This is a genomic window from Paenibacillus endophyticus, from assembly GCF_014192395.1.
Taxonomy (GTDB): domain Bacteria; phylum Bacillota; class Bacilli; order Paenibacillales; family Paenibacillaceae; genus Pristimantibacillus; species Pristimantibacillus endophyticus.
Window position 1 is genome coordinate 173014 of sequence record NZ_JACHXW010000006.1, and the last position, 57671, is coordinate 230684.

Genomic DNA, 57671 nt, shown 5'->3' on the forward strand with positions numbered 1-57671 from the left:
TTGCAATTGAGCTAGAATCATACGGGCTAAGCTCAATGGCGGTAACTTTATCTTCATTTGACGTTGAGGTGAAGGTGAGCAACGCTCCTTCATTTGTAAGATAGGCTACCAGATTTCTGTTATCTTGTACTAACTGTAAACTTGGATTACCCAATCGCTTTACATGTTCTGAAAAAGTCGAGTTTAATTGAATGTCGAAAATCTTAAATGCATGAGCGGCGTTCCCTTTGACCAATTCATTTGAGAGCATAATTGAAGCTGCTTCACTATCGTTGCCATTAATGGTAAATCCGCTGTCATAGCTGTATAAATAACCCTCAGCGTCGTCTCGTACAACTTCGCTTGGCTTCCCGAACTTTTCAACGATCTCCTGCTTATTCATAGCTTGGACTTGACCAAGTTCATAGACTATCGATTCATCTGTACTATCAGAAGCAGCCAAAATGACAATAAATAATACAATAATGGCAATAACCCAGAACCACCATTTTTTTAGAATCGTTTTTTTCTTTTTGGTTTCAGATGATAAGATTGTTGCTTCATTCGACATCGTTTTTGCCTCCTCTACGGCTAGTGATTGTTTTTTTCATCATTCAAAATTCCGAGCATGTAGCGCTTAATATCATCGGGGGTAAGAATAGCAAGAAACTGTTGATTTTGGCTGTTTTGTTCACCTAATCTCGGAGAATCCTGTAGTGAAAATAAGTCAGTAATGTTGATATCCAAGGCTTTTGCAATTTTCTCTAACGTCTTTACAGTGGGATTTTTCTCGCCGCGTTCAATTTGTCCAATATAAGATGTATTCATGCCAGCAAGTAATGCAAGCTGCTCCTGGCTTAAGCCTCTTTTTTGTCGGACGAGTCGAATATTTTCGCCAATGATTTCTATATTTTTCAAGATTCTCACCCCCTATAAAACGATATTGCAATTTTCAAATATGCTCAATATGATAGACAAGCTAAATAAATGGATATAACCATCAAATAATGCTGTTGGCATTATTTGATGGTTAGCATATTGCTTATTTTTGAAAGAAGAGTGCTTTTGAAGAACTAGAGGATCGCTTTGCAACATATCTATGAACCTGCGTCACTATGTTCCGCACTTAACGGATGACCGCTATCAAGCATAGCGTCAACGTGTCTATAGCTATAATATATATATCAATCGTATAACACTGCGTTATGCTGCAAAGCGAATTAATATTCGTCAGAGCACAACATCGTACAATGCTGCTGGTCATCAACGACATAGATTTTTTTCGTTACAATTTGTCTTGCACATATGACGTATACTTGTTGAAAGGGTGGTTGCTCTTGCATATGAACGATCCTTTGCTTAGTCTTACCGTTTACCATAGTAGGACTTAGCTCAAAAACCTGAAGGAAATCTTTTTCAGGAGCATTCATTGATTCAATGAAGCACCAAAGGATAAGTTGTAAAAAGGATGGAACTTCACGACGAATCCCCTGTGTTACATATTTAGTACCAGTAAACATGACTTCATCTCCTCATTGTTCTGGAAAATGAAATGAATGGTTTGGTAACCAAACCGTTCATTCATATCCGTTTTAAAATTAAGCAGTTGCGCAGCTTCGTTTATCTTGCAGCTTTTTATGAAGTAAGTTGATGATTTGTTGATCGGAAACGCGTTCTTGTCTTTTTTTGGCATGCCATTCATCGAGACCATCGAGACTTCCTGCGAGCTCCTGCCATAATGCTTTGATTTGATTTTGAGTTGTAGTGCCCTTGCTTTTCAGTTTATCGGTCAGGTACGTTTTTTTAGTCGTGCGATTGTTTGTGGTTGAGGTGGAAGGGGGTATGGGCTCTATCCATCCTTTGTCTTGATAATAATGCTGATAGTGATCTGGTACGTTAATAGCCTGTCTTTGTCTATCCCAGGTGATAATTCCCTTGTATAAGTCGCTGGCTACGCCGATCCGGCTTGCACATTTCTTCATACCATCTGTGATCGCTGATTTAGTCGCGTCCCCCTCATTCATGCCAGGCTTCACTTGTTCGCTTCCAGCATCGATAAGTGTAATCCATTCTTTCAGTTCAGCATTATAGAAGCTGAACTGAACATATATCTTCACACGCGTATTTTTGCCGCTAGGTTCTTGTACAATTTTCTCAGTGCCATATAATCCTTCATATCTCCAATAGCCAACACCAAAAACTTCATTTAATCGCTCTGTAATGGCTTGTCCGGAAATATAGCAACGATCACCGAAGCTGTCATACTGATATTCGGCATAAGGAAATGGAGCATTCAGGCGCTGAAATAAACTTAGTACATTACTGGTCATCTCGCTCGACCTCCTTTTTGATGCTGAACTGACGGAAGTGAGTGGTCTTAAGACATTCTTGATAAACGCCAGGATTAAGCTCTTTGAGCTGTTTGCTGTCCACTCCAGTTCTGCTGCGGTTTTCCCACTTTATTTTATAGTAACCAGCGGTGCCGACCTCATGATTTCCCAATAGAGATTTAATTCTGTTTTCGAATTCATTAATGGTCGATTCTAAAACCTTGAGCTGTCGCTTGTTATCAAAATATGTTTCAATGTGCAAGAGCTCTTCCAGTGGAATGATCGTGCTGTTTTCGGCTTTAGGGTAGAGTCGATTCAATAGCTTTGTAGACGCCTCAGAGCCGTCAACAGGAGGACAGTTGCCGACAAGCACATAATGATGCCAAAAATCATAAGCTAGCCGTAGTAGCTGGTTTATGAGCTCCTCGTCACGCAAGACCTCGTACTCCCTATACTTATTACCGCCAATTAGAGTAGCGAAATAGCCCCAATCTAGGCCGGTGACGAACAAATACCATTGCAATTGTACGTAATAGTAATCAGGAATATTGCCGTTGTCCCATTCCTGACGCAAAAACTCACTTGCAGTTTTGATTTCTAGAATGCCGCGGCCACGGTTTGGGCAAATAATCATACGGTCAAGATTGCCGAGAGCCCAGCGATGTTCAGGATGGCAGTAAATGACCTTCTTTTCTGTAATTGCCCACTCTGGATGCTCGTTGGCGAATTTATCTGCAATAAGCGGCTCAAGTCGGGTACCCCATTCCGCTGCTTCACTCATTTGATCTTCCGGTGCTTCTCCAATCTTCTCAAGGTAGACATGGACAGGTGTACGCCATTTGGATATCCCACAAATGGCTGCGAGGTCGGAACCGCCAATACCGTTCCGACGATGGACGAGCCACTCTTCATAGGATAGATTTTCAGTTTCAACGAGTATTTCTGCGTGAAATTTTATGGCTGTTGACATGTTGGTATGCACCTCCAAAAATAAATGGAGGGTTAATGTGTGCGTCACATTAACCCTCGTTCTTTTAAGCTCACATATTGAGAATGACCGATGATGATATGATCGAGAACATCAATCCCGATTATGGTACCAACCTCCACTAAGCGTCTGGTAACCTCTACATCTTCTGGACTCGGCTCAGGAATGCCGCTAGGATGGTTATGGATGCAGATAATAGATGCGCTGCTACGCTTAATGGCAGGACGGAATACTTCTCTTGGGTGAACGATACTGGCATTTAAACTGCCTATAGATACGTTCTCACGAGCAATCACTAAATTTTTCGAATTGAGGAACAAACAAACGAAATGCTCCTTCTTCAGGTAACGGAATTCCGGTTCAACAAGCTTGTACACATCCGCAGGTTTACTAATTTTAAATGATGGTGGTTTTATAGATAATGACAATGTTTGAGCAAGCTTAAGCGAAGCGAGTATTTGCCGCGCTTTCATTTGCCCAATACCTTTAATTGTAATTAGCTCCTGTTCGGTCACTTCGATCAAGTCTTCTGCGGTAGGAAACCGAGTGAAAATTTCTTCAATAATGTAGCTTCCTTGCTTTTCACGCAGGGAGTTAGCGAGTAATGATTTTAATTCAAGCTGAGTTTTTTCCATGTAACGAGCAGCCTCCTTAACCCATTTTTATTCCTAGTCAGAAGTGCGTAGAGGTTCAGGCAGAAGCCAAAATCAACTCATAAGCTTTGTCGATAAGTGGATTACCCTCCATCGTGCGTAGAAACAGGTTTTCCTTATAGGATGCTGTTTCTCTGAGAGGCTTGGCATGTGTGGCAAAGTCCGATACGGCGTTTATAAAGCGGTAGCCATTTTTACCAACATGTTTTAAATCGGGAGCTTCGAAATATCTTGCCTGTAAATCGCCGCGCAACTGTTGAATATTCTTTTCTTGAAGGTTCGATGCATTGTCCGGCATTGGGAGAAGAAATTCAATATACTCCTGAACTTTATGATCTGGTGTTTTAATCTTATGAAGTTTATCCACTTGGGCTCCAAGCCTGTCCATATAAAGTTCAGCATGGAGTAATGTCTTTTTTGCTTCTTCTAATTTAGATTGGATATTACCGGTATGAATTGTCGTCCATATTCGTTTGGCATCATTGAGAGCAAGATTCAAGGTGTTCTGACAGACGATGCGAATAGGAGTCATAGCGACCTTGATGCTACCACTTCCATCGTGACTGTTGGAGAACACCATGTATGGGGAGATACGATCCCCAGCAATGATGTAGTTTTCGGGCAACTTGGCTAAGAGCCATACTTTTTTGCCGTTCTGCAAGCTACCGGCTGTCTCAAACCGTACACCTTCACCAAGCAATTCATCAGCGAATGCAAATGCTTCATGATTTTGGACAATCTTATATCTGTCCGTAACGACACCGAGCATCCGCTGGTCGGATGCTCGGATGTTTGCTTTGTAACCTGGGATTTCGGCAAAGTCTTCGGTTTGAATTGATTTTTGAATGACCGTCCAATCTAGTCCGGCTACTTGTAGAGCTTCTTCTGAACTGAGTGCGTGTTCAACTCGATTGCCGAGTCCGTGCCAAGGTGCTTCTCTTACATAAAACATAGTTTCGACATTTGCTGGCATGTAAATCATCTCCTTTTGATTGTTATAAGGATTTGCCATGGACGGCAAGTTTTCAATAGAAAGCATATAAACCGAACGTGTTATCACTGTTCGGTTTATATGCTTTTAGGTCTGTATCAAGGTAATAATATAGATTTGTATTTTTACGATATACGAAGATGTTAAAACTTTAGTCCCACTTAATAAGAGTTCTACGAGATGCGTGTGTATATTGCTTGTGAGTGGCAATGAAAACAACAGACTACTCAAGAGATCAACAGGAGAAATTGAATGATGGGAGAAATGGACATGGATGTAAATAACAAATCTATAGGCTGAGTTGGGTTGATAAATTGCTAGAGCGCTTCTAACTTGGTTAATGTCTCTCTATTTTGCGAACTTATGTTTGCTGACATGCTAGTGTCATTTGAGTTGTACATATTGTTGGAAAAAGGAGTTTCCTGTCGTTGTGGAGAATAAGTCTAAAGAACTATAAGTGAAAATGCCATAGATTTAGTACTTTTCTCAGGAGGCCTGTAATGCAGCAAATACTAGATAATCGTACAAAAGGTGCAGTTGGCGAATATCTTAAAAAGCAAATAGATAAGGGCGCGAAGCTATCTATAGTTTCGGCCTATTTTACGATCTTTGCTTTTGATGAGTTAAAGCTGCAACTTAGCAATATAAAAGATCTTCGATTTTTATTTAGTGAACCAACGTTTGTCCGCGAAGGGAATCATAAGGAGCATAAGGAATTTGAAATATTGAAACATAAGCGCGAGACAGCTATTTCTGAATTAGGGATGGAAATTCGCCTTAAGAACAATCTATCTCAAAAAAGCATAGCTACGGAGTGCGCCGAATGGATTATGAAGAAGGTTGAGATGCGATCACTCACCAAACAAGAAGCTGTACAAGGAAATACATTCCTTGTATCTAACAAGAATGGTGAGCATGCAGCTATAGTAGGAAGTGCTGATTTCACTACCAATGGGCTGGGTTATGGAACCCATACGAGCCTGGGATTCAACATGGCTACTAGTGATCATAATGTAGTTGAACAATTGCTCTCTTCGTTCGATGCAGTGTGGGACGATCCTACAATGACAACAAATGTGAAAGATCAAATCTTGGAGCAATTGTCTAACTTATTTATTGAAAATTCACCAGAATCGATCTATATGTTGACGTTGTTTCATATTTTTCGATCCTTTGTAGAAGAATCCGACGCTAACCACCGAATTCAGTCCGCTATTGGATTAGACAAAACGGAAATTTGGTCGAAACTTTATCATTTTCAGAGGGATGCGGTAATAGGTGGAATAAACAAATTAGAAAAGTTCGGTGGATGTATAATTGCAGATAGTGTTGGTCTCGGGAAAACTTTCGAAGCTCTTGCAGTTATTAAGTATTACGAGCTGAGGAATAGTCGTGTTCTCGTTCTTGCTCCAAAAAAGCTGCGTAGGAATTGGGAAGTATATAAAGGTAACGACATTAGTAACATATTGGAAAATGATAGACTTCGATATGATATTTTAAACCATACAGATTTAAGCCGAACATCGGGTAAATCAGGAGATATCACCTTAGAGACCTTGAACTGGGGGAATTATGATCTCGTAGTAATTGATGAATCACACAACTTTCGTAACAATGAACCTGCTAAGGGAAGAATGACTCGCTATGAAAAATTAATGCAAGATATTATAAAGACGGGTGTAAAAACAAAAGTGTTGCTGTTGTCAGCAACACCAGTCAATAATCGATTAAATGATTTGAAGAATCAAATCGCCTTTATAACCGAGGGGAATGATGCCGCACTAGCTAAATCAGCAGGTATTAGAAGTATCTCCTCGACTCTAAACCAAGCACAGCGTAAATTTAATGCATGGTCGAAACTGAAGGACTCGGAGCGTAAAGTGGAACGATTTCTTGATTCACTAGGAATGGACTATTTTAACCTCTTAAATACTTTAACTATTGCCCGAAGTCGGAAACACATACAGAAATATTACAACACAGAAGAGATCGGAGAATTCCCAACACGTTTAGTACCGATTAATATTAAATCTGATATTGATTTACAAAACCAATTTCCGTCTTTAGAAGTAATCAATAATACTATACGTCGGCTGAAGCTTGCACTGTACTCTCCTTTAAGTTATGTTCTACCGGAAAAAAGAAGTGAATACAGTCAGAAGTATGATAAACAAGTCGGAGATGGGAAAGGTATATTCAAACAGGTTGATCGTGAGTCAAGCCTCATTCACTTAATGCGTGTTAATCTATTAAAAAGGCTTGAAAGCTCAGTTCATTCCTTTGGATTAACTGTTAATAAAATCAAACTGGCTGTAGATAGTATGATCCACGCAATAGAACAAGGTCAAACAATGTATGACCCACAACTGAATATACTGGATTTAGAAACTGATGAGGGTCAATTAGAAGAACTTCTCATTGGTAATAAGGTTAAGGTGTTGATACAGGATCTTGATTTGATAAAACTGAAACAGGACTTGCTGGAAGATAGAAAGTATTTACAAACACTTTTCAATGCAGCTCACCAAGTTGAACCTTCAAGAGACACTAAACTTGCCGATTTGAAACAAATCATCCAACAAAAAAATCAAATACAAATTAATGAAGGAAATAAAAAGATCATAATATTTACGGCATTTTCAGATACGGCCGAATATTTATATGGACAGATAGCGCCATGGATCAAGGAACAGTATCAACTGGAATCCGCATTAATAACTGGAGATGGTCAGAAGACGACTCTAAAAGGGATTAAGACAGAATTCAACTTGTTACTGACACACTTTTCACCACTATCGAAAGGATTATCTAAGCTAAACGCTAGCACCAAAAAGGAAATTGATATCCTGATTGCAACTGATTGCATATCTGAAGGGCAAAATTTACAAGACTGTGATTATCTTATTAATTATGATATTCATTGGAACCCCGTTAGAATTATCCAGAGGTTTGGGCGAATTGACCGATTGGGTTCCGTTAACAAGGCAGTCCAACTTGTTAATTTTTGGCCAAACGTTGCATTAGACGAATATATTCAGCTAGAAGCGAGAGTAAATAATCGGATGGTCATGTTGGATATCTCTGCAACAGGTGAAGAAAACATTATTGTTGTTGATGGTAAAAGCAGCATGAATGATTTAGAGTATCGTCGTAAACAGCTCCAACAACTCCAAACGGAGGTGTTGGATTTAGAGGATCTGTCTGGAGGGATTTCAATCACAGATCTAACATTAGACGACTTTAAGATGGATCTTGCACTATTCATACAGGAGTACCCAAAGAAACTGGAATCAATGCCTACGGGGGTACATGCGCTTGTTCCAATACCCGACAAGGTGAAAAATGAGTGCGTCCCTGGAGTCGTATTCTGTTTGAAGCAAACGACAAACTCCAACAGGGATATTGAATCATCGGGAATATATCCTTATTATCTGGTTTATGTTTCGGATCAAGGAGATATACATTTAACCCATACATCAGCCAAAGCAATATTAGATTTATACAAAGGTCTCTGCAATGGTGAAGAACAAGTATATCGCGATCTTTGTGATGTATTCAACAATGAAACAAAAGATGGCGCGAAAATGGATGTATATACCGAACTGTTGGAGCAAGCTGTAACCAGTATAATTGGAGTTAACGAAGAAAAGGGATTGCAGTCTTTATTTTCACTAGGTGGGACATCAATTTTGGGGGATAAAATAAATGGCCTAGATGATTTTGAACTGCTGTCTTTTCTAATCATAAAGTAGGTGTCTTATGCTGAAAAGTATTATGAATTGGCTTTCGATCCCAAAGTCCGGATTAGTAAATCGCCGGATACCCAAGAGTATGTTCTATGAACAAGCTGTATTCAGTAAACAAGAAAAACAGATATTCACCGATTATTTGGACTCAATTCGAATCATTGGATTATTAAATCAAGATGTAATGTCAGCTCAACCACTTGTTTCAGCAGACATAAATTATACTGATATATCTGTACTACTCGTTCAAATAAAAGATATGGAAAAATGCAAGAAAATTTCTAAATTGATTCATAAGAGCATTCCCTATCCTGTATTAATGTTTCTTTATAATGAAGAGCAAGTTATTGTCTCAACTGCCTTGAAACGAATTCATCATGTTAAAAAAAGTGAATCAGTTGTTGATGAAATAGCGTTATCGCATGAGATTAACGTAAATGGACTCCAAGAAGCGGATCAGGCCTTTGTATCGAAACTCCATCTGGAGACGCTTCCCTATACTAATTTTTATAGGTTATACCAAGAGATTCATTATCGAATAAAAATTACTAAAGTGATTGATTTTACTGGAGTCTATCCTGTTAATCTTGGTGCAGCTGCTATAATACTGCAACGGTTAGATCAAGTTCTTTCACTATCAGAAGAAATAAAAAAGCTAAGAGGCCAATTAAGCACGGAAAAGAACTTTGCTAAGAAAATGGACCTACATGTAATAATTACAATACAAGAAAAGCAATTATCGGCTATAATTGAACAATTGAAAGAGGTGTGCTAAATGCAAAAGTTAGATGGAAAAACAATGGACTTGGTTGCTGAAAATGTCCGAAAAATGAGAGAGTTATTTCCAGAGGTATTCACCGAGGACAAGATTGATATAGATAAATTTCTTCTTGTTATGGGAGACAATATCGAAAAGTCACAAGAAAGATATGAGTTTAATTGGAACGGTAAGACACAAGCGATGAAGCTGGCGCAGAAGTCATCCACTGGGACGCTACGTCCCTGCAAAGAAGAGAGTAAGAATTGGGATACGACGGAAAATCTGTATATTGAAGGTGACAACTTAGAAGTGCTGCGTCTTCTTCAGAAAGCATACCATAAAAAGGTGAAGATGATATATATCGATCCGCCATATAATACAGGTAATGATTTTGTCTATAAAGATGATTTCAGAGACAACATCAGTAGGTATAAAGAACAAACAGGACAGATGATGAAATCTAATGCAGAAACATCGGGGAGATATCATACTGATTGGCTAAATATGATGTATCCTAGATTACGTCTTGCTAAGAGTTTGCTGCAAGAAGATGGGATAATATTCGTTAGTATTGATGATCATGAATTCAATTCCTTAAAAAGGATAATGGATGAAATATACGGAGAAGAAAATCGGATTGAAACTATAGTTTGGAAAAAGAGCTATGGCGGAGGGGCAAAGGAAAAATATCTTGTTACTGTGCATGAGTACATTCTGATGTATGCAAAAGATATCACTATGATAGATCCGTTGTGGTTATCCCCTGATGCTGAAGCTGAACAAAAATACTATCACTTCAAAGACGAGTATTTTGAGACATTAGGACCATTTAGGGTGAAACCAATGGAAGCTACAAAGAGTATGGATAAGAGAGAAAATCTTATATACCCGATTCCTGCTCCAGATGGGACTGAGATATGGCCTAAGCGACAATGGTGGTGGAGTAAAGATAGGGCATATAAAACATTAAAAGAAGGAAAACTATATTTTGCTAAAAATGCTGACGATGAATGGTCAGTTCAATATAAACAATATTTGAAAACGGAAGATGGAGAAGAACGCGGTGCCAAGGCATTTTCTATTATTGAAGGTATATACACACAAGCAGGTAGTAAAGATTTAACTGAACTATTTGGTGAAAATAGACCGTTTCAGTTCCCTAAGCCAGTAGCATTAATTCAGAAACTATTAGACCTTTGTACTTCAAGTAATAATTCAGATATTATTTTAGACTTTTTCTCAGGATCAGGATCAACTGCACATGCAGTATTGGAACAAAATTATCGAGATGCTGGAAATAGGAAGTTTATTATGGTGCAGTTAGATGAGCAAACAATAGATAACTCTATTTTCAATAATATCTGTGAAATCGGTAAAGAACGTATTCGCTTAGCGGGCAACAAGATTGTTGCTGATACGGGAATAGCTGATCTGGATACAGGTTTTAAAGTTTTTAAACTAGACTCTTCCAATCTTAAGGTGTGGAATTCAGAATCATCAAATATAAGTCATGATCTAATCGAATTAATGAACCCGATTAAGGATGACCGTACTCAAGATGATGTCCTTTACGAGATAATGCTGAAGTATGGAATCGGTCTTACTATGTCAATTGAAGTGATAGATGTAAGTGGAAATAGAGTGGCTTCTGTCGGAATGGGGTATATGCTCGTTTGTCTCGATGATAATTTAACGCTTGACGTGATTGAAGGGATCGCCAAGATGAAACCAAAACGTGCGGTGTTTAGTGACGCGGGCTTCCAAGATGATAATGTGAAAACAAATGCTGTGCAGTTATTAAGAAAATATGGTGTGGAAGATTTTAGGGCAATTTAGCGAGGTGATATAATTGAAGATTAAATTCGATGCAGACCAGCAATATCAAAAGGATGCCGTCCAATCTATCGTAGATCTATTTGATGGACAAACAGTGAAGACATCCCATTTCACAGTATCGTTAGATAATCAAGTAAGTATGAGCGAAACTGATCTAGGGTTTGCTAACAAATTAGACTTACTGGAAGAAGAAATTATAAAGAATGTTCAAACTATTCAATTACGTAATGCGTTACCAAAGAGTATAACCATAAATGAGAGTGGTGCGTTTAATTTTACAATTGAGATGGAAACAGGAACTGGAAAAACCTATGTATATTTACGTACAATCTATGAATTAAACGAGCGATACGGATTTAGTAAATTTATTATTGTAGTTCCAAGTTTAGCTATTCGGGAAGGTGTATATAAATCTCTTCAGATGACCGAAGAACATTTCGGGAATTTATACGAGAATCAGAATTGTGATTATTTCATATACGATTCATCCAAGCTTGGCCAATTACGTACCTTTGCAACTAGTTCGGATATTCAAATTATGATCATTAACATCGATGCTTTTCGTAAAAGTTTTAACGATCCTGAGAAACAAGATAAAGCAAATATCATTCATCGGGAAAACGATAGAATGAGTGGTCGTAAGCCAATTGACTTTATAAGTCAGACAAATCCAATTGTGATTATCGATGAACCACAGAGTGTAGATAATACGGACAAAGCTAAGGAAGCTATAGCTTCCTTAAATCCTTTGTGTGTGCTAAGGTATTCAGCTACTCATAAAGAGAAATATAACCTCATGTACAGACTTGACCCGGTTGATGCGTATCAGAAAAAACTAGTTAAGCAAATTAAAGTTACCTCCATCAAAACGATGGACAATTTCAATAAACCCTACTTGAAATTAGTAAGTGTAAGCCGTAGTAATGGCTTTAAAGCAGTGTTGGAAATGGATGTGAAGCGCTCTAACGGTACAGTTGCAAGAATGACCAAGACAGTTAAACAGAATGATGATTTGTTCGATAAGTCTAGTGAACGTGATTTATACAATGGTTATATTGTCTCTAATATAGATTGTTATGATGGCAATGAATCAATAGAGTTTACCAACGGGATAATTTTAGCTTTGGGACAAGTAACCGGAGATATTGATGAGGATGAGATGAAACGTGCTCAAATTCATGCAACAATCGAAGAAAACCTGAACAAAGAAAGGAAACTTGTTCCGCTTGGCATTAAAGTGTTAAGCCTTTTCTTTATTGATCGAGTCGAACATTATCGCAGTTATGACGATGAGGGTAACCCGGTTAAGGGAAAGTACGCGATCATGTTTGAAGAAGAGTATAACAAACTTATACAATTACCTAAGTATCAATCTCTGTTCAAGGACGCAGAGTATATGCTCAACTATGATCCTGAGCAAGTGCATAATGGATATTTCTCTATTGATGGAAGAGGTAAATTGAAAGATACCCGCGGCAACACGGAAGCAGATAATAGTACTTATAACTTAATCATGAAAGATAAGGAAAGACTACTGAGCTTTGAAACGCCGCTAAGATTTATCTTTTCACATTCTACACTAAAAGAAGGTTGGGATAACCCTAATATATTTCAGGTTTGTACATTAATTGAAGCATCCGATACGTTCACGAAACGGCAAAAGATTGGCCGCGGACTCCGTTTGGCAGTAAATCAGGATGGGGATCGGATATATGATAGTAACCTCAATATATTAACAGTTATCGCCAATGAGTCATTTGAGGAATTTGCGGAAAATCTGCAAAAAGAAATAGAGGATGAAACGGGAGTCAAGTTTGGCATTGTCGAGAAGCACTCTTTTGCCAATATGGTTGTCACAGATGATTCTGGACAAACAACGAATTTAGGGTTTGAACAATCCGAACTGATTTGGAAACACCTTTATACCAATAAATTGGTACAGAAGAATGGAAAAGTAACAGATGAGCTGAAGAAAAAAATCAATGAGGAGCTCTTTGAGTTACCTCAAGAATACAAAGCACTGGAACAACAAGTAATTGAGGTGATCCGCAGGTCGGTCGCTAAATTGGAAATTAAAGATGGGCGGAAAGAAATACAGCTTCAGTTAAACAAGCAAGTCTACTTAAGTCCTGAGTTTGAGCTTCTATGGGAAAAGATAAAACATAAAACAACCTACTCGGTTAAAATGGATATTGAAACTTTAGTCAAACATTGTGTCGACGAGATAAGCTATATGCCTGAAATAAAATCATCTAGTTTAGTACGAACAGATGCCCAAATATACGTAAAAAAATCAAGTGTGGAAGGCAAACTTACAAGTACGAAGATCATGGAAAGATTACAAATTGAAGCGCCTCTCCCGGACTTATTAAGGTTTATCCAAGATGAGACGAGACTCACTCGGAAGACTATTGTTGAGATACTAATACAGGCTAACCGTTTTGACGACTTTAAGAGTAATCCGCAAAAATTTATGGAGGTAGCTACAGATATTATTCGTAAAAATATGAAAAGAATGGTAACGAGTGGAATCAAATATGAAAAGATAGCAGGGCAAGAGTATTATAAACAAGAGATTTTCGAGTCTCAGGAATTACTCGGATACTTAGATTCAAATGCATTTAAGGTTGACAAGTCGGTATACTCACATATAATTTACGATTCCGAGATTGAGCGAGCTTTTGCCGAAAAAATGAATGCAGATGACGATGTGAAGTTGTTTGCCAAATTACCATCAACATTCAAAATCGAAACCCCAATTGGAAATTACAATCCAGACTGGGCGGTCGTGATTGATCAAGATGGTAGCGAAAAGCTATTCTTCATTATTGAAACCAAAGGAACGATTGATAACGATCAATTGCGAATGTTTGAAAGTTCAAAAATCGCGTTTGGACGTCAACATTTTGAAGCTTTGAAATCTGGGGTAGAGTATGTATTAGCCAATGATTATATTGAGTTTAAACAATCTGATCATTTTTGAGGGATAATTAGTTGAACTTACAAATCACTTTAATTATTTCGAATTGATTTAAGAGAGCATCACAATATGTAATATAAATAGCTGTGTCGTTTGCCTCGGTGAACGATACAGCTATTTCCTATAGTTGAAGAGTTGGACATTACTTCTTAAACTTCATTGCGAGCGAATGGAGGGATTTACCTAAATCTGTCGAAGTTTGTAGTATCCTAATATAAGCAGGTGAATTCGCGCATGAGCATATCCTCCACAATTAAGATAGATGTAGAACAAGGGGAGTTTACAGAAAAGGTAAACTTATGGATGAGAAATAATTATGATAAATGTGAAAATGAAAGTGAATACGAAGAGGATATTAATGCGTTATTACAAGGATATAAAACTGAGCTCGGTGGGCTTGTTGCAATTCGGGGTTTTGTATATCAATATTATGTGGCCATTTATTATATGCTGAAAATGCTGCATAAAAGGGATGCTTGGTGGCATAGCGTCGTTTTTGAACTTATGGACGACATAACACTACTTGGAGAGAATCAAGTTCGATTTGTTCAAGTTAAAACAGTGAAAGAAGAAGGAGAGGTTAATAATTTCACTCCTGCAGTTTTGTATAAGAGAGAGAAGGGAGAGATTGGGAGTTGGCTAGACAAGCTCTTCTTAAATTTCGCTGATTTTAATAGTATTTACAGAGATAAATTTATTGGTGCTGAAATTAATGATATCGTTGTTGAATTCGAGATCGCAACAAATAATACTTACAATAAAGAATTGAATGTGTATTCAGATAATGCTGCATTTTACATAAGCGATAATAATAAATTAAGCAAGTTGTCAACGAAATTAGCTGATCCTTGTAAAGTATCTGGTTCTAAGTTACACGACAAAGTAGGCAAGGAAGTTACATGGTGCTTGTCTCGCTTTCGATTGCACCACATGAATAGTTTTATGGTTCTGAAGGACCAAATTATTAATATTATTAAGGAGATAAGCAAGCAGGACTCCACGGATGTCTCCGAGCATATACTAAATCATATCTTTTATCACGTTATGGAAAGAACCCATAACGATAAGGTAGCAGATGTAAAACAATTTGTTTTTACTAAAGATGAAGTTCAACAATTGATTCAACGTTTAAGACCAGCAGCTGTACGAGATGCTAGAGAATACTTGCATAAACAAGATATTCAATCAAAGTTTATACAATGCATAGACGAGCTGCGGAATGATTTTAAGCAAATTCCGTCTCTAGTTAAAATTGAATTACTTCAGACATTGACGTGGATTCAAGATGAGTTCGTGAAAAAGTCGAATCATGATGTCTCTGTGTATGTAAGATTTCTACATTTGCTATTTGACATGACAAGTAGCGGCTCAGAACGGAGTATAAAAAATTCAACAGAACTTACTGCTCTAAAAAAATCACTAGAAATGATAACACTTTGCTTAACCTTTTACGTTGATAGGCAATTCTTGCTTTCAGACGCTCGAATGATTACTAAGCAAGGGAAAAATCAACATACAGACTTGAAAATATTCACTCTTTTTCATGCAAACGAGTCTGGATACTTCGATGATATTTGCAAAAAAGTAAATGATGTTGTGGATACTTGTCCTATTCTTCAGCGTATTCATGAACAATTCTATTGTCTTATCTTAGGTTCTAAAAAGCGCAGTTCGTTAAGGAAACGACTAGGAGTTACTAATATAACAGATGATTTTCAAGAACCGGAAAAAATAGAAATTACAGATAAACCGTCCTTAATTAAGTACTATGATCCAGAATTCTTGGATGATGTGCAGGATTATTTCTATAGCTTGGATGATGAACTTTCCTTGCGTAATTCAGAGACAATTGACTCTTGGCATGACTTTTTGGAAACGAAAGGTAACTTAATGCTGAGGAAAGGGGTTATATGATGATCGAAGAGGTTCGTAATATTCTTCAAGTGAAAGGTGGATTTCGCCTCTTGTTTGTAGATGTTGGAGGCCGAGAACTATTATTCGAATCGCACGATTCCAGGTTAGATTACTTGGAGAGTGAGCTATTACAGAGAAGTTTCAGGGATAATGGGCTAGAAGCTTGGATCAATGATCATCGCATAGCCGTCACAAAAGTGTATGAAAGCTTTACATATTTTAAGGAGTCTTGGAAGGATAATCAAATTGTAATATCAAATCTGCTTAACCATCTTCCACTAAAGTATAAAAACAATTTATATTTTTTGATCATACTTGAATTTGATTCGGAACAAGATTTGAGTAATGAATTGCAAATGGAGAAAAATAAGGCGGAGAAAAACGCGAAATACTGCAGAAAGTATATTCTTCAAGATGAAGATGATCTCGAAAGAATTCCTTTTTTTCATGATGTTGAGAATAGGAATGCAGATTCCTTTTCTTATGAAAATAAATTTATTGAACTACTAATTCATGATTCACATGGGCTTGATCCCAGTATAATCCAAGTTATTAATGATTATTTCAAACCTGAAATGCGGACACTTCTTCAAGATAAGTCAAAATTGAAATTAACAATTGAGAAGAGATTTGGAGGTGAGATAGGCCATGCAGTTACTCCAGATGAGTATTGAAAACTTCCGAATTTTTTATGGGAAACATACTTTCTCCTTTAAAGACAAGAAGTTAGTTATCCTTAGAGGATTGAATGGTCATGGGAAAAGTAGTTTCTTTGATGCTATAGAATGGTGCTTGACAGGTGATATTCAGCGGTATGTAGGATCTGCCGAGCGTCAAAAGTTCCATTATATCGTTCATCAATCTTTGTTTTCTCAAAGTGCTTCTGCCAATCATATAGGGCCTCAAGCAAGTGTAGAAGTATGGATTAAAAAGAGTGATGATGAGTACTTCACGATTAAGCGTGTCTATCACGCTCAAAAAAAAATACCCAAGCCAATTTTTATTGACGGTATAGCGTATGCTGTCAAACCAGGAAACCAGAAAATTCGTGATTTTTTGTTACATACTTTAATCGAGAATTATGGAGAGAATAAAAAAGAAGTATCAAAAGTGGAACTCCCTTTGCTACTTGCCTCAACACAGTTTTTATCTCAAGATCAGCTTCAAGCGTTCGTATCCGCGAAAAAGCCACAGGAACGTTATGCAGTTCTTGAAAAAGTGCTTGGTATTCAGAAGTATGGATCAGAATTCCAGCAATACATAAAGAATGTGAAAGAAGTAGTGGAAGGTCAAAAGGAGGCTGTTTCTAAAGAAATCAAGAGTAAGAGTGAGCAAGTAAAAATCAAGCAAGGCATCGCCGATACAAAAGAAGATTTATTGAATAAAATTGGTGGTGAAACTGAAGAAACTTTTCTTGAAAAGATTGCAGTATTTATAGGCAAAATTAATGAGGCTGAAATTGGATTGCCTCAGGTTCAACTACAGACCCTTACAGATTCTACTCAAACAATGCTCTTGGAGTATCGTAAGCTGCTTCAGGAACGTACAATTGCATCTGAATCAAAGCGCAGGCTATTACAGGAATTTGAAACCGTTCTTTCTCTTTCAGATATAGATTGTGAAAATAGATTATTGGAGTTAACGGATTATTTGGAAGGGTTAAATAAAAAATCGATTGATTATGAATCAAAAAAACAAAGAGCTATTAATAAACAAGTCGAACTGAACTCGTTAAAGGGTTATAGGACTCATTATCGGGAAACGATTTTATTGGCTAACAACCTCCGAGAAAATATAAAAGAAAAAAGAGATGCTCAAGAGCAGATCCTTAAAAATCCTACTTTGTTAACAGTTATTCAACTGTATAATGATTTAGAGAAATTTCAACATTCTTACGCTGATCAGTTAAATCAGTATAATCGGTTGCAAGAATATTTGCTGGTACTGGAGAAGGAAAAGAAAATACAGTCGATAACAAATACTTTAGATCAAATAAAACAAAGACTAGCGACAGATTCTATTCTTCTGGAGCAGAAAAATAATAACGTTATTCGATTGAGGGAAAAGAAAAAGCAAATTGAGCAGATGGTTGAAGATCATAAAAATGATACTGTTGCGCAAATGATTCATAATGTGCAAAGTTATTTGTTGCATGAAGATGATGAATATGCCCCATGCCCAGTATGTGGATCGCCATTTTTAGAGCCTTCTTCCTTACATGATGCGATTAAGCTTCAACTAGAAGAAACAAACAAAGCACTGGATAAAAATGATGTTGATCTTCGTGAATTAAACACCGAATTGAATACTTCAGAAGCAGAAGAAGCGGATTTATCACGAGTGATGTCTGGTCTGATTCGTCAAAGGGATACATTAATCAATCAATTACAGCAGGAAGAGGTCGCCGCGGCGAGTGACCGAGCAAAAATTCCAGTAGACATACAGCAATTTAATGAGGAGCAAGTTAGGGGGCAGACAATAAAGCTACTTGAGCGTTTAAATCTAAATGAGGCCGCATTTAATCTTTGTCTTGCGTTAGAGAGACTTGAAGCAGAAATTGATCCGATGGCTGCACAAGAAGTTACACTTTCGCAAACACTCCAAGATCTGCGGAAAATAGCTGAGAAACGTGTTAGATGGTTATCAACGGAAGGTGTTATTGAACATCGACTACAGCGACTTGATATGTACTTACTTCGCTTAAAAGATGCTGAGAACCATGTCTCATCACAGAAAGTTCAATGGAATGCGAAGCTAAGGGAAGTAGAGAACCAGAAGCGCGAAAAAGAATTGAAGTTGATCGAAATTCGTAACTTTATACCGGGTTTTACAGTGGAAGAACGACAATCACAATTGGACCCAATAATACGTCGCATTGATCTTTTAAGGAATTGGGATGCAGAGCTGGAAGAGCAGTTACTTAAGATAGAGGCGTTTTTATCTCGAAGTAATATTATGGCACTAAAAAATGAGTTATCAGTAATGGTGCTTGAGTTGACAAGGGAAGAAGATAACAGCAAGTATTACGAAGGATTATTAGATCAATTGAAACAGTTGGATGAAGATCATGGGAAGATACAAAGTGAATTGATGAACGAGTACTTGCAGAGTTATAGTGAGAAAATAGACGAATTGTTTATGCAAATTAGTCCTCATGCATTTTTTAGGCACGTTCATTTAGTTCCTAAAGAAGGCGAACTTTATATAGTGGTTAGCGATAAAAAAGAGCACGACTTATCTAAGCTTTCTCCAGAAGAGCTTGAAAAGCGTTTTAATGCAAGCTTAACATTTAGTTCGGCTCAATCTAATGTCCTAGCTATATGTATTTTCTTGGCGCTTGGACTTTCTCAAGAATGGACACCGCTTCGAACGATAGGAATAGACGACCCGTTTCAGAATTTGGATGACATTAATGTCTTTTCTTTCTTGGATGTGCTTAGTCAAATTTTATTGGATAAGCAGGTTATTATCAGCACACATGATGATAAGTTTGCTAATCTGATTAGATTCAAAAGTAGCTTGGAAAGTCATCAAATAACGGAGATATGGCTTGAATCATATAGTAAGGAAGGCATCTCTATCCAATCTGATTGTTTGGTTGGAGAATAAGTTAACGAAAAGATCCATTGAGTTAATGGTTGAGAGACACCACTTAATGAAGCAGAGCTATTTTGTTAGTAGCGTAAAATAGCTTTAAAAAAACAAATACGCGACCTGCAAGAGGAGAACGAAATCTTAAAAAAAGCGATGCACTTCCTCGCGAAAGACCGTTGGTAAAGTTAAAGTATGAGTTTATCCACAAACACAGCACCGAGTACCGACTGGAGAAGATGTATGATTGCCCACAACGTGCCCACATGTTGCCCACATGTTGCCCACAAACTCTATCCACACATCATACTCACACGGATTTATTGAACTAATTTCTGAAAATTATCAGATAAAATCGCCAGAAAAAGACTGAAAAAACACATAAAATCGTATTTGTCTCATGGGCGGCATGATGTAAACTAACCTGGAATCCCTTGCCCAGCAAGGGATCTCAAGTTAGAAAGCGTCATTTGACCACATTTTGACCACATAAATAAAAAATAGGCTTCTCACGAGTTCACATCGAACTTTGTGAGAAGCCTATTTTATTAGCGTTGCAAAGTTAATCCAGCATTTGGTTATGCTTCTTGTGATATCACTATAGACCTTTAGCGCAAGACCATACTTTTGTCGTGCACGGTCTTGTTTTTGTAGGCGTGTAAATTACTAGTTAGAATCCGCTAAAGCTGCAAGGGGAGTGGGAGTTCTACGGGTTTGTGAATAAAGCAAAATCTTAAAGATTCCTTTACATTTCATAACTAGTCCGACCTTCCATGCTAAGATAGGTGTTAAATTCCAACATCCTGTCGATTGAGAAGAAGGAAGGTGACAGTAGGACGGACACACACAAAATTATGATCGTCGATGATGATCCCCATATATGTGAGATTGTTCAGGCGTATTGTGAGCGGGAGGGCTTCATATCCGCATGCAGTCATAATGGGGAAGATGCTATGAAGCTGTTTGCATCGTTCGAGCCGGATTTGATTGTACTGGATGTGATGCTGGCTAATGGCAACGGCATAGATTGGTGCAAGGACGCACGCAGCTATACAAATGCGCCGATCGTATTTCTAAGCAGTCATGAAGAGGACGAGATCAAAATTAGTGCATTAACCTATGGCGGCGCCGATTATATAACCAAGCCGTTCAGTCCGGGAGTACTCATGGCCAAGATTAAGGCTCATCTTCGCCGAGTATCGACGGGCAGAAGGGAACAACTGCTAGAGTTGCCGAGTTTGACGCTGGATTACTATGCGCAGACCGTCAGCATGGGGAGTAAATCGGTCTACTTATCGAAGAAAGAGTTCAGCCTGCTATCCTACATGGCGCAAAACGTCAATCGTGCCGTCACTGTTGATGCGTTATTCCAGCTCATCTGGGGAATGAAGAGTTTAGAGGATACGAGAACAGTGGCGGTACATATCAGCAATTTACGTAAAAAAATCGAGGCAGACCCCGCTAATCCTGAGACAATTATTACGGCTCGAGGGATTGGCTACATGCTGGTTGATCGTGGCATGACCTAGATAAAATACATCCATTTTTATAACGCTTCATTGAATAGGATTTCTGATATTTGTAAGAGTCTGATCTTTTGGAGATCAGGCTCTTTTCGCTGGCTGCCAGAAGTGAGTTGCAAGTGCGAACTTAAAGATTTCTTTAACTTTCACACAGGGGCTAACCCGCCATGATAGAGTAGTAGTTTGATAGGATAAATCAGCTAATTGATGAGCAAATATGAGAATAATGTTTTCTAGGCTTTTAATCATTACAATGATAGTTCGTTTAATTGTTTCACCGGGGGCTATGGTGTCACAGTTCTGGTGAGCCAAAAGTATGTAAATGGATTCTTTTGTATTTTTACGTTTAAGAAGGAAATTTTCAAAATGAAAGGCCGGAATTTGATGAAAAATATCCGAAATTTAATCATTTTTTTAATCGTTCTTCTTGCAATAACTCCATCTGCAGCGGCACAAAGCTCAAGCTATGCAGAAGGGCTTAACCACTTGGGATTGTTCGGTGGAACGGGGAATGGATATGAACTTTCGAGGGTGCCTACCAGAGCAGAATCTCTTGTGATGATGCTGCGTCTGTGGGGGAAGGAAGAAGAGATCCTGAAAAGCACCTACAAAAATCCATTTCATGATACGGGTTGGGAAAGTCGCTACGTGTCGTATGCCTATACAAAGGGTGTAGTTAACGGAATTAATGAATTTAGTTTTGGCGGTAACCGACCAACCTCTCTAAATCAATATTGTTCAATGGTTTTAAGGGTTTTGGGATATTCAGAAACAAAGGGTGACTTTACCTATGAAACCGCGGTTTCTTTCGCCTCAATGGTTTTAGGAATAGACCTTACAAAAGAAGTCGAATTCAATCGGGGATCTCTTGCGAAAATAAGCAGTTATGTTTTAAACACAAGACCCAAAAACCAAATTGCAACACTTGGTCAAACCCTCAGTGCAACAGATGTTTTCACAGCGCAAGGTTTAAACGAGGCAAGGTCACTTTGGGAGCAGGATAAAAATCTTGATTCATCGACGATTTTGATATATGCAGTTGGTTCTGACCTTGAATCACAGCAAGGTCGGCTAACGGATGACTTGGAAGAAATTTTTCGTGGTCAGCCAAACCAAAATACGAAAATCCTGATTCAAACAGGTGGAACGCTCAAATATCACAACAAATATATGGCTAATGGTGCATCAGAACGCTTTGAAGTTGACAATGGACAACTTAAAAAGCACGAAAGCCACATCAAAACCGCCGCATCAGACCCTAAAACACTAAAGGATTTTCTTGTTTGGGGCAAAACCGTTGCACCAAGTGAGCGATATATACTGATTTTATGGGACCATGGGTATGGTACGATGGGTGGCTTTGGTGCAGACGAGCTAAACGAACGAAAAACGATGAAAGTTTCGGAGCTTTCGAAGGCAATCGATTCATCAGATATGTATTTCGACTTAATCGTCTTTGATGCATGTCTTATGGGCACAGTTGAAACGGCCTACGCCCTTAGAAACCATGGCAAATATCTTATAGCTTCTGAAGATTCAACCCCCGCAGCAGGGTTGTATTATACCACTTGGATAGGTGCAATGGAGCGAAACCCGCAAATTAGCACTGAAAGGGTGGGGCGTTTAATTTTAGATTCCTTTACCCTTCATTCGGGGATTGAAGCTAATATGCCAACAACAATGTCAATGATGAAGCTATCACAGGCGGAATCATTGGTTAAGGCAATAGAAAACGCAAAATTTGATTTTTCACTAACAGACCTTGCAAAGAGCTCAGAGCTATTAGGCAAAAACGATGGGATATTCGATCAATATGATCTTATAGACATAATGGGCAAATCATCAGAAATTACTGCAGCAGCCCAAGCACTTGCATTCGAAGTAAGAAATTCAGCAGGCTATAAAAATCGCAACGGCGTGGCTTTATATGTCCCTAACAGAAAAATCGCACACACACATAAAATGAAAGAAGAGCTAAAAGCCATTGGTTTTAGCTCAAAGTATATAGCAACTATTTTCAACTAAAATTAGCTGTAAAGGCTGATTTTTGTCCTGAATGTCATCCACGGAGTAGTCAGCAAAGTCCTTGATGGTTTCTGCTTAGAGGCTTCGCATGAGTTCACCAAACTTTTGCAAGTCTCTTTTTTGCGTGTCTCGGTTGGCTTCGTAGTCTAGTCTACCTACGAAACTTAAAGTTTTCTTTATAAAGCAGCAGTGTTTCTATCAACCATGGTAACATGGAGGAAAAATATTGTCGAAATTTGGTTGTCACGGTTCATAACAGCTAAGTTAGGTCACTATGAGATCAAAAATGAATGCGACTTTAAAAGAACGATTACAAGTACGATTATACGAGGAGGTATTTTATGAAGAAGATTTTAAGTTTGATGCTAGTACTTTCGCTTTTAGCATCAGTAGCGCCTGTTTATGCGAATGTGCCAACAGAGTACACCTATGTGTTTGGTGTGAAAACAGGAGGAAACGAAAACGGCGGAACAGGTGATGATATTTACATGGGCGTAAGTACCTATGAACCTGGAGCAAACTCTGATCATATAGTAAATCTTGGCGGCGCTGCGGCTTGGTCTGAACCACAACATACATTTAAATTGCAAAATATTCCACCATGGAGAATGAATGAACTCGTTTTTTGGCTTGTGGGCAGTGATGACTGGTACGGTGAATCTGTGGTTCTGTGGCTTCCTCATATTGGGGGGAGCATAAATCCAACACAGGCGAAGACCATTCCAATAAACTCATGGACAAAAGATCAGGGCAGACTTTATCGTGACATTTCCGACGTAACAAAAAGAAAATTCATAGATATGGGTTCCGTTGACTTACCTGGGGGAGAGTTCTACCTTGATGCTAATTCGTCAGGCGCTCAAAGTGTAAACTGGGACAAAAAAGTCAGGGATCAATATGGTCAATATGACATTATGCAATATGAGGATGCTCCAGTTTTTAGCTATACCCTTTCGGACGATGCTGTAGGTAGGGAGTGGTTAACATTTGAAGAGCCAACAAAAACAAAAAATTTCAAGTTGGATATTGACCGCAAAAAGCTTCACGATGCAATGGTTGCACAGGATAAAGCGGAGATATCACTAACCTATAGGGTGGCGCTTCTTGCCCAGTCCACCAACGCTGAAAGCCTTGGAGAGACTTTTGCCCATACAAGTTCAGGAAATCCCGAAGTTAAAACCTATTTAACAACAAAGATAGGGCAAGCGGACTATTATTATAAAGATGTAACTTATACGTTTTATCGCAGCATATATAACCTTGGTAACCCCAATATCAATCAAACCATTACCTATTCACCCAGCACTGACAATCGATATTTAAATCGAAAATTTACAGATGTTAATATCACAGTTGACGCGGTTTCCATTCACAAAAAAAGCATGACCCAAGAAGATAAAACGGAGCTCATAACAAACTTCCAAGCAACACCTGTGTTATATCTTGGGAACAATACGACAACACCGCTTGCCAACCTTACCATGACAAAACTGCAAGGCAATGACGGAAAACCAAACGGCACACTTCAGTTTACTGGAAAAGTGCCGCTGGATGTTAGCGAAGTTGATAGCGAGGGCATAAGGCTCCAGCTTAATAATGTGTCTACCTCTCTAACGAAAAATGGTCAAGCTCAGGCCTATCATTTGGAAAAACCAACACCAGAATCAACAACATCACAAAGTTTTTATTTTTCAACTCACAAAGTGGATACAAAAACTCCAACCATAAGAGTTACCGACCAATTTGGAAATGACCTTGTGGGGGGGGATTCCATTCAAAACAACATTAAAAGGATGCATGAATTTTATATGGTTTCAAGCGAAACACTCTATCCAGAGGGGAATGTCGCTCACACCACTTTGAATCAAAACTATTTTAAATATGAGATGTACAAGAAAAGTAATGATTCCTATGAACCGACAATGATAAGAATAACAAACTTTGACGGAACAGGAATCCAAACAAGAGTTACCGCACCAATTAACACGCAAGTGTTAAATGGAGTCAGCATAAAACTAAGTCCAATTGTTCCAACAGAAGGCGAATTCAAGCTTCGGCTTTATGGATGGGATAGAGCTGACAATCCACTAGGCGGAGATGCCGGATACGCAGAAATTGAAAATATCAAAATCGATAACCAGGCTCCGCGAGTAACCATTCACGAAACTGTACATCCGCAAGATGCGCAGCTTCGCAATAGAAATGACTATCGTTTTGAAATGAACGACCTTCAACAAAGCAATAACGGCTGGTCAAGGACTTATTATACCTTTATAAACGGAACTGCGACGCCAACTGACACTCCAATCAATCAAATTGAACCTGTATCAAAAGAAATTGCTTCAACTCAAGGGATGTGGGCATTTATAGACTCAGAAGGTGATAGCGCAACGGCTATGCTATCCATTCCAAAAGGTGACAACTTTGACGGAACTCTCTATTATTTCACAGTAGACTCACTTGGAAACGATTCAAGAAACGAGCAAGTTTCAAGATATTATAAAAGACCTGTGCAGATTTTCAATGGAAATGTTGTAGACACACTCATTACGGAGGATTTCAGCCTTCCAAAACCACGTTTTGACATCAGTTTCGACACAAGCAATCCAAACATTGAAACGAGTTATAGATGGACTGCTCATCCCAGCAATACCTGGACGCCTACCTTTACACAAAACTTTAGGGCATATAGTGGACAAGATGTTGGTGCTGCTCAACAACGTAATCTTACAGGAACTCTAAGTTGGATGGACGGAAAATATATACTTGAATATCGTGTTACAGATAAACAGTCTGGCAACACTGCCGAGTTTTCACGAGAATACATTTATGACTACTTGGCCCCGGAGATTAGCTATACCGTCGGAGGTCAGCATGATCATTTTAAATCATCACATCAGTTTAACGTGAAAATGACAGATCGTAGCGGAATTGCAAGTGCATATTACTATTTATCTAAGCCAGGCTCAGAAATTAGAATTGATGATACGCCAAACTATCCGCTGACACTAACACCAAACAGTGAAAACATTGTAGAGGTTGATCAAACCTTGACCATAACAGACCTTCCGTCAGGTGCGTACAGCATTGTTGTTGTTGCAAGAGACCCGCACGGCAGAGAAAGTAAAAAGGTTTCCCCTTACTTTGGCATAAGGTCAGGACCTGCGAAAATTGATGTATTAGAACATAAGCAACCAAAGACTTTAAACGGAATGGGTACAACAACGGATGGAACATATAAGGTCTATGCTATTTTGAGTGAACCCCATAAAGCATGGACTTCTAATAGCACATCGAAATATCAAAACCCGGTATATTATGCAACAACTGACGGCATGCCAACAGATAACGGCGTTTTAGTGCCCGAGTTTACAGCAGGCAACAACTTTGGTGGATATTTTATATTTACACTCGACACACCTGTGCCGCTTCAAGAGGGTGTTAACACCATCTATCTTCAGTTCGGGCTCATCAATTATCCTGCTGACGCAAGACCTGAGTTTTTAACAGAAAGAAGACCTATCACCATTCTTTATGATAGCCAAGCGCCAACCTTTGAATTGCCAGACTATAGTACAATTCAGCCAACAAACGCATCAGTGACAGCAAGAATCGTAGCAAATGATGTTGGCACGGGAATTAGTAAACTGACAGTTGCACCAGAGGATGCAGACAAGATCTCGGTTTCACCATATGCAAACGGTGCATTCACCGTAACGATTAGCGAAAACATAACAACAAACTTAATCCTATCTGACGAGCTTGGAAATAGTGTTTTTGTTCCTATTACAGTTTCAAATATTGACAAAACAGCTCCATCTACACTTGCGTCAAGTAAAATCGTGACAAAAGGAGCGAGACAAGATGGTGTTATCACAGTTGATGTTTCAGACAAGAATGACACAACCGTTTCATTCGCACTTATTCAAGACCCAACAGAAAATCATATTTTAACAGAAGCTGACTATGCGTTGTTTAATTCAAGTCAATCAGTGGAAATGCAAAGTAGTCCGGTAATCGTTAATGGAGAAGGGAACAAACAGAAAACTTATAAAATTGACTTGAAGGGGCTTAGTGGAAGCTATGCAATTGGGATCAAAGCCGTCGACTCATCAGGAAATGTTACTGAAAAAGTTTTCTTTGACTCAAAACTAGACCTGGTTGACGCGCAAGCATCAATTGTAAGTGTTAGCGCAAACCCTACAACAACAAAAACTACCTCAACGGTTACCGTTTCATTTAACGTTCCAGTAACCGTAATGCCTAACGCACCTGCCCAGGGTAATGATGTGGGTGATATGGCAAGGTCGAATCTTCTTTATACAGGACTTTTAACAACATCCGCTGACTATGTGCTGGACTATGATGTTGTTATTCAAAACAATAATCAAATCAGCCTTTATATTCAGGACGAGCTCGGAAGGGATAGTGTTGTAGAATTCACACCTGATGTTGAATTCGTTACAGGATTTGACATTACGGGGCATGTAGAGAAAAATGGACAAACCATCCAAAACGGAGAGTTTATTGCCTATAACCAAGGCGACAAGCTTTATTATGTTGTCGTTCCCAATCCAAAGTATTCTGGACAATATTTCTTTGTTGAAAATGCAGTGTTGTCTGGATTAGAACTAAATGCAGAGCTAAGCGTTCTTGACTCTACATATACAGAAGCAGGAGAAGGAACAGCTTATTCAAAGCTTGTTTTTGAAGCACTAAGAGATGGCAAAACAACAAAATCAGCTTATTTCGAGGCATACACGACAGAAGGTATTGAAGCCGATAGGATGGAAGCCGAATATGTTGCAATGACAGTGGTTGACGAAACTGCACCTGTTGCAAATGTGGATTATTCGATTACGGAGTCAACAACCCAAAATGTTAACGCAAGACTTTCTATATCGGACCCGGAAAGCGGAATTTTAAAACTTGAACGTTCGTATGACGGTATAAACTTTAGCCCAATTGACTCCATTGTTTCGCACACCGAAACATTCGAGCAAAATGCAACGGTATATTTCAAAGTGACTAACAAAGCAGGAATAGCAACAATCTTGCCAGTCGCAGTTTCAAACATTGATAAAACGCCAATCATGCAAGACAGTCACTACACGGTTGAATACGCCTACGAAAACTATCTTGGAAATTGGGTTCCAATCCAAGAAGGAAGAGCCTATAGAAGGGTTATGGCAACGCTCAAGTTTATCGGTGGCGGAAAAACGCTTTCTATGACAAACAACAACGCAGCCTTTTCAAGGACTTTAACTCAAGATGTTAACACATTCACATTTGAGTTTAGGGATAATGCAGGAAACACAGGTTCTCATACGGTTAGCTATAACCAATTTGACAACACAATTGGTCAAACGTCCTATGTGTTATCAAACACTTCCAAGACTAACCAAAATATCTTTGCAACGATCACTTTATCTGATGATTCAGGTGAAATAGCATTTGCGGAGGTCAAGAAGGGCGAAGTGGTTTATCCATTCAAAGGTGAGCCGCTTGAAAATGAATATGTCGTTGAGCTAGACAGCTCAGGAATTTATTATGTGACAGCGTATGACTACGCAGGAAACAATTGGACTACACCCATCACCGTTTCAAATATTAATAAAGTGGTGCCAATTGCAACCGCAAGGACATACAGCACACTTCCAACCACAATTACGGCACAAAGTGTGAATGTTGAGTTGACACAGTTTAGCAAAGATATCAAAACCATTACAGTCACCGGTGTAGAACCTACCGGAAGCCTAACTGCCAACGATATCGTACATATCCCTGGCACAAAAGCTGTTCGCTTTAGAAAAAATGGGACGGTTACCATGTTCTTTGTTGATGACTATGGAAACAAAGGACATGAGGTTATTACCATTTCAAATATTGTTTCCACGCCGCCGCAAGTCAGCGCAACTGCAGCATTAGCTAAAGATAAGCTGAGCGTTAATGTAACATTTGACCAAATCCGTGACAGTGACGGCGTTCCTCTGGACATTCTTAGAAAGCTAACAGACCTTACCGTTTCTTATCGTGGATATGAATATGCACTTTTAACTGAGGAGAAAAATGAAGACGGTGATGTTGTGTCCTATAAAGATGCAGTTATCAACGTTAACACTAACGGGGAGCACGTCTTTCAAGTTAGAGACCAAACAGGCATAACACAAAAAATTCTTTTGACGGTTGAAGGAATTGAAGTTGGAGGACCAAAGGTTAAAGAAGTTCGTTGGTCATATAAATATCTTGAGAAAAACCAAGCTGGTCAGTGGGTGGAAAAGGATTATCAAAACAAGATTACTGTTGGAGTTGACACATCTGGAAAAGAAGAAGGTTATGTTGTGGGAACGGATAAAAACCCAACAACAAATCAAGATGTCAAAGTCACATTAATCACTGACAAAGATGCTAAGTTCGTTGGCGGAAATGACGTTTGGGAACAAGATAAGTCAATGAACTATAGAGAAAATGGACTTTATGTTTTCAACCTCCAAGGAAGAACAGGGGATTATGCTTCGTATGGTGTCAACATTGGTCTAATCGACAAAACACCTCCTGTGCTAAAACTTAAAAATGGTGAGGAGCTAATCTTCATCGAAGGAATGACGCCTAAAAAAGATGCCTCCATTGCATATGACAAGTCAAAGCTTCTCGACTTCGAAGCATGGGATATGGTAGCAAATCAAAAAGTTGATCTAACAAACCGAGTTACCATCAGCTATGGAGTAGGCGGGCGAGTGTTTAACCCTGACAACATCTCAGCAAATGAATTTGTTCGCTCGAACCCTTACTATATCGACTATACCGTAAGAGATGATGCAGGAAATCAAACAACCATTCGTCGAACCGTTCGCCTTGTGGGTCTTTATGACACAATAGCCCTTGTTAACGGAGTTATGCCGGACAGCACAAATGCTGCAACCGTTCTTGGAAATAAAGTTGAAATTTCACTGAAAAACTTTTCCGGAATCTCATATGCACGTTATGAAAAAGGTGTTTTAACGCAAGGTCAGATGAAAACAAAAGGAACGGTCCTTCGGGAGAAAAACGGAGTTTTCACAATGGATAATGTATCGGAAGGTTGGTATACCATTTATATCCAAACGGATAAACGTGATTATTTCAACATCGCTGTATATGTTTCAAAAGCTCCAAAACAAGGAGGGAAATAGGCATTGACTATCCATAGAACAATAAAACGCAGCATAGCTGCAACTCTTTTTATAACCATGCTTTTCACTTTTGCAAGTTTCCCTGTTCGTGCAGATGCTAGTGGAGCGGATTATTCAATTGCAAACGAGTTTATGAAATATTCTATAAATTCAAGAACGGGTGGTTTTTCAATCGAAACGATTGACGGTCACCCACAAAAAGCTTTTGACAACAACCTTCCGCTTCTTTATAGGGAAGATGCGGCAAGAAGCAATGGAACATCATTCACAACCGTTCGTATCGACGGAAAAGATTTTATTTTCGGTCAGGAATATGGCTGGTTTGGAATAGATACAAAGCTTCACGAACCTGTCGTTTCAGAGCAAAACAGGCTGTTAACCATTGCATGGGACATCAAGGGCTATACCATTACACAAAAGGTGTCCATTTCTATTGACCCTAGCAACCCGAGGGCTGGAAACATTGGTATTTCATATGATGTGAAAAATAACAACGCCGCAGCCGGAAAAGTTGGTATTCGTCTTCTTTTAGACAACGCGCTTGGTTCAGAAATTGATTCACCTTATGTTTTGGTTGACCCAACACAACCGACAATCGTTGAAACCGAATATAGCGGTGACAACCTTCCGCAACAAATTAGATATGTTGATTCTCTTTCAGCTTCGGACAAAATGGCTTATGCCATGTTGTCCGGCTGGAGTGGCAACAATAACGTAAAGGTTGATAAAGTTATTGTTGGTCACTGGGTTAATCTTGCAAACACAAGATACGATTATACACCAAACCCGAATGTTGATTTTACCAACTACTCAAACAAATATTTAATTCCTGACACGGCAACTGCTTATTATTGGAACGAAAAATCAATTGAGCCAGGTCAAGTCAGAATTTCTGAAATGCTCTATGGTATCGGTAACTTTTCTGAACAAACACAAAAGGAGCATGTTTCAATAGGTATCCAAACCGAGAACGTTTTACTGACTAACGACAAAAAAGCATATGAAAACAATGGCGTTTTTAAAGCAACTGTAACTATTGACAACAGTGTCTCAGGAGCTAGAGAACTCATAGAACCAATTGTGAAACTTAGCCTTGATGAGGGACTTGTTTTTGCAGCGACGAATACGCGAGAATACACAGTGAAGATTTCGGGCGGTCTTAACATTGGATCTGTGTTTGATATTCCAAATGTTGAAATTATTGCAGAGAATCAGTCTATGATAACAGCAAAACGTTTGGTCGTTTCGTTAAACGCAACAGAAATTATTGATTCTAGCACACATAAAGTGGTTGACTATGGTGCTAATACAAACATTTTGATTCCTGCAGTTGAAGGCAAGCTTCCAGAAGTTTCAATGAAGCATATTTTCCCAGCGGCCGTTTATTATGAAGGCGACAAAAATATCACGGTTTCAGGTGATATGAACGTTTTGGCTGGGGCCCTTTCGGGAAGTGATGGATGGAGTCTTTATCTTGTTTCATCATCAAGCGGTGAGGCTATTTTGATTGACAAAAGAAAAATAAGTTTTATTGAAGAAGGTAAATCGCTTGCGTTTTCAACTAATCAAACTTTGGCAGTTGGAAAATATGACATTGAATTTAGATTTACAAATCAACAGCTAATCGATGCTTTTGGTACAAAAATCAAAGCAACAACTACACTAGATGTAACAAATAATATTGCGGATAAAAGTGCAAGTTATGGTATTGTTTCGCTAGTTCGATTTACAAACGCTTCAAACAACAGGCAGTTGTATGACTATATTAGTTTTGAAAACGAAGATGTAATGAAAAAATTTACATCTGGCAGCGTTAAAAGAGATGGCATTCTTAACAAAGGCATAGGATTTGAAAAAGATAAAACAGAAATTCTTTTGACACTTCGCGGGAAGATTAGGCTTATGGATACGGGTACAGAAAAATATTACTCTGCTAGCAAAGCCGATGGCGACATTACCATCAACAACATCTTGGCATATGACAGCAGCGAAGCCCTTAAGATGACAGTTGACAACAATGGTGCAAAGCTAGAAGGCGATGGCACCATCAAAGTAATCAACTCCATTAATATTTGGCATAATAAGTGGCATTTTGAAGCCAAAAATGGAGTCAAATACAGCCTGGATCGGGAAGCTGTTTCCGAGAAGGAGGCTGTGGCACTTGAACTTCAGCTTGGAGATGCCGGAAATATGCTGCAAAATATTGCAGGTTTTTTAATTAATATTAAATATGGTGTTATGACTCAAGATGAGGATGATTTCGGAATTAGCTTTGGCGGAAAGATTTCAATGCCTTTAAAAGCCGCTGACAAATCGAAGGGTGAGGAGCATTATGATTATAAAGGCTCACTAACTGCGAACGTTCAAGATGTTCTTTATGGAAGTAAAGACAGCGAAATTGGTTTTATTGGCATTAACACAACACTATCTGTAGGCCTACCAGAAGATATATTAGGCCCATTAGTAGGAAACGAAGCCGGTGTTGAGGCGGAAATAACAATTAACACCATTGATGATATTTATAGCATTGACGCCGGTGTTTCTATCACAATGCTGGAAGTAGAAGGGTCATTGGCACTGAAAAAGGTTCCTATTAACTCTGTTCCAAAAATAATGCTTGACGAACTCACATTCTTTTTAGCGCCATCAACAATGAAAGTCCCTGTGGTTGCACCTTATGTATTTATCACAGGTCTTGGCGGAGGGATTTCAAACCTTGCAGATACAATTGCTGGAGAACCAGCAGGCGAACTTCCTCCACTTACCATCCATCTTCAAACAAGGCTTTTAATTAATGCAATTATTGTAGGTGACTTTAAGCTGGATGCCAAACTATCCGGTCTTGCAATTGAAGGTGTTGGCCGGTTAAAAAAAGACGAAGATGGAAGACTTCTTAATATTCGAGCGGGAATGAATGTTCAATGGATATCGCCTTTTCAGCTAAATGCCTTTGGCGACATCAGCATTCACGCCGGAGCGATTCGTGGTGGTATAACGATAAAAATTACGGAAGATTATTTTTATGGTTATGTTTACGCAGGACTGTTCATTCCAGACTCAATCCCATTTGTGGGGGGCAAGGAGCTTGCAGGAGTTGAGGCAGCTGTTTCATCTGACTTTGTAGGTGCAAACTTTAAAGTCATTGGAGTTAAGCTTGGCTTTATCTATTATTGGAACGGTGACCTAAGCTTTGGCGGATCAATCGACCTGTCTTCAAGAGGAAACGCCGTTCACTATGTCCACTCGGAAGCGCTAGACGAAAGCGGTAATCTTGTGCCAACGACCATGGCATATGGAACGAATATGAGAAGACTCACTACCAAGGCAAGTGCTAAAACTCGAGCCGGAAATGGTGTTACAAAAGAGGTTAGCCCAACAACGAAAGATTCACTTCTCATTGAAATTCCGCTTCGTGGATTTGTCAAACCTTCTGCATCAGAAATCATTGTCACCAATCCAGATGGAAAAAAATTGACAATGGTTGAAGACGATAATAACGGCAACGGAAACTATCTTGTTCAATCTTTAGATGGCGTTAATTATTTGTACATTTCAATCACTGACCCATCTCTTATTGTTGCTGGTAACTGGTCAATTTCAGTTACAACACCTGATGTTTATATCGACTACTTTGAAGTAAACAGTGTTGACGATATGCCAGAGCTTACAGGAATTAGTGCTTCGACTAGCGGAAATTCAAGCCGTGATATTAACGTTTCTTGGACAACCGATAAGCAAAGCCAATATTCGGGCGCACTTAATGTCTATGTCACAAAAGATCCGTCAGTCATGCAAGCAATTGAAACTACTAACATGCAAGACACTTCATCATTAATTAGTATTGGTAACCTAGAGTTAGACGAAATTGAATCAGGTTCTCATGTGTTCACACTTCCTGAGTCCTTCCCTCAAGGGAAATATCATGTTGTTGCCATGCTTGTTAACCATCAAGGCGGAATGAGTAAGAAAATCACTTCTTCAACATTCACTTTCACAAATCCACTGCTTCCTCAAAAACCACAATCTGTTTCTGCGGTCTACAGTGGTGACGGCTATGTGAAAGTTGATATAACTGGGAGTGACAAAACGGCAACACACTATCTCGTGGCTATCCAAGACGAAGATGGTGTTGAGGTTGAAAATTCCTTTGGTCAATTTAAAGTCGGCAGTGACATCATCCTAAAACCATTAGAAGACAAAACGAACCGACCTCTATTACAGGAAGGCAAGAGTTATTTTGTTAAAGTGCAGGCTACTAGAATTGTGGAAAATCCGCTTAAACATGCCGAATACTATAGTTCAACCGAAAATGCATCATCGCAAAGCTTTGTCATGCCTTCAATGGAGAAGCCTCAGCTTTTAAGCATTGAAACAAACATTGACAGATCAAAAGAACTATATTATTTAAGTACTGACAAGTTAGAGGCAACTTACACCTTCGACAGGCCTGTTAAAATGACATTTAACCTTAACACTGAAGAAAAAAACACGCCTCAGGAGTTTAAGACGGTTTGGTCATTTGAAGAAAGTCTTGAAGACGGCCAGCATTTGGTTGACTTTATAGCGGTTGGCGAAAACCGTGACACAATCCAAGGCAGCAGGTCATCAGGTGCAATTGGGTTTACTGTTGACACAAAAGCACCGACGTTACTCCTTGGCGAAGATGTTCAAACAAGCCTTGACAAGGAAAACGTTGACAACACCGTCAGCAATCAAGTTGTTTTTGTTGGCGCCAATTCAAGCTATAGCTTCCATGGTCTAACAGAATCTTCCGCCTCACTAACTTTAGACGGTAGTTCAGACGGAATTGTTAGAAATCCAGACGGAACATTCGTTGTAAATCGTAAGACCTCAAGCCAAGATCCAGACCAAACCCTGATTCTTAAAGCGGTTGATGATGCTGGAAACGAAACGGTTGTTCAGGTTTATCTTGTGAATCGTGCTTTGACAGAATTTGAAAGCATTAAATTAATCTCTGACCTTGAAAGCTCCGATGATCAACCTGATTCTATCGAGCTTGGCATAGGCGGGAAAACGGTGCTTTCCGTTAAAGCTCTTCGCACAGTTGGGGATACTGTATTAAAAGCAGAAGACGTTGTGTGGCACGTTCTTTATAATCAGAACATCATCAGCCTTTCACAAGATGGGACAATTGAAGCATTAGCTCCCGGCGAAACGGCAATCAAAGTTAGCTATAGACTTTCTGCTTTTGAAGGTCAAAATGGGAAAACTGTCTATAAAGAACTGTCAGACGTTATCAAAATTAGTGTGAAAGATCTTGGTTATCGTTATGAAGTTCGTCAAACACAAGGGTTCTCGTTGTACACCATATACACTGAAATAAACATGGGCAAGGCAACAGTTTTGGTTGAAGGAAACAAACAAACTCTTTTATATGACAGCTTTAAGAAAGCCTATATTGGTTCTTCAAGGGAGCTTGTCACAGGTGAGCAATTAACAGCCAACCTTGTTTTTGAACCAACGGTGAAATCTCCTATTCTTCTTCGTGGAGACACCGATGGTAATGGTGTTATTGATAAAAATGACATTGCAGCAACAAAAGATGCTATTTTAGACAATGTCTACAACGGATTTAGTTCTTCAGAAAACTGGATGAGATCAGATAAAAACGGTGACGGCATTGTTGACATTGTAGATGCGCAACTTACACTAATGGAGGCACTTAGAAGATGATAAAACAATTGAAAATTATGTTGTGTATGCTACTTCTAGTGGCTGTTTTACCATCATATGTCTACGGTGCAAACGATGCTGCTGACCTTGGTTATCGTGTAGATATCACAGTAACTGACAGCTCTGGTTCTCCAAAATCATCATTTGACGTTGGAGAAGAAGTATTTGTTAAACTAAGTCTTTCATATACTGGTGCTGGAAGAGCACCGGTATATGGCTTTCAAGGAAAGCTACAGTTTGATTCTTATGTTCTGAAAAACACCAGTGTTCATATGGAAAAGGACATTTCAATGAAATATTCCGATGGTGTCATCAACTATATCTATCTTGATATGACCGCGAGCGGAAAAGATGATTCAATGCTTCAGAATATTGGAACTGCTGTTTTCCAAGCTAGAAACAACGGAACTTTCGACTTTTCTTTAAGTAACTTCATTCTAACCAATAAAGATGCGTCACAGCGGTATATTGAACCGTTTGAAGATGTTCAAATCATTGTTGGCTCTGGAATAAAGGAAGCTTCAAAATCATCACTATACGAAGACATTGTTGCTGCAAAATCTTTACTTGCTTCAGTTATTATTGCGGATAATCCTAAAACAATATATAGCCCGGATTTTTGGTATTCAACAAAATCCGCTCAAAATTTAAGGAATGTTATTGCCGAGGCTGAAGCTGTTTTTGATAAAGAAAATGCTCTGGCTTCGGAAATCTCAGCAGCAATCGAAAAGCTTAGCATTGGCTTTTCCAATTTTGAGAATTCTAAAATTATCGGTCCAAAACGTTGGGTTGTCTCGGACAGTAACACCCCAGTTAACTATTCTGTTAAAGCTTCTGTTAAAGGTGGAAATGGCAAAATTGCCGATGGCTTTGAAGCTCAAACCGTTCGTGCAACAACCTCTGCAACCATCAGAATGATTCCCGATGAAGGGTATGAAACCGAATATATCTTTATCAACGATGAAAAATTTATAGGTCGTGACATTTACACCATTCCAGAGGTTAGCCGTGACACAACTGTAGTTGTTACATTTGTGAGAAAAACTCCTTTTACAGATATAGCACATGACGATTGGTTCTATGTTTCTGTAAGGTATGCTTATAACGAGGGGCTATTCACGGGAACTTCTGAAACAAATTTTTCACCCTCTGGAAAAATGAGCCGTGCAATGCTTGCCACTGTATTGTATCGTATGGAAAATCAACCAAATGTTGAATTTGCAAATGTGTTCTCTGACGTTCAAAGCGATCGTTGGTATTCAGATGCTATTATTTGGGCAAACCAAAGTAAAATTGTTAACGGGTATGGTAAGGGATTATTTGCTCCCAATGATGCAATCACTCGTGAGCAAATTGCTGTTATGCTCTATAGATACGCAAATGGTAAAGGGTTTGACCTTCAGACCGAAATTTCAAATCTTAGCTTCAAAGATGCAAATGAAATTTCTGACTTTGCCAAAGAGTCCATTACTTGGGCTGTATCAAAGGGCATTATGAAGGGCAACTCTGATATGACGCTAAATCCTTCTGGTCTTGCAACCAGAGCAGAGGTTGCCACTATGCTCCAAAGGTTTAAAGAGTTGGAATAATTTTAAAATGAATACAAACCAAACTGACTTAGAGCTTTTCTTTGTCAGTTTGGTTTCTTTCTGTGAACTTTTGATGGGGGGCGAGTACGGATGAGGAGTCCATGCACGTCAAATCGCCCTCCGCCATTTGGAGAAGGGCGTATCGCGAAAGTGGTCTCACCCTGCAAGCCTGGTGTGAGCAGGCAGGCATCACCAAAGAGCAGATGAAATACTGGATGTACAAACGAAAGAAGGTGCAGTCCTCCGACTCCTCTTCGGTGTCACGGGTTGGATATGTACCCGTATACGGAGGCTACTGTTCGACCGATGGCTGACTCCATCTATTTTGAACACATACTCTACCCACACATCTTACACACACGGATTTATTGCACAAATTTCTGTAGACAATCAGACAAAATCGCTACAAAAAAACTCGAAATACACATAAAACGCTTTTGTCTCATGGTAGGCATGATGTAATAAAGGACTAGATCCCTTGCGTAGCAAGGGTTTCTCCTTTGTGAAATGCCAAATGACCATATGATTTTAAAATAGGCTTCTCACGAGTTCAGAGCGAACTTTGTGAGAGGCCTATTTTTTTACAAACGAATTGTCGGTGCTTCAATTGAAACCTGGAATCGATGCCGAACTGGTGAAGCTGGTATTAATGGGTCAAGAATCCGTTAACTGTGGCATCGCCGGTGCAGAAAGGTATGAGGTGGACGAAAGAGGTATTTGCCCCGTTCTGGCTACTGCAGAGAAACCGATTAAAGGGATTTGGCTATCTGAGTGCGGAGGCCGAGCCAATTATTTGTTCAGTGTGTTTCCGTGAAAAGTGGATGAATAACGTTCATAAACAAAAAGACTGCTTCCCAAATGATGGGGGAGGCAGTCTTTTGGCTTATTTTGCTGTTTGGTAACTATAGATTAGCCGGATATCTCCATAGCTCCTCCGAATATTCACTATATCCGGAATCTGGAGAGGGCTATACTTTAGGCGTAAATCAATCTATCCATGAAAAAAATGAGGAGGAAAAAAATGAAACAGACAAGGCTTAAACGATGGACTGTAGGCATGATCGCGGCGATGACGTTCTTGATGACCTGCGCGCCGTTACCCGTCGTGAAGACGGCCGCAGCCGCAGCGAGCTCAAGCGCCGTCGTCAACGCGTATGATCTTGCGACCCGCGGTGCATGGAACGGTGTATACGGCCGCGATGGGTACGTGTTGTTCGGTTATGATGGCAGAGATGCCGATCCAATGGAGTATCAAGGGGAGACAAGCAAAGAAATCGCTTTGTACGACAGCGATGTGACCATCAAGCCGGCTTACGTGCAGGAACAAGACGGCAGCATCTATACCGCTACCGCAGGTGCTCGCGCATGGCTCAAATCGGATGACGTCAGCGGCAACGGAGCCGTGCTGGAGCCGCCGTCCGGCAGTGGGCTTACCAAGACGAATGCCTTTATCTCAAGAGGGACGCCGGGGAGCGATGGGGACATTCGGCAGTTCGTGTTCACGCTCGAGGATAACGAGGAGCATCTGTTTTCGGTTTATTTTGCGGGGGACATGAATTATAAGTATTACACGATAAAGGATTTGGAAGACAATATTCTCGTGCATACATTCCGCGGAATGAAAACGCTTACTCCTGCATTGGCCGATGCGCCGGGTTTACCTGAAGGGGCAAATGGCCTGGGAGATCAAGGCGCATACATCACGTTCAAAGTAAAAGGGAGCTTCGTTTTCGAGGTGATGGGCTCGTGGAACGAAGGACCGTCCGGGATGTTCTTCGATCCTGTCGATTCCGTCGATCCCGTCTCAGACGCCGATGTGTCACAAGTCAGCGTCGACAAGTCGACCAAGGGAGATTGGATCGGTAATTACGGTCAGGACGGACACATTCTGCTGGGGTACAACTATCCGGATGCCGTTCCGGGCGATAGCCCGGTTTGGGATACATGGCTGTTCATGGATCCAATGATCCATGATTACGTGTCGAAGCCGGATTATCTAGATCAATTCACGTACAATGTCAACGGAAGCTTGTGGGCAAGAAGCTCGACGAGCGACGAAGCCAGCTTAAGCGTTCCAGCCGGCGCCGGATCGCCTGCCAAACATGATACCTATGGAGCCGGTGGCTCTCCGGGACAATTCAGCTTCGTGCTGGACGATCAGGCTTGGCATCAATTCACGGTCTATAGCAATGCCGTTCCGCAAAATGCGGTGGAATTCTCCTTCCAGGACAACAACGGCAAAGTCATGCTTCCTGGCCATTCGATTACGCCAGATATGTTTAACGATGGCGTTTATTTGACCTATTTTGTTAAAGGCAGCTTTACACTGAAGGTAACTAAGACAGACAGTGACATGACATTCGGTCCGCAGGCATTTTTCTTCGACGAACTTGCGGTTTATGACCTTGAAGAGTTTACTGGCGAGTACCAATCGCCTCGCTCCGCTAAGCTGAGCTGGAGCGGCGGGGAAGCGGGCTCGATCGCGGTCATTGAACGTTCCGCGCAGGCAGAGGGTCCTTTCGTACAGGTAGGTGCGACGGACGCCGCGGACGGCGCCTATGTCGATTCCGATCTGGGAACGAGCAGCACATACTTCTACAGATTGCGCGTCAAAGACGGCGGGCGTTATTCGTTGCCCGGCGACAGCGTCGTGTCCGTCGATATGCCGGCATACCAAGCCACGGCTTTGGAATTTGACTCCGTGGCTTATGAGGTGTCAGAATCAGGCTCCCCTGTTGAGCTCAATGTGGCATTAACATCCGAGGGCCTTCCCGTGAGCGGCAAAACGGTAGAGTTCAACTTGTCCGGCAGAACGGTCGGCGATTATATTCTCGCCTCATTAGGTTCGGCCGTAACCGATGACGACGGAGTGGCGACGCTGAGCATCACGCCAGATTATATGGGAAGCTTTATCGTCACGGCCTCGTTTGCTGCGGACGACGAGGATCAGTTGGCGAGATCGACTGATGATGTTGCGTTGACGATTGGCGGCGAGGCCTGGGAGCTTCCGCCGGTCGTCTACAAGCTGTCGGATGGGGTGAAGCCCGGCGAGCTAATCTCTATTAACGGATACGGTTTGAAAGCCGGCGATCCGGACGCTATACAGGTCGTGATGAAGGCTTACGACGGCAACGGCTCCTTGCCGGCAATACCGCCGGCAGACGGAACGACCGCGGCAATCAGGCAATACGATGGGCGCGACGGCTACTTCCTCGTAGCCGAGTTCCCAGAGCAACTGACCACAGGCCTATACACCGTCTGGATCAACAACGGATACGGATGGAGCATGCCTATGTTGCTGAACGCCGCTCGTCCGTTGTTCATCTCCGAATATGAAGCATGGGAAGGACAGACGATCGATCTATCCGGACGCAACCTGATGGCAGAGCAGTTCGGGATGGATTCGGCGACGCGTCTGCGACTCGTTAACGCCTCCCGTTCGGTCGAGCAGAAGATCGAGCAGTACTCGCCATATTCTTTGCGCTTTAACGTCAAGGCGCCAATCGGCAAATACACCGTAGAGGTGAGCAACAACGACGGCTTGAGCTGGGCGCCGCTGGCCAGCGGACAAACGTTGGACGTGGTAGAGGCAGGCCGGGATCCGCTTGGGTTAGGCGTCGCTTGGGCTAACCTGTTCGATTGGGACAATCGTTATGACGTAACCGACTTCGGAGCCACCCCTGGAGACGGCGAGGACGATACCGCCGCCGTGACGGACGCGATCGAGGCAGCGAAGGCTTCCGGCGGCGGGGTCGTCTATTTCCCGTCGGGCACGTACGAGCTGAGCCGGGTTCCGATGTATGCGGACATTGTGCTGCTGGGCGAGGATAGGGATTCGACGCATCTCGTCTATACGGGAGCGGGAGTCAATATGTTCGAATCCGAAGGCGACGGCGCGGTGGAAGGCCGATATGGTGTGTCCGGGTTTACGGTCGGACTCTCCGATAACGCCAAGCGCCCGGATATGTTTTTCGCTTTCGGGCAGCCATGGAGCGAAGCAGCCGGCAATATGGCCTTGCGCACGGCCAGCGAAATGTTTATCGACAATATCAAATTGGACTATACGCTGGATACCGGCTACGGACAGGCGAACCCGGATCCTTACGCGGGCATGCGTGGATTGGCCGTCGTCATTATTGGCAAAGAACGGTTTATCGTCCGCGACTCCGAGCTGAGCGGCTGGTCCGCCGGCATTACGCATGCTTATCTTAACGAATATACGACTTATTTTAATAATAAGCTGGACTACGCGCACGAAGGTTACTTGCAGACCGTTGCCAACTACTCGTTCATGAACGGCAACATCGTGCACGGACGCGGATGGCAGGCGGGAGTGCTCAAAGATTCGCACGGTCTGTTCGCCCGCGCCAACGTGCACATGGAAGGCAATCAGGTGTACGACGTTGGAAGTGACTATAACGATGGAGAAAGTTATGCAGTAGACAGCCCAGGAGGCAACTTCAACACCGGTTATGTCATCAACGCGACCGAGAACACGTTGACGACTGCTCCGCTTATGCCTCATCGAGACTACTCCATTATGTACAATACGCTAGGCGTGCAAATTACGGACGGCCGGGGCATGGGGCAGTGGCGGGAAGTGGAAAGCATCGACGGCAATGTCATTACAATTAAGGGCAGCTGGGACGTCGTTCCTGACGGCAACAGTGTGTTCACGCTTATTTCACCTAACGACAATGTAACCATCTACAACAACTTTGCGGAAAATACGAGCAAGGGCATCTATATTTTCGGCAACGCGGTTGACACGGTGGTAGCTGGCAACGACGCGGTCGATACGGAAGGTGCGTTTGTCTGGACGGCATTGATTAAACAATCGGCGGCTCTGGTCACCGCCATGCATGTCGCCATTCGCGACAACGAGTTCGCTGGCGTGTCGCCGAAAACACGCACAGGAGGCATCCTGCTTAATACGCAGCGCTACGGATCCGAGGGCCGGTATTATTCGGTAGGCGCAAACAATATCGAAATCCGCAACAATGCCCTTACCGGTGTGCCAAGCGCCGTGCCTAACAATTTGTCAGAGGCGCCGCAAGAATCCGGAATCGTATTCTGGTCGGGGCTCAAAAGCTCGGACTTGATTACGGACGGTTATAGCGGCGATGCGACCAATCTGCTCGTGCAGAATAATATCCTGACCGACTTTAACAAGGGCATTAGCGTAACGCTTGGAGATTATGGCGTCATTACCGCAGGAAATTCGTTCTATAATGTCACGACCGAATTGTATCATGCGGGCAAAGACCGGGTTGCCGGAGAAGTTGAAAATCTAGTTCAGCTGGAAGGCGAGGCTTCGGTGGATGTCGGCGATCTAAGACGGCTGTACAATGCGGAGATTGCGAGGGGCAGAAGCGCTTCGAGCTATACAAGCCAGACATGGGAAACTTATTCCTACAGTCTCGCGGCTGCGGAGGAGATCGTAGCCTTATCAACGCCGCGCAACATAGACATTAGAAACTCCCTATATGCGCTTCGTTCTGCCGCAGCAGCCTTAGAGACCGTTCCTGCCTCTCACGGTGAACCCGGCCAGCCGGGCAACGGCGGCGAGGCGCCACAACCGAATCAGCCTGTCCAACCGGAAGAGCATTGGCCGGAAAAAGGGGAGAACGTTACTTATACCGGATCCTATCTGTCGCCGAATAACGAAGGTCTTCTCGAGCCCGACCGCAAGCTCACGAGGGGCGACGTGGCCGACATGATCTACAGTTTGTACGAGAAGCCGCAATCGAAGCTGGACACGGGCGTACTGAAGCAATTCTGGGATGTAAGCCCCCTGCACAAGCATGCGGAAGCGATCGCTTTCTGTACGCAGCTTGAATTCGTACACGGTTATCCGGACAACAGCTTGAAGCCAGAACGATTGATCACGCGGGCGGAATTTATATTGATGGCGCTTAAGCTGCGGAGTCTTTCGCTTACCTCAGGCGAAGCGTCATTTGCCGACATCGAGGGGCACTGGGCACAGTCAGCGCTGGAGCTGGCTTATGGAAACGGTCTGATAGCCGGTTATCCAGACGGCAACTTCAAGCCGAACCAGACTTTATCCAAAGCCGAGGCTGCTACCATTATGGCCCGTATTCTGCAGCGCTCCTCGGAATGGACGGGAGTTCAGACGTTCCCGGATCTTCCAGAGAGTCACTGGGCCTACGGTTCGTTAATGAACGCGGCGAATGGTCAACAAAAATAAAATCAGCCGTCAAACCATCCAAAAACCTCCTCATTGGCCGCAATGAGGAGGTTTTTTATTTACCGCATTAGGAAGTTTAAGTTCTTTAAAGTGATAAAAAGAAAAGCGATTTTTTTTGATTAGCGATAAAAGCTTACGCATAAACGCGGTCGCAAATCGTCGAAGTACAACGATAGGAATATTTCTCATACAGCGACAAGAAACAAGCTATAATGAGTGAATAATAGAGCTCCGAATAGCGGCATCTGTTCTCCTGATATGGACTGGACTTGACGGGAACTCCATCCTACCATAAGAAGTGAAAACGCTTAACTGAAGACAAAGGGGGAGCGCTTATGTTCAAGCTGATCATTGTAGATGACAATAAATACGAACGTATGGGCATTAAGCAAGCGGTAGACTGGGGGGCGCTGGAAATCGAGGTAGTCGGCACGTTCGCTAACGGAGCGGAAGCGCTTGCTGGCGTCGGAGAGCTGCATCCCGATTTGATCGTCACCGATATCGCTATGCCGATGATGAACGGAATCGCGCTCGCGGAGCGCGTGAGGGATCAATATCCCGATATAAAAATGATATTTACGAGCTGCCACAGCGATTTCGAATTTGCGAAATCGGCGGTAAACCTAGGGGTTTACGGCTACGTGCTTAAGCCAATCATCTCCGGCGAGCTGGAGTCCGCGGTGCGGAGTGTGCTTGGCGAGATGACCGAACGGGAACGAAGAGAGCGAGAGCGGGCCGGCATGCTGCGTCAACTCGAGGGAATGCTGCCGCTCGTGCAGGAGCAGTTCTTCAAGGAGCTGCTGCTCGGCAACTTCCGCGACGAAAGAGACATTAGCGAGCGAATCGGCTTTCTCCACGTGTCCGTGCCGGATAATTCGAGCTTTGCGGTGCTTGCCCTGGACGTCAGGGAGAAAGAAGAGCCGACGAGCGGGGAGCCCTCCCGCAGCGTTGTGGATACCTACTACCAATCGTATACGATTAAGAAGGCGGTTAATGCCCTGGAGCGGGGAGCCGCCCTTGGCGCGGTATCCGGGGAATCGGATGGAGCGCCGCGTCCCGATTCCGATTCGAAACGCCAGGGTCTCGTGTTCGCTTATCCGGTACAGATTGCGGGAGACTCCTTTGCCGTTCTTTTGTTCGGCGAGTCGGAGCAATTTCTGCAGACGACGGTTAATTTGCACTTGATGATTACGGAGCGGCTGGACCGCTCCGTAACGATCGGCATCAGCGAGGCGTCGTCTTCGCTCTCCGCCATGGCTGAGCTATATCGGCAGGCTCGGCAGGCGGCGCTGACAACCTTCTACGAAGGCAGCAGCCCGATTATCGTCTATTCGGAAATCGTGGACCGCGCGGAGCGCAGTCCGTTCGACGCGATGCCGGGGCTGGAATCGTTGTATGGAGACGTGAAGGTGTTGCTGTCTTACGGCGGGGAAGAGGTCATCGACGAGTTTCTGGACAAATACATGTCTTTGCCCGGAGGAGGCGTCCCGCACGAAAGCTACGTCAAGGTGTTCTCCTATTTGACGCTCAATCTAGTGAACGTGCTGCTGGAGGAGGCGAACAAATCGCTGAAGGAGCTGCTAGGCGAGGAATCGGCGGATTGGAGCTACTTTAACGTCCCCGCTCCCGCTCCCGCCAAGGAAGCGCGGGTTTGGCTGAGGCGAATCTTCGCGACGCTTCGCGAAGCGCTCGCCGAACGCAATCCGACCAAAAATCAGAAAGTGATCGATCAAATTCGCGACATCATCGGGCAGCGGTACGGAGAGGCGCTTACGATCGAGGATATTTCCAAATCCGTTTACCTGAGCGGACGACATGCCAACCATATTTTCAAGAAGGAGACGGGCCAGACGATCTTCGATTATTTGATCGACTACCGGATCGGCATAGCGAAGGGGCTCTTGAAGGAACAAGACAGCAAAGTGGCCGTCGTCGCGGAAGCGGTAGGGTACGTCAACACCTCCTATTTCTGCCTGGCCTTCAAGAAAAACGTCGGCATGACCCCGGCGGAATACAAAAATAAATCCATGCTGCGCTAATTTTTGCGGGGCGTGCCTCCCGGGAGGGGTCTTGCACCATGTTTCTATTCGGCAAGCTCAAGTATCGACATAAAATCGCGTCCATTATTTTTATCTTTTCGTTAATTCCGATGCTCGTGCTCGGCTCGGTGCTGTTCATCAACGTCTGGAATGAGAAAGTGGACGACATTCTGGAGAAAAACGAAGCTCTGCTCGCGGGTAGCGTGGCAGGAGTCGACAATTTGCTTACTTCGAACGTCGATATGCTGTTGTTCATTAACAGCAACTTCTATATTAATAATTATCTCGAAACGAAGACAGATCAGAATCTGGTCGGCATCATGTCGTTTAACGATTATTTGCAAAGCGTGGTCGGGGCCGTCAAGGCGGATATGAAAAACGACAGCGTCATCATCTATTCGATAAGCGAGCATACGCTAAACGGCGATTATTTGCGCAGATTCGATTCTTTGGGGAGCTACGAGCCGGACGGTGGTTCACAGCTCCGCCAGGATATTCTGGCTTCCGATCCGGGCAACGTCTTCTGGAGATTGTCTGCTTTAAATGGGCTAGGCGCTCCGGAGGATCGAACTTACATTTACCTCTACAAAACGCTGGCTTCCTTCCGAGGGCCGCTCGCTGTGACGGAAATCCGGGTTCCTTTCCCTACCATTCGGAGGCACTTCGACGTTGAACTGCCGCTGAACACATCGATTGCATTCGAGTCCAACATAGGCGGAGGACGGTTACCGATATCGGGCCCGGATCAAGGAGAGGCGGCCGCCGACCATACGAAAGACCGGTACGGCATCCGGCTCGACTTAAAGTCTGGGATCGGGACGGTCGCGATGTACATCCCGAAGTCTCTCGTCATAAGGGAATTGGATTCCTATTGGATCGGAGCGGTCGCCATGCTGCTCGGAGTCATGATCATTCTGTTCCTGATGGTGGAGGTTGTGTCGTTCTACCTGACTCGCAAGTTAGAGGTGCTGTTCCGCCGCATGAATACGACCGTTGAAAATTTGCTCCAAAACGATCATTTGCAATTTTCCACGACGGACGACGAGTTTAGCCGAATGGGAAACGTCCTCCACGAGCTGATCGTTCGCGTACGGGATTATTATAAGCGCATTAATGATTACGAGACGGAACGCACTGTGCTCGAGACCCAGCTCCTGCAAGAGCGCGTCAATCCGCATTTTCTATACAACACACTATCGACGATGAAGTGGCTCAGCGGCGACGAGCGCATACGCGGCGTCATCGACTCCATGGTCCGTTATTACCGGATCGCGCTTAACAAGGGCAGCAGCATCATTACGATCGATCAAGAGCTGGAGATGATGCATGAATATTTGGAGCTGCAGAAATTCGCCTACGGCATCGATTTTTCGTTCCATATCCATATTGAGAAAGGGTTAGGCAATACGCCTATGCTGAAGCATCTGCTGCAGCCCGTCGTGGAGAATGCCGTGCTGCATGGCATTAATGGGCGCGAGACCGGGGGCAGCATCTCCATTCGGGTCGAACGGGGGATGCAAGGAGAGACGGCTTCGGACGAGGTCTGGATCCATATTTCCGACAATGGCGAAGGGATTCAGCCGGAGAAGCTAAGTACGATCATGAGAGGCGAGACCGACGCCGACAGCATGTACGGCGGCTATGGCATGCTCAACACGAGGAAACGAATCGAGGTCTACTACGGCAAGCCGTACGGCATCGAGATCGACAGCAAGCCGGGCAAAGGGACGACGGTAACGCTGCGCATACCGGCAGCCGCGTAGCATATCTGCTAGAGACGAACAGAATATCGACATGGATAAGAGGAGTCTATCGCGGTAGCGGCAGGCTCTTTTTTTCTTTGCAGCAGCTTCTAGCTTTCTTACAGGTGACTAGAATGTCCGAATTCAGCTATATGAGCTCCGTTTATTTACTATAACCGTTACCCGCAATGCAATAGAATGAGAGCAACACCTACGATGAAAGGAGTTGGAACCTTGTACGAAGAAATTGCTACCAGCCATACCGCCAAGCCGAACGGAAGCAGATTCATGCGGGCGCTGCGCAAAAACTCGTTCGGCTATATGCTCATGCTGCCGTCGATCGTGTTAACGTTCATTTTCGCTTACGTGCCAATGCCGGGCATTATCGCGGCTTTCAAAGACTACAATATTTTCTTGGGGTTATGGAATAGCCCATGGGTCGGGATGGAGCACGTCCGGGAGATCTTCGAGACGCCAATGCTGAGGCAGGCAATCATCAATACGCTGGAGCTTAGCGTGCTGACGGTTCTCGTAGGCTTCCCAGCACCGATCATTCTCGCTTTGATGATTAATGAGGTGAAGGACGGCTTATTCAAACGATCCGTGCAGACACTCAGCTATTTGCCCCACTTCCTGTCGTGGATTGCCGTCGTCGGGCTTGCATACTCGTTCTTCGATCTCTATGGTCCGCTTAACGATCTGCTGCTCAAGCTTTCGGGCGGTGAAGAGGAGAGAGTCATGTTCCTCTCCAAACAGGAGCTGTTCCTGCCGTTTCTGCTTCTGCTAAGCGTCTGGAAGGAAATTGGCTGGGGGACGGTCGTTTACTTGGCAGCCATTACCTCCATCGATCCCAGCTTGTACGAAGCGGCTAAGATCGACGGAGCCAACCGATGGAAGCAGCATCTCTACATTACGTTGCCTGGACTAAAGATGACGACCATTCTGCTGCTGATCTTCACCCTCGGTACGTTGTTCACGAGCAACTTCGAGCTTGTATACGGCATGCAGAACGCCTTTATCAGCTATGACGTCATCTCGACGATCGTTTATTCGTCCGGTATTCAGCAGGGCAATTATTCAATGGCGGCAGCGGTAGGTTTCCTGCAAGGAATTGTGGCGCTTCTCTTAACTGTCGGAGCCAACACGATCGCCAAAAAAACGACCGGAATTTCGATCTGGTAAGGAGGATGCTCCATTGAATCATGAATCACTGACGTATCGCATCTTCAAAGTAGGCAACGCGGCGCTGCTCACCCTGATCGTAGTCGCTATGGTGTTTCCGTATCTTAACGTTCTCGCATACGCGCTCAACGATCCCGTGGATTCGCAGTTCGGCGGCTTAACCTTTTATCCCAGAGAGCTGTCGTTCGCCAACTTCGAGATGCTGCTATCGAACTCGGCCATCATCCAATCGACGTTCATATCCGTGCTACGGGTCATAATAGGCACTGCCTTCGCCCTGCTCATTCAGTATACGAGCGCCTACGCATTCACGTTGAAGGGACTGCAGGGCAAAGGAGCCATATTGATTTTCCTGATGATCCCGATGTATTTCGGCGGCGGACTCATTCCCGTCTACCTGCTGTATTCCAAGATGCATCTGCTCAATAATTTCCTGGTCTATATTCTCCCGGTTTCGTTCAGCTTGTACAACATGGTCATCATCCGTTCGTTCTTGTATACCATCCCAGACAGTCTGGCCGAATCGGCCCGGATCGACGGAGCGAACGAGTTTGTCATCATGCTGCGCATCTACGTGCCGTTATCGATGCCGATCCTTGCGGTTATGGCTTTATGGACGGCTGTTTATCACTGGAACGACTGGACGACGACGCTTTATTTCGTCACGGATCAGAAGTTGAACACGTTGCAGTATATTCTGATGCAAATTCTGAAGGAGGGCGAGCGGATGGCGAGCATGTTCCAGGAGGCGATCCGGGCAGGAATCTCGTCCGGCATGAATACGCAGACTCAGGTGACGCCGCAGGCCATTCGCGCCGCCAATATCATATTGACGACGATCCCGATCGTAATCGTGTATCCCTTTCTTCAGAAACACTTCGTCAAAGGCATTACGCTCGGAGCCGTTAAGGAATAGGGGCAAGGTGAACGGCTGTAGCCATCCTTGGCGGCGCAGCACGTTTCCTTCCTAGCATTAAGGCCCAGTATGGAGAAAACATGTTTTCATATAATTCAAGATCAACCACGGTATGATGCCGGATTTGGTATGATGAAATATAAACCGCATGCACAGATTCGGCATGATATAGATGCAAATTCATTCTAGGGGGAGTAAGTATGAAATTACGGACGCGCAATGTGGTTATGTTGACTACGGCCGCAGCCCTGCTGATGTCGCTGGCGGCGGGCTGTACGAACGGAGGCAACGGCGGAGAAGGAACGACGGCTCCGACCAACGCGACAAATGAAAACGTTTCCGAGGAAAAAGCTTATTATGACATGTACGATGCGGTGACCGACAGCTCCGAGCTGCCGGACTGGACGGGCAAACAGCTCAAACTGAAGATCTGGTACGCCCACGGTACGGGAGACGCCAAACGGCCGGTGCCTACGGAGGATATCGTCAGTCCGGAGATTAAGCGGGTAACAGGCATCGAGATCGACAAGGACGGCTCGTTCGACAACGGCGGGCAAGCGATCGACGTGAAGCTCGGTATGATCAACGCGGCGAGCGACTGGCCCGAGCTTGCGTTCGTCACCGACTCCGGCATGGGGAGCCTTAAGGACATGTTCGCAGCAGGCAAAGCCTATGATCTGACGGAGGCGATCGAGAAGTATGCCCCGAACCTGCAGAAGCGCCTGAACTTTGAGACGTTCCCTTACGTCAAACGTTTCTCAACCAACAACGATCAGGACGGAAGCATCTATTCGTTCCCGACTCAGATGGGGGATCCTGACCGTTCGCTCAAAATCATGGATCCATCGTTCGTTACTCCGAACGCGCTCGAAGGCACGGACCAATTCATCTGGGTGCGTGATGATCTTTTGAAGAAGCTGTATCCGGAGGCCAAGACGCAGGACGAGATTGATGCGCTGTTCGTCGAGAAGGGCGGCAAGTTCAGCAGAGAAGATATCTACGACGTTCCGGTTGAGACGACGGAAGACTTCACGAAACTGCTGTACGATATGCAGCAATTAATCAAGACCGAGAACATTACGGAGAACGGCAAGCCGGTCGAGGTAAGCTACGCATTCGGAGGTCAAGACAACTGGGGTACGCTGGCTGTTCTGTCCAACCTGTACGGCCGCATGCCGAAAGGCAGCAACTACTTCACCTACTTCGACAAAGAGACGCAGCAGATCGAATTTATGTTTAAGCAGCCATTCTTCAAAAATATCGTCCAGGACTTCAACAAGCTTGTACGCGACAAGGTGATGGATCCGAACTCGCTCGTCGAGAACAACGCGATGCATTTGGAGAAAATCAACAACGGCCAATACGCAGTTGCCTATCTGTATGATCAGCCGGACGAGAACGTGATGAAAGCCGCCGGCAAAAGCTATCGCTACCGCAAGGTATTCCTTGATTCTCCGGTCAACACGGCAAAATTTATTTCGCCGATGGGCGGCGTCAAAAACAATATCGGCGTCGTGATCTTCAAGGACAGCGTGAAGGAAGAGGATTTGCCGCAGGTTGTCCGTTTCTTGGACTACATGGTATCCGAGATCGGCGAGAAAATGTACACTTGGGGACCAAAGAGCGCCGGTCTGTTCGACGAAGTAGATGGCAAACGCGTGTTCAAGGACAAAGAGCTCGAGGATGCCATGGTTTACAACAAGGACAACGGCAAATCGCTCCATTACAACTTGGCGAACACGAGACTGGCATCGACGAACGTTTACGGCGGCGGCTGGCCTTATTATCCGACCTACATGTGGGGCGGCTCGAACGTATCGCCGTTCTACAGCTACGAACGTGTCTTATCGCCCTCCGAGGCAAGAAACTTCTTCGATCCGGGCAATTTGCCTAACAATTCGTATTCGGATCTAGGCATACCGATCAATAATGACATGCAGATTTGGAACTTCTTCGGTGTAGTACCGGAATCCGACCAATTCTGGAAAGGCCGCGACGCCTTCGAGAAGGCATTGACCAAGACGCTTGCAGCCCGCGACGACGCGCATTTCGAAGAGCTGTGGAAGCAGTTCAGCGAAATCGCTGAGAAGAATGGCGGCAACGAGGATTTAAGGAAAAAGATCGACGACTATTTCAAACTGGCGAACAAAGATCAGCTTGATGCGCTGAAATAAGGAACTACCCCCGGTTTATCGATCGGCCAAAGCGGCTTGATGGATAACCGGGGGATTCTATACGACATCTTGGTAACCGCTTACATATTTAAAAAACCATTTTGTCAGGAGGCTAATTATGTACGCTTGTTTTGGAAGTTCCCTACGAAACAGCTTGTCCCGATTGTTGGTTATGGCCATGTTATTGACGCTGGTAGCCGTTCTCGACGTTCGCACGGCCTATGCCGCGGACGCGCCTGAGATTCACCGGATGTCGGACGCCGTGCAGGCAGGCAAGACATTTACGATCACCGGCTGGGACATGACGGCAGCCTCGCAGGATGTAGCGATCAAGCTGGATTCGACGAACACGTCTCCGGCTACGCCGCCTGGCGATGCCTTGCACCCGACCATAATTCAGAGCGATCGCAAAGGGAATTACGTCACCGTAACGATGCCTGACGGCGCAACCGCCGGCGTCTATAATGTTTGGGTCAAAAACGCGACAGGCTGGAGCGCTCCGGCCAAGATCAATACGGCTCGCGCGATCTGGATCTCCGAGAAGCAAGCTTGGTCCGGCCAAAAAATAACGATCGTCGGACGTAACTTCGCGGGGTCCGAGTTCGGAGCGGGCAACGGAACCGCCGTACGTTTAAAGAACAGCTCGAACACGGTGAATCAGACCATATCAGCCAGCAATGCGTACATGGCCGAGTTCTCCGTCTCGTCCGGCACGCCGCTAGGCACTTACGACGTCGAAATTTCGAACGACAGCGGCGTTCACTGGAGCAAGCCGAGCAGCGGACAGCAGCTGCAAGTCGTCTCCGTGGGAAGCGATCCGCTTGGGCTTGGCGTCGCTTGGGCGGGCAACTTCAACTGGGCGAACCAGGTGAATGCAAGCTCGTACGGCGCGACCCCGAACAGCGGCGTCGACGAAACCGCCGACATTCAGGCTGCCATCGACGCTGTGGGTGCGAATCCGAACGGAGGCGTCGTCTATCTGGCCGACGGTACGTATCGGATCACGTCCTTGCATCTCTCGCGTAAAGTGGTGCTGCGAGGTCAAAGCCGCGCAGGCACGATTCTGCAGTATATCGGGACGGGCGGCGTCTCCGCTATCGATAGCAAAACGAACTTCGGTCAGGTCGGCATTGCCAATCTGACGGTGACGATCGCGCCAGGCCACGCGAGCCGGCCGGACATTTTCCTGATCCTCGGTTCTCCGTGGGAGGTATTGGACGGAAGCGGCAATCCGACCTATCCGGCGGGAAATGTATTGCAGCGCACGGCCGAGCAAATGTTCCTTAAAGGCGTGAAGATCGACTATGATCTTGGCACGAATGGCGCGCCCGGGCAGCGCGGCTTCCCAATGATGACGCTTGGCAAGGAACGTTTTCTAGTTGCGGACAGCGACTTCCGCGGTTTTGCGGGTTACGCCCATAACTATGTCAACCAATATTCTTCGTTTACGAACTCGTATATGGAATTCAGCTTCGGCGTCTACGTCAATACGGCGGAATATTACGTCGCGACGGGTAACACCCTCATCGGACATACCGCCGTCAATGCCGAAAAACACGGGTTGTCGGTACGCGCCAACAACTACTTGGCGGACAATACGATTATCGGCATGCGCTCCGTGGCGAGCGGGCTTGTCGACGGACACGATAACGATGGGGAAGCGATCATGTCGGAAGCGCCGGGCGGTTATTTCAACTACGGCACGGTCAGCTCCGCAAGCGGACTTAGCGTCACGGTCAGCGCGGATCGCGCGTTGATCGCTCCAACCGTCATGTACAGTTATCCCGCCATTCAGATCATCGACGGGACTGGGCTTGGACAATTGCGCAGAGTAACGGGCATCTCCGGCAACACGATTACGGTCGACAAGGCTTGGGACAAAATGCCGGACAGCACGAGCAAATGGACGCTCATTACGCCTAACGAACATACGACCGCCTACAATAATACGATTACCGATAACGACAAAGGCATCTGGCTGTTCGGCAATGCATACGACAGCGTAGTGGCCAACAATACGTTCCTGGATTCGGAAGGCGTCTTTATCTGGAGCGTGAATGTCAAAAACGCGAACGAATCCAACTTGTCGCCCAATTACTTCAACAGGGTGAGCGGCAACGTCCTGACGGGCGTTTCCCCGCTTAGCAAAAACTCGGGCGTGGGAGTCGCGTCGGAGCGATTCGACAACGGCGGCGGCCATTATCTCGCCGTGCAAGCATTCGGCAACGAGTTCAGGGGCAACGACCTGACAGGTACGAACGAAACGCCTGTGGGCAACAGCATTACCGAAGCGCCGGCTTACAACACCGGCATCTACATCTCCACGGCGGATATTGGATATTACGACGGCAACAACGACGTGACGGTATCGGGAGATACGACAAACACGATCGTTGAGGACAACACGGTCCGCAACAAACAATACGCGGTCACATTGACTCATAGCAGCTATGGAACGGTTCTAGCAGGAAACAAAACCGCAAACGTAACCAGCGCCTTCGTTAACAATACCGGCGCGCACAATACGTACAATGCCAACAATGCCGGGTCCGCGGCTTCTCAATCGACCGTTGCAGCTCCTACTTTCACGCCGGCAGCTGGCGCGTACAGCGCGCCGCAAACTGTGACGATTGCTTCGTCGACGACCGGAGCGACGATCCGTTACACGACGGACGGCAGCACGCCGAATGCGAATTCGCCAATCTACCGAGCGCCGTTGACCGTAACGCCGCCGCAGACCGTCAAAGCGATCGCGAGCAAAGCGGGCATGCTGAAGTCGGCGGTTTCGACGGCTGCGTACACGGCTTCGGGCGGCGGCGGAACGGTGACGCTGCAAGCGGAAAGCTATGACGACATGAACGGCATCGTCAATTTCGGCTCTACAATCGGCGATCTTCATAACGGCGATTGGATCAAGTTTAGCAACGTGAACCTGGGAAGCGGGTTTGCAACGCTGCGGACACGGTTCACGAACGGGGACGTATCGGCCAAGACAGCCGAGATACGGCTGGACAGTCTGTCGGGGACGCTGATCGGCACGATCTCGACGCCGCCGACGGGAGGCTGGAGCAATTGGACTGAAACAGTGAGCTCGCTCACCGGGGCTAGCGGCACGCATGATATATATATCCAATTTTCCGGCATGACCGATTTCGACTGGTTCCGGTTCGAGGACAGCGTCAGCGCTCCGACGCCGGTTACGATCCAAGCGGAGAGCTATAGCAGCAGCAATAGCGTCTCCAACTACGTATCGACGATCGGCGGACTGAATCCGGGCTCATGGGTGAAGTATAGCAGCGTCGATCTCGGGAGCGGCTTCTCGCAGATGAAATTCAGATTCACGAACGGCGAATCCACGACCAAGACGGCTGCCGTGCGCTTGGACAGCTTGACCGGTACGCAGATCGCGACCATTACAACGCCTGCTACAGGCGGCTGGAGCAATTGGACGGAAGGAACGGCTTCGCTTACGGGAGCGAGCGGCATCCACGATATTTATATTTTGTTCTCGGGCGCGACCGACTTTGACTGGTTCCGATTCGAGTAAGGGAGAAAAAAACGATGACAATGGCACCTATAATGCTGCTGATCGACACTTCGATGGCGGCTCAACCTGACAGCATACGGCTTGCCGTTGCGGACATCGCGGGAAAGGGATTCGACGCGATTGCGCTTGAATTTCGGAATTGCAGCTATAGCGAATTCGACGAGATCGGCCAAAGGGCCATGCGCACGACGGAGGAGGAGGCCCGAAAGCACGGCCTCGCCTTCATCCAGATTATACCCTGGCCGGGATTGCGGCTCCTCAAGCGTTATCCCGAGGCCAGACAAAAGTGGATAAGTGAGCACGCGGGCACCATTAGAAACGGCAAGCTCGAGATCAGGGTGAACGATCTCGAGTCTGCCGGGCATATTGATATGCGGCCGGTATACGAAGGAATCGCCAAAGCGTTTCTCATCAAGCGGGAAGGGGGAATCATTCGGGAGGCAAAAGATATTACCGCGGAATTGCGGGATGTCTCCCTCGCCATAACGAGCCGCTCCGATCTGAGCGGAACGTACGGCGTGGACGGCGAAGTGCTGCTGTATGCGTCCTACTCCACCGATTACCCCGATTACGCGAGTCCCAACATGACCGAGTCCATTGACGAAACGCTTGCTTGTTATCGGGGAATGAAGCTTGACGGCTTCGCCATGGACGAATTCGGGGCCGGCAGTAAGAAGGAAGACGTCTACCTGGGCGGAGCGGCTTTTTTGGAAGCATTTCGCCAGAGCTTCGGCTATGACTTTCTCGATCGAATCTATTTGATGCAGCACGAAGCGGGGGATGAGCGCTCGGGCAAGCTCCGTTACGACTATTACAACTTGACGGTGGATCTGACGTACCGGATCCAAAAGCAGGTGAAGGAGCGATACGAAGAGCAGCACGGCCAAGCTTCCTTTAAGGGATTCCACAGCACGTGGTGGGGCGAAGGAAACTCCGGCGATTTGTGGGCGGGCAATATCGACTACTTTAAGCTGACGGAAAATCTGAGCGGAGGGTTCGTCGATTCGCAATACGATGCGGAGCGCACGATGCTCTCCATGACGATGCTCGCGGAGTCGCTTGCGAAATATTCGGACAGCGGCCTGGCGTACAACATGTGCTGGGATCGCGAACCGACCACCGGAAAGATGAACTATTACCATCGCTTGCTTGCCGCCCGCAACGTCCGCTGGGTCGCCCATGCTTACGGGCATTCCGGTCCATTCGGCCCCGGCTATCCGCATCACCCCACTTGGGAGATGACGAGGCGTTGTGTCGCCATGCAAAAGGCGATGCAGCGATTTGTAGGCAAAGCCGTCAGCCGTCCGCGGGTCGCCATGATGTACGTATGGGAATCGGTCGCCCATCGTAACGATCCGTTTATGCACTACCATCGTCTGAGCATGAAGGCGCTTCTGCATAAGCTGATGCTGCGTCACGTGGAGATCGATGTCGTGCCTACCTTCGAAGAAGATCTCTCGCGTTATGACGCGTTGATCGTGCTTTGGCCGGCCATGTTGCCGGAGGCAACATGGGAGAGAATTAGGCGCTATGACGAAATGTCTGGGAAGCGTCTGATCTTTATCGGCCCGCCTGCGGCTTGCACGACGGAGGGCAGGGATATTTCCGCCGAGTTTGCGGAGCTAACTGGAACGGAGGTCCACGGGTGCGCTAGCGGTGATAGGCGTAGGGCGCAAGCGCCTCTCGAGACCGAATATCCGGGAGAATACGAATACGTCGCTTGGGATCTCTGGTTTACGAATGACCGAATTCCAATGAAATGTTTCCCCCTATCCATTGTGGGTGGCGCTGGCGATGCCAAGGTAATAATCAGGCATGACGATCTGCCCATCGCAGCGCGAAAAGGCAATGTCGACTATTATGCGTTCGAGCTGCCGCTCACGCCTTATTGCGATTCCCTGCTGCATGAGCTGGAAGGATACAAGGAACTGCAGCTGCCTCCCAACATGCTCTCCAAAACCTCTTATGACGATGACGGAACCATACTGACGTTGATGCCGCAGCTGGGCGGAGAGTTAAATGTATCGTTCCGCTATGCAGGCATCGGGTTTGAGATTCGCGGCGGCGGACTTGTCGGCCTCCGGATCCTGAG

The 57671-nt window shown here is 44.0% G+C and carries 29 protein-coding genes (2 of these 29 only partly in view); 22 read left to right on the forward strand and 7 right to left on the reverse strand.

Annotated features, from left to right (window positions below):
* The 7 genes from FHS16_RS12325 to FHS16_RS12355 form a co-directional block, all read right to left on the reverse strand.
* On the reverse strand, nucleotides 1–550 hold the 5' portion of the coding sequence (locus FHS16_RS12325; protein ID WP_183562426.1) for a hypothetical protein. Its footprint begins 389 nt before the window's first position; 550 of the gene's 939 nt are visible here — the first part of the coding sequence; it begins with the start codon at nucleotides 548–550; its stop codon lies off the left edge, out of view.
* A 20-nt stretch (nucleotides 551–570) separates the two neighbouring features.
* On the reverse strand, nucleotides 571–897 hold the full coding sequence (locus FHS16_RS12330; RefSeq protein WP_183562428.1) for a helix-turn-helix domain-containing protein: 327 nt from the start codon (nucleotides 895–897) through the stop codon (nucleotides 571–573).
* A gap of 302 nt (nucleotides 898–1199) precedes the next feature.
* Complete coding sequence (locus tag FHS16_RS12335) at nucleotides 1200–1499, reverse strand: DUF960 family protein (protein WP_183562430.1); 300 nt, start codon at nucleotides 1497–1499, stop codon at nucleotides 1200–1202.
* Between the two features lie 78 nt (nucleotides 1500–1577).
* On the reverse strand, nucleotides 1578–2309 hold the full coding sequence (locus FHS16_RS12340) for a Rad52/Rad22 family DNA repair protein (RefSeq protein ID WP_183562432.1): 732 nt from the start codon (nucleotides 2307–2309) through the stop codon (nucleotides 1578–1580).
* On the reverse strand, nucleotides 2299–3279 hold the full coding sequence (locus FHS16_RS12345; protein WP_183562435.1) for a YqaJ viral recombinase family nuclease: 981 nt from the start codon (nucleotides 3277–3279) through the stop codon (nucleotides 2299–2301). The genes FHS16_RS12340 and FHS16_RS12345 overlap by 11 nt, the downstream gene beginning before the upstream one ends.
* Nucleotides 3280–3323: 44 nt before the next feature.
* The gene (radC, locus tag FHS16_RS12350) at nucleotides 3324–3932 is read right to left on the reverse strand and encodes a RadC family protein (RefSeq protein ID WP_183562437.1); all 609 of its coding nucleotides are present in this window, start codon (nucleotides 3930–3932) and stop codon (nucleotides 3324–3326) included.
* Between the two features lie 55 nt (nucleotides 3933–3987).
* A complete protein-coding gene (locus FHS16_RS12355) occupies nucleotides 3988–4923 on the reverse strand; it encodes a TIGR03299 family phage/plasmid-derived protein (protein ID WP_183562439.1) in 936 nt (311 codons plus the stop codon).
* Between the two features lie 518 nt (nucleotides 4924–5441).
* On the opposite strand from FHS16_RS12355, the gene FHS16_RS12360 reads away from it, so the two are divergent.
* The 22 genes from FHS16_RS12360 to FHS16_RS12465 all read left to right on the forward strand — a co-directional run.
* Nucleotides 5442–8693, forward strand: a complete 3252-nt coding sequence (locus FHS16_RS12360; protein ID WP_183562441.1) for a helicase-related protein — start codon at nucleotides 5442–5444, stop codon at nucleotides 8691–8693.
* A gap of 22 nt (nucleotides 8694–8715) precedes the next feature.
* Nucleotides 8716–9462 (forward strand): DUF4391 domain-containing protein, encoded by a 747-nt coding sequence (locus FHS16_RS12365; RefSeq protein WP_281379091.1) that lies wholly within the window; start codon nucleotides 8716–8718, stop codon nucleotides 9460–9462.
* Nucleotides 9463–11283, forward strand: a complete 1821-nt coding sequence (locus tag FHS16_RS12370; protein ID WP_183562445.1) for a site-specific DNA-methyltransferase — start codon at nucleotides 9463–9465, stop codon at nucleotides 11281–11283. It begins immediately after the preceding gene.
* Nucleotides 11284–11296: 13 nt separating this feature from the next.
* On the forward strand, nucleotides 11297–14266 hold the full coding sequence (locus FHS16_RS12375; protein WP_183562447.1) for a type III restriction-modification system endonuclease: 2970 nt from the start codon (nucleotides 11297–11299) through the stop codon (nucleotides 14264–14266).
* Nucleotides 14267–14497: 231 nt separating this feature from the next.
* The gene (locus FHS16_RS12380) at nucleotides 14498–16177 is read left to right on the forward strand and encodes a dsDNA nuclease domain-containing protein (RefSeq protein ID WP_183562449.1); all 1680 of its coding nucleotides are present in this window, start codon (nucleotides 14498–14500) and stop codon (nucleotides 16175–16177) included.
* Nucleotides 16174–16851 (forward strand): ABC-three component system middle component 1, encoded by a 678-nt coding sequence (locus tag FHS16_RS12385; protein ID WP_183562450.1) that lies wholly within the window; start codon nucleotides 16174–16176, stop codon nucleotides 16849–16851. Before FHS16_RS12380 ends, FHS16_RS12385 begins: the two co-directional genes overlap by 4 nt.
* Nucleotides 16826–19786, forward strand: coding sequence for an AAA family ATPase (locus tag FHS16_RS12390; protein WP_183562452.1), 2961 nt, complete (start codon nucleotides 16826–16828; stop codon nucleotides 19784–19786). Before FHS16_RS12385 ends, FHS16_RS12390 begins: the two co-directional genes overlap by 26 nt.
* An 836-nt stretch (nucleotides 19787–20622) precedes the next feature.
* Nucleotides 20623–21297, forward strand: coding sequence for a response regulator transcription factor (locus FHS16_RS12395; RefSeq protein WP_183562454.1), 675 nt, complete (start codon nucleotides 20623–20625; stop codon nucleotides 21295–21297).
* A 360-nt stretch (nucleotides 21298–21657) separates the two neighbouring features.
* Entirely contained in the window at nucleotides 21658–23316 is a 1659-nt protein-coding gene (locus FHS16_RS12400; RefSeq protein WP_183562456.1) for a clostripain-related cysteine peptidase, read from the forward strand.
* Between the two features lie 341 nt (nucleotides 23317–23657).
* Complete coding sequence (locus FHS16_RS12405; RefSeq protein WP_183562458.1) at nucleotides 23658–30488, forward strand: hypothetical protein; 6831 nt, start codon at nucleotides 23658–23660, stop codon at nucleotides 30486–30488.
* A gap of 3 nt (nucleotides 30489–30491) precedes the next feature.
* On the forward strand, nucleotides 30492–36182 hold the full coding sequence (locus FHS16_RS12410) for a hypothetical protein (RefSeq protein WP_183562460.1): 5691 nt from the start codon (nucleotides 30492–30494) through the stop codon (nucleotides 36180–36182).
* Nucleotides 36179–37771 (forward strand): S-layer homology domain-containing protein, encoded by a 1593-nt coding sequence (locus FHS16_RS12415; protein WP_183562462.1) that lies wholly within the window; start codon nucleotides 36179–36181, stop codon nucleotides 37769–37771. The genes FHS16_RS12410 and FHS16_RS12415 overlap by 4 nt, the downstream gene beginning before the upstream one ends.
* 101 nt (nucleotides 37772–37872) lie before the next feature.
* Entirely contained in the window at nucleotides 37873–38085 is a 213-nt protein-coding gene (gene tnpA, locus FHS16_RS12420; protein ID WP_183562464.1) for an IS66 family insertion sequence element accessory protein TnpA, read from the forward strand.
* A 293-nt stretch (nucleotides 38086–38378) separates the two neighbouring features.
* Nucleotides 38379–38585, forward strand: a complete 207-nt coding sequence (locus tag FHS16_RS12425) for a hypothetical protein (RefSeq protein ID WP_183562466.1) — start codon at nucleotides 38379–38381, stop codon at nucleotides 38583–38585.
* Between the two features lie 207 nt (nucleotides 38586–38792).
* Nucleotides 38793–43979 carry an S-layer homology domain-containing protein gene (locus FHS16_RS12430; RefSeq protein WP_183562468.1) on the forward strand — a complete coding sequence of 1729 codons (5187 nt, stop codon included), beginning with the start codon at nucleotides 38793–38795 and terminating at the stop codon, nucleotides 43977–43979.
* 335 nt (nucleotides 43980–44314) lie between these two features.
* Entirely contained in the window at nucleotides 44315–46018 is a 1704-nt protein-coding gene (locus tag FHS16_RS12435; RefSeq protein ID WP_183562470.1) for a response regulator, read from the forward strand.
* 38 nt (nucleotides 46019–46056) lie between these two features.
* The gene (locus FHS16_RS12440) at nucleotides 46057–47781 is read left to right on the forward strand and encodes a sensor histidine kinase (RefSeq protein WP_183562472.1); all 1725 of its coding nucleotides are present in this window, start codon (nucleotides 46057–46059) and stop codon (nucleotides 47779–47781) included.
* A 213-nt stretch (nucleotides 47782–47994) separates the two neighbouring features.
* Nucleotides 47995–48942 carry an ABC transporter permease gene (locus tag FHS16_RS12445; protein WP_183562474.1) on the forward strand — a complete coding sequence of 316 codons (948 nt, stop codon included), beginning with the start codon at nucleotides 47995–47997 and terminating at the stop codon, nucleotides 48940–48942.
* 13 nt (nucleotides 48943–48955) lie between these two features.
* Nucleotides 48956–49858, forward strand: a complete 903-nt coding sequence (locus FHS16_RS12450) for a carbohydrate ABC transporter permease (RefSeq protein ID WP_183562476.1) — start codon at nucleotides 48956–48958, stop codon at nucleotides 49856–49858.
* 200 nt (nucleotides 49859–50058) lie between these two features.
* Entirely contained in the window at nucleotides 50059–52032 is a 1974-nt protein-coding gene (locus FHS16_RS12455; RefSeq protein WP_183562478.1) for a type 2 periplasmic-binding domain-containing protein, read from the forward strand.
* A 118-nt stretch (nucleotides 52033–52150) separates the two neighbouring features.
* Entirely contained in the window at nucleotides 52151–55579 is a 3429-nt protein-coding gene (locus FHS16_RS12460; RefSeq protein WP_183562480.1) for a carbohydrate-binding protein, read from the forward strand.
* 14 nt (nucleotides 55580–55593) lie between these two features.
* Nucleotides 55594–57671, forward strand: the 5' portion of a protein-coding gene (locus FHS16_RS12465) for a type 1 glutamine amidotransferase family protein (protein WP_183562482.1). Its footprint extends 118 nt past the window's final position; 2078 of the gene's 2196 nt are visible here — the first part of the coding sequence; its start codon is at nucleotides 55594–55596; its stop codon lies off the right edge, out of view.

What these genes read in the sequence shown, in the direction of transcription:
- FHS16_RS12335 (WP_183562430.1), bottom strand. Translation starts at nt 1,499, where the DNA reads ATGTTTACTGGTACTAAATATGTAACACAGGGGATTCGTCGTGAAGTT.
- FHS16_RS12340 (WP_183562432.1), bottom strand. Translation starts at nt 2,309, where the DNA reads ATGACCAGTAATGTACTAAGTTTATTTCAGCGCCTGAATGCTCCATTT.
- FHS16_RS12345 (WP_183562435.1), bottom strand. Translation starts at nt 3,279, where the DNA reads ATGTCAACAGCCATAAAATTTCACGCAGAAATACTCGTTGAAACTGAA.
- radC (WP_183562437.1), bottom strand. Translation starts at nt 3,932, where the DNA reads ATGGAAAAAACTCAGCTTGAATTAAAATCATTACTCGCTAACTCCCTG.
- FHS16_RS12355 (WP_183562439.1), bottom strand. Translation starts at nt 4,923, where the DNA reads ATGCCAGCAAATGTCGAAACTATGTTTTATGTAAGAGAAGCACCTTGG.
- FHS16_RS12360 (WP_183562441.1), top strand. Translation starts at nt 5,442, where the DNA reads ATGCAGCAAATACTAGATAATCGTACAAAAGGTGCAGTTGGCGAATAT.
- FHS16_RS12365 (WP_281379091.1), top strand. Translation starts at nt 8,716, where the DNA reads ATGAATTGGCTTTCGATCCCAAAGTCCGGATTAGTAAATCGCCGGATA.
- FHS16_RS12370 (WP_183562445.1), top strand. Translation starts at nt 9,463, where the DNA reads ATGCAAAAGTTAGATGGAAAAACAATGGACTTGGTTGCTGAAAATGTC.
- FHS16_RS12380 (WP_183562449.1), top strand. Translation starts at nt 14,498, where the DNA reads ATGAGCATATCCTCCACAATTAAGATAGATGTAGAACAAGGGGAGTTT.
- FHS16_RS12385 (WP_183562450.1), top strand. Translation starts at nt 16,174, where the DNA reads ATGATGATCGAAGAGGTTCGTAATATTCTTCAAGTGAAAGGTGGATTT.
- FHS16_RS12390 (WP_183562452.1), top strand. Translation starts at nt 16,826, where the DNA reads ATGCAGTTACTCCAGATGAGTATTGAAAACTTCCGAATTTTTTATGGG.
- FHS16_RS12395 (WP_183562454.1), top strand. Translation starts at nt 20,623, where the DNA reads ATGATCGTCGATGATGATCCCCATATATGTGAGATTGTTCAGGCGTAT.
- FHS16_RS12400 (WP_183562456.1), top strand. Translation starts at nt 21,658, where the DNA reads ATGAAAGGCCGGAATTTGATGAAAAATATCCGAAATTTAATCATTTTT.
- FHS16_RS12405 (WP_183562458.1), top strand. Translation starts at nt 23,658, where the DNA reads ATGAAGAAGATTTTAAGTTTGATGCTAGTACTTTCGCTTTTAGCATCA.
- FHS16_RS12415 (WP_183562462.1), top strand. Translation starts at nt 36,179, where the DNA reads ATGATAAAACAATTGAAAATTATGTTGTGTATGCTACTTCTAGTGGCT.
- tnpA (WP_183562464.1), top strand. Translation starts at nt 37,873, where the DNA reads ATGCACGTCAAATCGCCCTCCGCCATTTGGAGAAGGGCGTATCGCGAA.
- FHS16_RS12430 (WP_183562468.1), top strand. Translation starts at nt 38,793, where the DNA reads ATGAAACAGACAAGGCTTAAACGATGGACTGTAGGCATGATCGCGGCG.
- FHS16_RS12435 (WP_183562470.1), top strand. Translation starts at nt 44,315, where the DNA reads ATGTTCAAGCTGATCATTGTAGATGACAATAAATACGAACGTATGGGC.
- FHS16_RS12440 (WP_183562472.1), top strand. Translation starts at nt 46,057, where the DNA reads ATGTTTCTATTCGGCAAGCTCAAGTATCGACATAAAATCGCGTCCATT.
- FHS16_RS12455 (WP_183562478.1), top strand. Translation starts at nt 50,059, where the DNA reads ATGAAATTACGGACGCGCAATGTGGTTATGTTGACTACGGCCGCAGCC.
- FHS16_RS12460 (WP_183562480.1), top strand. Translation starts at nt 52,151, where the DNA reads ATGTACGCTTGTTTTGGAAGTTCCCTACGAAACAGCTTGTCCCGATTG.